The 55114-nt window shown below is 59.2% G+C and carries 56 protein-coding genes, 1 pseudogene and 1 riboswitch (2 of these 58 running past the window's edge); of the genes and pseudogenes, 40 read left to right on the forward strand and 17 right to left on the reverse strand.

Annotated features, from left to right (window positions below; all coding sequences use genetic code 11):
* Both AC1RO5_RS23365 and AC1RO5_RS23370 read right to left on the reverse strand, forming a co-directional pair.
* Positions 1-91 carry the 5' portion of an MlaA family lipoprotein gene (locus tag AC1RO5_RS23365; protein WP_007939158.1) on the reverse strand. 698 nt of this gene lie to the left of the window's left edge, so the window shows 91 of its 789 coding nt (coding positions 1-91); it begins with the start codon at positions 89-91; its stop codon lies off the left edge, out of view.
* Positions 84-1382 carry a serine/threonine protein kinase gene (locus AC1RO5_RS23370; protein ID WP_493177903.1) on the reverse strand — a complete coding sequence of 433 codons (1299 nt, stop codon included), beginning with the start codon at positions 1380-1382 and terminating at the stop codon, positions 84-86. Before AC1RO5_RS23370 ends, AC1RO5_RS23365 begins: the two co-directional genes overlap by 8 nt.
* A gap of 221 nt (positions 1383-1603) precedes the next feature.
* On the opposite strand from AC1RO5_RS23370, the gene AC1RO5_RS23375 reads away from it, so the two are divergent.
* Positions 1604-1972 carry a hypothetical protein gene (locus AC1RO5_RS23375; protein ID WP_493177905.1) on the forward strand — a complete coding sequence of 123 codons (369 nt, stop codon included), beginning with the start codon at positions 1604-1606 and terminating at the stop codon, positions 1970-1972.
* Between the two features lie 121 nt (positions 1973-2093).
* On the opposite strand, the gene AC1RO5_RS23380 is transcribed toward AC1RO5_RS23375, so the two are convergent.
* Positions 2094-3689 carry a glycoside hydrolase family 17 protein gene (locus AC1RO5_RS23380; RefSeq protein WP_493177906.1) on the reverse strand — a complete coding sequence of 532 codons (1596 nt, stop codon included), beginning with the start codon at positions 3687-3689 and terminating at the stop codon, positions 2094-2096.
* Positions 3690-3974: 285 nt separating this feature from the next.
* On the opposite strand from AC1RO5_RS23380, the gene AC1RO5_RS23385 reads away from it, so the two are divergent.
* The 3 genes from AC1RO5_RS23385 to AC1RO5_RS23395 all read left to right on the forward strand — a co-directional run bounded on the left by AC1RO5_RS23385 (position 3975) and on the right by AC1RO5_RS23395 (position 6989).
* The gene (locus tag AC1RO5_RS23385; protein WP_493177907.1) at positions 3975-4826 is read left to right on the forward strand and encodes a glycine betaine ABC transporter substrate-binding protein; all 852 of its coding nucleotides are present in this window, start codon (positions 3975-3977) and stop codon (positions 4824-4826) included.
* 196 nt (positions 4827-5022) lie between these two features.
* Positions 5023-5334 (forward strand): DUF485 domain-containing protein, encoded by a 312-nt coding sequence (locus AC1RO5_RS23390; protein WP_008026759.1) that lies wholly within the window; start codon positions 5023-5025, stop codon positions 5332-5334.
* On the forward strand, positions 5331-6989 hold the full coding sequence (locus tag AC1RO5_RS23395; RefSeq protein ID WP_493177908.1) for a cation acetate symporter: 1659 nt from the start codon (positions 5331-5333) through the stop codon (positions 6987-6989). The genes AC1RO5_RS23390 and AC1RO5_RS23395 overlap by 4 nt, the downstream gene beginning before the upstream one ends.
* Positions 6990-7049: 60 nt before the next feature.
* Here AC1RO5_RS23395 and AC1RO5_RS23400 read toward each other — a convergent pair whose 3' ends face one another.
* Genes AC1RO5_RS23400 through AC1RO5_RS23420 form a run of 5 tightly spaced genes read right to left on the reverse strand, consistent with a single transcriptional unit; the run spans position 7050 to position 10558 of the window.
* The gene (locus AC1RO5_RS23400; RefSeq protein ID WP_493177909.1) at positions 7050-7667 is read right to left on the reverse strand and encodes a hypothetical protein; all 618 of its coding nucleotides are present in this window, start codon (positions 7665-7667) and stop codon (positions 7050-7052) included.
* Positions 7660-8184 carry a putative phage tail protein gene (locus AC1RO5_RS23405; RefSeq protein WP_493177910.1) on the reverse strand — a complete coding sequence of 175 codons (525 nt, stop codon included), beginning with the start codon at positions 8182-8184 and terminating at the stop codon, positions 7660-7662. The genes AC1RO5_RS23400 and AC1RO5_RS23405 overlap by 8 nt, the downstream gene beginning before the upstream one ends.
* Entirely contained in the window at positions 8135-9787 is a 1653-nt protein-coding gene (locus tag AC1RO5_RS23410; RefSeq protein ID WP_493177911.1) for a DNA-binding protein, read from the reverse strand. The genes AC1RO5_RS23405 and AC1RO5_RS23410 overlap by 50 nt, the downstream gene beginning before the upstream one ends.
* Positions 9780-10220: a hypothetical protein gene (locus AC1RO5_RS23415; RefSeq protein WP_493177912.1), complete on the reverse strand. Its 441-nt coding sequence runs from the start codon at positions 10218-10220 to the stop codon at positions 9780-9782. Before AC1RO5_RS23415 ends, AC1RO5_RS23410 begins: the two co-directional genes overlap by 8 nt.
* Positions 10221-10222: 2 nt before the next feature.
* A complete protein-coding gene (locus tag AC1RO5_RS23420) occupies positions 10223-10558 on the reverse strand; it encodes a helix-turn-helix domain-containing protein (protein ID WP_493177913.1) in 336 nt (111 codons plus the stop codon).
* Positions 10559-10717: 159 nt separating this feature from the next.
* Here AC1RO5_RS23420 and AC1RO5_RS23425 point away from each other — a divergent pair, with 159 nt between their 5' ends.
* Positions 10718-11419, forward strand: a complete 702-nt coding sequence (locus AC1RO5_RS23425) for an XRE family transcriptional regulator (protein WP_493177914.1) — start codon at positions 10718-10720, stop codon at positions 11417-11419.
* Between the two features lie 709 nt (positions 11420-12128).
* Here the strand turns inward: AC1RO5_RS23425 and gltA are convergent.
* On the reverse strand, positions 12129-13418 hold the full coding sequence (gltA, locus tag AC1RO5_RS23430; RefSeq protein ID WP_007936034.1) for a citrate synthase: 1290 nt from the start codon (positions 13416-13418) through the stop codon (positions 12129-12131).
* Between the two features lie 363 nt (positions 13419-13781).
* Between gltA and sdhC the strand changes: the two genes are divergently transcribed.
* From sdhC to AC1RO5_RS23490, 12 genes and pseudogenes are all read left to right on the forward strand, one after another.
* Entirely contained in the window at positions 13782-14156 is a 375-nt protein-coding gene (sdhC, locus tag AC1RO5_RS23435; RefSeq protein ID WP_015096190.1) for a succinate dehydrogenase, cytochrome b556 subunit, read from the forward strand.
* A complete protein-coding gene (gene sdhD / locus AC1RO5_RS23440; RefSeq protein ID WP_003210573.1) occupies positions 14150-14518 on the forward strand; it encodes a succinate dehydrogenase, hydrophobic membrane anchor protein in 369 nt (122 codons plus the stop codon). Before sdhC ends, sdhD begins: the two co-directional genes overlap by 7 nt.
* A 3-nt stretch (positions 14519-14521) precedes the next feature.
* Positions 14522-16294 (forward strand): succinate dehydrogenase flavoprotein subunit, encoded by a 1773-nt coding sequence (sdhA, locus tag AC1RO5_RS23445; protein ID WP_007936038.1) that lies wholly within the window; start codon positions 14522-14524, stop codon positions 16292-16294.
* A gap of 11 nt (positions 16295-16305) precedes the next feature.
* On the forward strand, positions 16306-17010 hold the full coding sequence (locus AC1RO5_RS23450) for a succinate dehydrogenase iron-sulfur subunit (RefSeq protein ID WP_007936040.1): 705 nt from the start codon (positions 16306-16308) through the stop codon (positions 17008-17010).
* A 262-nt stretch (positions 17011-17272) separates the two neighbouring features.
* Positions 17273-20104, forward strand: coding sequence for a 2-oxoglutarate dehydrogenase E1 component (locus AC1RO5_RS23455; protein ID WP_018925108.1), 2832 nt, complete (start codon positions 17273-17275; stop codon positions 20102-20104).
* A gap of 42 nt (positions 20105-20146) precedes the next feature.
* Positions 20147-21361: a 2-oxoglutarate dehydrogenase complex dihydrolipoyllysine-residue succinyltransferase gene (gene odhB / locus AC1RO5_RS23460; protein ID WP_019648152.1), complete on the forward strand. Its 1215-nt coding sequence runs from the start codon at positions 20147-20149 to the stop codon at positions 21359-21361.
* 110 nt (positions 21362-21471) lie between these two features.
* Entirely contained in the window at positions 21472-22908 is a 1437-nt protein-coding gene (gene lpdA, locus AC1RO5_RS23465) for a dihydrolipoyl dehydrogenase (protein ID WP_018925110.1), read from the forward strand.
* Positions 22909-23107: 199 nt separating this feature from the next.
* Positions 23108-24274: an ADP-forming succinate--CoA ligase subunit beta gene (sucC, locus tag AC1RO5_RS23470; RefSeq protein WP_493177915.1), complete on the forward strand. Its 1167-nt coding sequence runs from the start codon at positions 23108-23110 to the stop codon at positions 24272-24274.
* Positions 24274-25155 (forward strand): succinate--CoA ligase subunit alpha, encoded by an 882-nt coding sequence (gene sucD, locus AC1RO5_RS23475; protein WP_007919877.1) that lies wholly within the window; start codon positions 24274-24276, stop codon positions 25153-25155. The genes sucC and sucD overlap by 1 nt, the downstream gene beginning before the upstream one ends.
* 421 nt (positions 25156-25576) lie before the next feature.
* Positions 25577-26890 (forward strand): branched-chain amino acid transport system II carrier protein, encoded by a 1314-nt coding sequence (brnQ, locus tag AC1RO5_RS23480; RefSeq protein ID WP_493177917.1) that lies wholly within the window; start codon positions 25577-25579, stop codon positions 26888-26890.
* A 167-nt stretch (positions 26891-27057) separates the two neighbouring features.
* Positions 27058-27795, forward strand: a complete 738-nt coding sequence (locus tag AC1RO5_RS23485) for a DUF599 domain-containing protein (RefSeq protein ID WP_493177919.1) — start codon at positions 27058-27060, stop codon at positions 27793-27795.
* Positions 27796-27804: 9 nt separating this feature from the next.
* Positions 27805-27894 (forward strand): annotated as a pseudogene (locus AC1RO5_RS23490) (MAPEG family protein); the annotation flags it as partial.
* Between the two features lie 68 nt (positions 27895-27962).
* Here the strand turns inward: AC1RO5_RS23490 and AC1RO5_RS23495 are convergent.
* Positions 27963-28205 (reverse strand): hypothetical protein, encoded by a 243-nt coding sequence (locus AC1RO5_RS23495; RefSeq protein WP_413696968.1) that lies wholly within the window; start codon positions 28203-28205, stop codon positions 27963-27965.
* Positions 28206-28362: 157 nt separating this feature from the next.
* Between AC1RO5_RS23495 and AC1RO5_RS23500 the strand changes: the two genes are divergently transcribed.
* The 4 genes from AC1RO5_RS23500 (at position 28363) to AC1RO5_RS23515 (ending at position 32082) form a co-directional block, all read left to right on the forward strand.
* Positions 28363-28851 (forward strand): PaaI family thioesterase, encoded by a 489-nt coding sequence (locus tag AC1RO5_RS23500; RefSeq protein WP_493177920.1) that lies wholly within the window; start codon positions 28363-28365, stop codon positions 28849-28851.
* Positions 28848-29300 (forward strand): PaaI family thioesterase, encoded by a 453-nt coding sequence (locus tag AC1RO5_RS23505; protein ID WP_493177921.1) that lies wholly within the window; start codon positions 28848-28850, stop codon positions 29298-29300. Before AC1RO5_RS23500 ends, AC1RO5_RS23505 begins: the two co-directional genes overlap by 4 nt.
* 81 nt (positions 29301-29381) lie before the next feature.
* Entirely contained in the window at positions 29382-31286 is a 1905-nt protein-coding gene (gene htpG, locus AC1RO5_RS23510) for a molecular chaperone HtpG (protein ID WP_493177923.1), read from the forward strand.
* Positions 31287-31353: 67 nt separating this feature from the next.
* Positions 31354-32082, forward strand: coding sequence for a dienelactone hydrolase family protein (locus AC1RO5_RS23515; protein ID WP_493177924.1), 729 nt, complete (start codon positions 31354-31356; stop codon positions 32080-32082).
* A gap of 64 nt (positions 32083-32146) precedes the next feature.
* Here the strand turns inward: AC1RO5_RS23515 and AC1RO5_RS23520 are convergent, their stop codons facing one another.
* From AC1RO5_RS23520 to purM, 5 genes are all read right to left on the reverse strand, one after another.
* On the reverse strand, positions 32147-33034 hold the full coding sequence (locus AC1RO5_RS23520) for a pirin family protein (RefSeq protein WP_493177926.1): 888 nt from the start codon (positions 33032-33034) through the stop codon (positions 32147-32149).
* Positions 33035-33095: 61 nt separating this feature from the next.
* Positions 33096-33512 carry an OsmC family protein gene (locus tag AC1RO5_RS23525; RefSeq protein WP_493177927.1) on the reverse strand — a complete coding sequence of 139 codons (417 nt, stop codon included), beginning with the start codon at positions 33510-33512 and terminating at the stop codon, positions 33096-33098.
* A 316-nt stretch (positions 33513-33828) separates the two neighbouring features.
* Positions 33829-34542 (reverse strand): DUF3108 domain-containing protein, encoded by a 714-nt coding sequence (locus AC1RO5_RS23530; protein WP_007936064.1) that lies wholly within the window; start codon positions 34540-34542, stop codon positions 33829-33831.
* Between the two features lie 8 nt (positions 34543-34550).
* Positions 34551-35201, reverse strand: coding sequence for a phosphoribosylglycinamide formyltransferase (gene purN / locus AC1RO5_RS23535; protein ID WP_413696972.1), 651 nt, complete (start codon positions 35199-35201; stop codon positions 34551-34553).
* Positions 35201-36259, reverse strand: coding sequence for a phosphoribosylformylglycinamidine cyclo-ligase (purM, locus tag AC1RO5_RS23540; RefSeq protein WP_493177928.1), 1059 nt, complete (start codon positions 36257-36259; stop codon positions 35201-35203). The genes purN and purM overlap by 1 nt, the downstream gene beginning before the upstream one ends.
* Positions 36260-36643: 384 nt before the next feature.
* Between purM and AC1RO5_RS23545 the strand changes: the two genes are divergently transcribed.
* From AC1RO5_RS23545 to AC1RO5_RS23565, 5 genes are all read left to right on the forward strand, one after another.
* On the forward strand, positions 36644-37693 hold the full coding sequence (locus tag AC1RO5_RS23545) for a DUF2066 domain-containing protein (protein ID WP_493177929.1): 1050 nt from the start codon (positions 36644-36646) through the stop codon (positions 37691-37693).
* Positions 37694-37725: 32 nt separating this feature from the next.
* Entirely contained in the window at positions 37726-38799 is a 1074-nt protein-coding gene (locus tag AC1RO5_RS23550) for an AI-2E family transporter (RefSeq protein WP_493177930.1), read from the forward strand.
* 230 nt (positions 38800-39029) lie between these two features.
* Positions 39030-39734: a DnaA regulatory inactivator Hda gene (gene hda, locus AC1RO5_RS23555; protein WP_007936072.1), complete on the forward strand. Its 705-nt coding sequence runs from the start codon at positions 39030-39032 to the stop codon at positions 39732-39734.
* Positions 39735-39948: 214 nt separating this feature from the next.
* Complete coding sequence (locus AC1RO5_RS23560; RefSeq protein WP_493177931.1) at positions 39949-40587, forward strand: C40 family peptidase; 639 nt, start codon at positions 39949-39951, stop codon at positions 40585-40587.
* A 166-nt stretch (positions 40588-40753) separates the two neighbouring features.
* Entirely contained in the window at positions 40754-41290 is a 537-nt protein-coding gene (locus AC1RO5_RS23565) for a C40 family peptidase (protein ID WP_007936074.1), read from the forward strand.
* A 111-nt stretch (positions 41291-41401) separates the two neighbouring features.
* Here AC1RO5_RS23565 and AC1RO5_RS23570 read toward each other — a convergent pair whose 3' ends face one another.
* Complete coding sequence (locus AC1RO5_RS23570) at positions 41402-41986, reverse strand: hypothetical protein (RefSeq protein ID WP_493177932.1); 585 nt, start codon at positions 41984-41986, stop codon at positions 41402-41404.
* A 154-nt stretch (positions 41987-42140) separates the two neighbouring features.
* Positions 42141-42374, forward strand: a riboswitch (cobalamin riboswitch).
* An 81-nt stretch (positions 42375-42455) separates the two neighbouring features.
* Between AC1RO5_RS23570 and cobO the strand changes: the two genes are divergently transcribed.
* The 14 genes from cobO (at position 42456) to AC1RO5_RS23640 (ending at position 53912) form a co-directional block, all read left to right on the forward strand.
* A complete protein-coding gene (cobO, locus tag AC1RO5_RS23575) occupies positions 42456-43067 on the forward strand; it encodes a cob(I)yrinic acid a,c-diamide adenosyltransferase (protein ID WP_007936078.1) in 612 nt (203 codons plus the stop codon).
* Positions 43064-44389 carry a cobyrinic acid a,c-diamide synthase CobB gene (locus AC1RO5_RS23580; protein ID WP_493177933.1) on the forward strand — a complete coding sequence of 442 codons (1326 nt, stop codon included), beginning with the start codon at positions 43064-43066 and terminating at the stop codon, positions 44387-44389. Before cobO ends, AC1RO5_RS23580 begins: the two co-directional genes overlap by 4 nt.
* Entirely contained in the window at positions 44386-45036 is a 651-nt protein-coding gene (gene bluB / locus AC1RO5_RS23585; protein ID WP_493177934.1) for a 5,6-dimethylbenzimidazole synthase, read from the forward strand. The genes AC1RO5_RS23580 and bluB overlap by 4 nt, the downstream gene beginning before the upstream one ends.
* Positions 45033-45941 carry an adenosylcobinamide-phosphate synthase CbiB gene (gene cbiB, locus AC1RO5_RS23590; RefSeq protein ID WP_493177935.1) on the forward strand — a complete coding sequence of 303 codons (909 nt, stop codon included), beginning with the start codon at positions 45033-45035 and terminating at the stop codon, positions 45939-45941. The genes bluB and cbiB overlap by 4 nt, the downstream gene beginning before the upstream one ends.
* Positions 45934-46926, forward strand: a complete 993-nt coding sequence (gene cobD / locus AC1RO5_RS23595) for a threonine-phosphate decarboxylase CobD (RefSeq protein WP_493177936.1) — start codon at positions 45934-45936, stop codon at positions 46924-46926. Before cbiB ends, cobD begins: the two co-directional genes overlap by 8 nt.
* On the forward strand, positions 46923-48374 hold the full coding sequence (locus AC1RO5_RS23600; protein WP_493177938.1) for a cobyric acid synthase: 1452 nt from the start codon (positions 46923-46925) through the stop codon (positions 48372-48374). The genes cobD and AC1RO5_RS23600 overlap by 4 nt, the downstream gene beginning before the upstream one ends.
* A gap of 125 nt (positions 48375-48499) precedes the next feature.
* The gene (gene cobU / locus AC1RO5_RS23605) at positions 48500-49021 is read left to right on the forward strand and encodes a bifunctional adenosylcobinamide kinase/adenosylcobinamide-phosphate guanylyltransferase (RefSeq protein ID WP_493177939.1); all 522 of its coding nucleotides are present in this window, start codon (positions 48500-48502) and stop codon (positions 49019-49021) included.
* Complete coding sequence (gene cobT / locus AC1RO5_RS23610) at positions 49018-50073, forward strand: nicotinate-nucleotide--dimethylbenzimidazole phosphoribosyltransferase (RefSeq protein WP_493177941.1); 1056 nt, start codon at positions 49018-49020, stop codon at positions 50071-50073. Before cobU ends, cobT begins: the two co-directional genes overlap by 4 nt.
* Positions 50070-50645: an alpha-ribazole phosphatase family protein gene (cobC, locus tag AC1RO5_RS23615; RefSeq protein WP_493177942.1), complete on the forward strand. Its 576-nt coding sequence runs from the start codon at positions 50070-50072 to the stop codon at positions 50643-50645. The genes cobT and cobC overlap by 4 nt, the downstream gene beginning before the upstream one ends.
* 2 nt (positions 50646-50647) lie before the next feature.
* Positions 50648-51382 (forward strand): adenosylcobinamide-GDP ribazoletransferase, encoded by a 735-nt coding sequence (locus tag AC1RO5_RS23620; RefSeq protein ID WP_493177943.1) that lies wholly within the window; start codon positions 50648-50650, stop codon positions 51380-51382.
* Positions 51383-51504: 122 nt separating this feature from the next.
* The gene (locus tag AC1RO5_RS23625) at positions 51505-51909 is read left to right on the forward strand and encodes a MarR family winged helix-turn-helix transcriptional regulator (protein ID WP_007898923.1); all 405 of its coding nucleotides are present in this window, start codon (positions 51505-51507) and stop codon (positions 51907-51909) included.
* A gap of 52 nt (positions 51910-51961) precedes the next feature.
* On the forward strand, positions 51962-53170 hold the full coding sequence (locus AC1RO5_RS23630; RefSeq protein WP_493177945.1) for an MFS transporter: 1209 nt from the start codon (positions 51962-51964) through the stop codon (positions 53168-53170).
* Positions 53167-53289: a hypothetical protein gene (locus AC1RO5_RS23635; protein ID WP_052967201.1), complete on the forward strand. Its 123-nt coding sequence runs from the start codon at positions 53167-53169 to the stop codon at positions 53287-53289. The genes AC1RO5_RS23630 and AC1RO5_RS23635 overlap by 4 nt, the downstream gene beginning before the upstream one ends.
* Before the next feature lie 71 nt (positions 53290-53360).
* Positions 53361-53912, forward strand: a complete 552-nt coding sequence (locus AC1RO5_RS23640) for a glutathione peroxidase (protein WP_493177947.1) — start codon at positions 53361-53363, stop codon at positions 53910-53912.
* An 89-nt stretch (positions 53913-54001) separates the two neighbouring features.
* Here the strand turns inward: AC1RO5_RS23640 and AC1RO5_RS23645 are convergent, their stop codons facing one another.
* On the reverse strand, positions 54002-55114 hold the 3' portion of the coding sequence (locus AC1RO5_RS23645) for an OmpP1/FadL family transporter (protein WP_493177948.1). It continues 159 nt past the right edge of the window; 1113 of the gene's 1272 nt are visible here — the last part of the coding sequence; the start codon falls outside the window, past its right edge — the gene reads right to left on this strand; it ends in the stop codon at positions 54002-54004.

Below are 55114 nucleotides of genomic sequence, written 5' to 3' on the forward strand. Positions count from 1 at the left end.
CGATCACCACAGGGGCGTTGGCTTTGCTGTTGTCGGCATTGGCGACGCCTGCACAGAGTAACGCTGCGATCAGCAGGAGGTATTTAGCCACGGAAAAACTCCAGCATGGCGTCGCTGTTGACGCGATAGTTGAGGTTGCCGCAATGGCCGCCCAATGGATAAACAGTCAAACGGTCGCCAAAGGTGCGACGCAGAAAACCCAGGTCGCCAGGGCCGAGGATCACGTCATCGGCGTTGTGCATGACGGCGATTTTCGGGCTGTCGTGCAGGTAGTCCTTCAGTGCATACAGGCTGACCTGATCGATCAGTTGCAGCAGGCTGCCACCGTCGGTGCGGGCGCGCCACATCGGGATGACCTGCTCGGTGATGTAGCAGTCGAAGTCGCACTGCAGCGCGCGTTTGAGGAACGGCGTGAGGGTGGTGCCTTCGGTGATCGGGAATTTCGGTGGGGTGATCAGGCCGCGACGGTTGATCAGGTCCGAGGTGAAGGCGATGTCCGCCGCCGAGAAACGGAACGAAGTGCCGATCAGCATCGCCATCTGCTCGTTGCTCAGGTGTTGCTTGGACTGCTGGAAGTCGTAGAGCAACGCATCGTTGAGGTCGATGTAGCCTTTCTGCTGGAAGTAGCGGGTCAGTTTGTCCAGCACCAGTTCATAGAACGTGGTGGTGTTGTTGATGCCTTTCACCTCTGTCTGCACTAGCTTGTCCAGGTTGGTGACCGAGGTGTAAAGGTTGACCGGCGGGTTGAGCAGCAAGACTTTCTTGAAATTGAAGCTACGACGGGTTTCATCCAGGTGCGCAACAAAAGCCGCATCCAGGGCGCCGAGGCTATAACCGGTCAGGAAATAATCGGTGACCGGCAGTTTCGGGTTTTGTGCCCGCACGGCCTGCATCACCCGGTACATGTCTTCGGCATCTTCCTTAGTCACGCCCGGGGTGGCGAAACGCGAGGCGGCGGTCATGAAGTCGAAGCTGGTGGGCGATGACAGCTGCACCACATGATAACCAGCCTTGTAGTAGAGCTTTTTCAGGTATTCGTTGAGGGTGCTGTCATAGCGTGCACCAGTGCCGGAGATCAGGAAGATCAACGGTGCGGCATGATCCTGCGTGGCGATGCGGTAGGTGAGTTTCTTCACCGGCCAGAAGTTGTCCGGCAGGCTGAACTCTCGCTCCGGGCGCAATGTGACGCTGCGATCTTCTTGATTGATATCGTCGTCCAGCGGCAATTCCGGACGCAACTCTGGCGGTGTCGTGGCGATGGTCGCCTCGAACGGGTTGGTCAGGGGATAGCCATAACTGGCGGCGTCAATGTCGGCCGCCAGCACGGACGCACTTAAAATCAAGCCGCCAAACAGGGCGGCGAAGCGCAAGGAACGGAGCATGACTGGATCCCTTAGAGGAAGGTGCCGGATGAAGTTCGCAGGCTATGACCATCGGATTTGGGCCAAAGTGCCATGCATCGGCCGCAAACAGGCCTGATTTCGGAGCAACGGTAGCGGGACGATACACTTTGCAGTTATTTCATGAACAGTTAATTGATGTTATTTGCTTACCACGGGCGGGGGATTAAGCTGGCCGCCGATTTCGTTTATTGGAGTGCTTCATGTCCCGCCGTCTGCCCGTGATTCTGCTGCTCGTTCTTCTGCCATTGTGGCTGGTCGCCAGTTATGGCGCGCGTTATGGCTTCATGGAGGATGCTCAATGGGTCGGCATCTGCGTTGACGAGGCCAGTCGTTGGGAATGCCAGGTGCGCTCGAATCTGGGCTTGATGATTCATTTCAAGGTGCTGGGCTGGGCGGCAGTGGCGGCAGCCGTGACCGGTTTTGTGCTGCCGGGGCGGGCAGGGTGGTGGTTGGCGGTATTGGCGCTGGTGTTCGGGTTTCCGGCGCTGGCGTTATACACCACCACGCTGGCGGTGTTTGCGGTGGTGATTGCTGCTTTGCGTCTGGTCCGGGCTTCTAGCAGCGTCTGATAGTCAGTCTTCGCGGGCAAGCCTCGCTCCTACAGAACTGTGTCGTTCATAAATGATATGAACGACACAGTTCTGTAGGAGCGAGGCTTGCCCGCGAAGAGGCCATTAAACTCGCTGAAGATCAGCCTTTGCGAACCCGCAAACTGCGCCACAATGCCGCCACCATCAACACACTCACCAGTGCCCAGCCCCAAGCCTGCTGATTCTGCAAACCTTCACGAAACAGCTGCGGCGCAATGCCGGCACCGATGATGAAGGTCAGTACGGCGATTTCCCGACGTGGCACGTTCACCGGCCGGCACAGATACACCAGCGCCGGCAGGATGAAGGCGACACTCGGGAAGCTGCGATAACGCGGGTCGAATACCAGTTCCAGCATCATCACTGCCGCGGCAAAACCGGCCGCTGCCAGCCACCAGCCGGCCCGACGTTCCAGTGCATTGAAGGCGCGCCCGCGCCAACCGGTGCGGGCGCTCAAGGTCAGCGCGGCATGGGCCAGCACCAACAGGTTCAACCCCGTCAGCAAGGCAACCCATAACCATTCACTGGTAAACCGGGTGGTGACGCGGGCGAGGTCGCCCCAGGCGCCAATCGAGCAGGCCGCCAGGGCACCGAGCAGTGGCAGCACCAACGCTGCGCGGGTGCTGCGAACTAGACCGCCGAGGATCAGCGTGCCGATGAAGATCAAGCCACCCACCGCCAGCCATTGCGACCAGTAGGGCACGTTCGAGACCGGTCCGGCGAGTACGCCCTTGTCCTGGCGATCGGCGTCGAACAGTCCCCAATAACCGCCCACCGCACCTTCGCTGGCGCGTTTCCAGGGCTGGTCGAACGCCTCGATCAGGTTGTAATGCCAGCCTTGCTGCTCGGCCATGATCACAAAGCTGCGAATGAACTTGGCTTCATTGACCCGGCTCGGCAGCGCCGTTTCGCGCTGACGACCTTCGCTCGGCCAACCGGTTTCGCCAATCAACACGTCCTTGGGGGCGAACTTGTTGCCGAACACCTGACGTACTTCAGCCACATGTTGCAGCGCGGCATCGATGTTCGACGGGTCGTCTTCCCAATAGGGCAGCAAATGGATGGTCAGGAAGTCCACCGCCGGGGCGATTTCGGGGTGCTTGAGCCAGAATTCCCAGACGTCGGCGTAGGTCACCGGTTGTTTGACCTGGCTTTTGACTTTGTTGATCAGCGTTGCCAACTGTGCACCGGTGACTTCCTTGCGCAGCAGGGTTTCGTTGCCTACGATCACCGAGGTCACCACATCCGGGTTGGCATTGGCCGAGGCGATCAGCAGGTCGACTTCCTTGGCGGTGTCCACCGGGTTGCTGTTGACCCAGGCGCCGATCATCAGCTTCAAGCCGTGCTTGCGCGCCAGATCGGGCAGGGCCTCAAGGCCGGTCATGGAATAGGTGCGGATGCATTCGAAACGGGTCGCCAGCAGCGCGAGGTCAGCGTCCATGCGCTCGGGGCGCAGTTTGAACGGCACATCGAACGGCGACTGGTCCTTGTCGAACGGAGTGTAGGAGGCACATTGCAGTTTGTGCGTTGCACTGGCCACATCCGGCAGGATCACCGGTTTGCCGAGGCCGTACCAGAAGCCGCCGAGGGCAAACAGCCCCAGCAGGCAAGCGAAAAGATAAGCCAAAAAAGGAAAGCGTGATGTCGCGGGCATGGTCAGGCCGTCTGGGAGCAAAGCCGGGCATGTTACCTGCATTTGCCCTGCGCTTGGTGGCCTGCATGGTTTTGACATGCAAAGTTCGGGCGGGCCGGCCGAGGCATTTGCGACGGTCGCAATTAATGGCCTTCTGATGTCGTTTCTCGATGCCTTGAGGTCGCTGACAGAGCAGGTCACCGTTGGCGTCAGGTTGATGATCGACACGTCAGTACTCCGCTGATGATCGAGCGAGTTTGCGGTCGGCGTGATGGGGGCGCTGTGCACCATAAAAATACGTTGAGCGACTCGGCATCCGTCGAGTGCAGCACTTTCGGGGAAGTAACGATGAAGATGCGACGACTCTTGGGCGCAGGTGCCGCTTTGGTGCTGGCGATCAGTTCTACCGTAGCCAGCGCTGAAGGCAAGGCAGTAACGATCGGTTATGTCGACGGCTGGTCGGACAGCGTCGCCACGACCAACGTGGCTGCTGAAGTGATCAAACAGAAACTCGGTTATGACGTGAAACTGCAAGCGGTTGCCACCGGGATCATGTGGCAAGGTGTGGCCACCGGCAAACTCGACGCCATGCTGTCGGCCTGGCTGCCTGTGACTCACGGCGAATACTGGGCGAAGAACAAGGATCAGGTCGTCGACTACGGCCCGAACTTCAAGGATGCGAAAATCGGTCTGATCGTGCCGGAGTACGTCAAGGCCCAGTCGATTGCGGATCTGAAAACCGATGACAGCTTCAAGGGCCGTATCGTCGGCATCGACGCCGGTTCAGGCGTGATGCTCAAGACCGATCAGGCCATCAAGGATTACGACCTGGACAAATACACCCTCAAGGCCAGTTCCGGCGCCGGCATGATCGCCGAGCTGACCCGTGCCGAGAAGAAAAACGAATCCATCGCCGTCACCGGTTGGGTGCCGCACTGGATGTTCGCCAAGTGGAAACTGCGCTTCCTGGAAGACCCGAAAGGCGTTTACGGCGCTGCTGAAACCGTGAACAGCATCGGCAGCAAAGAACTGGCAACCAAAGCGCCTGAAGTCGCGAAGTTCCTGAAGAACTTCCAGTGGGCGTCGAAAGACGAAATCGGCCAAGTCATGTTGGCGATTCAGGACGGTGCCAAGCCTGAAGCCGCAGCGAAAGACTGGGTGGCCAAACACCCGGATCGCGTTGCCGAATGGACCAAATAATTTGAGCTGAAGCGTCTGGTCAGCACTTCTCAAGGCCCCTTGGCTTAAATGCCAAGGGGCTTTTTTGCTTTCTGTGGGAGCAAGGCGGGGCGAAACAGTCATGTCGTTCTAATACTAAGGTCGTCTGGAACCTGTCCGGTAGCCGCATAGAGTGGATAACGTTCCAACTAAAATCTGTGCTGCGAGGATAAAAACAATGAACGACAGCATTTACCTCTCGATTCAAAACAGCCCGCGCTTCAAGGAGCTGGTTAGCAAGAGGGAACGATTCGCCTGGATTCTTTCAGCGATCATGCTTGGGCTGTACTCCGGATTCATCCTTTTGATTGCTTACGGGCCGCATATTCTGGGCGCGAAAATCAGCCCCGAGTCTTCGATTACCTGGGGCATTCCGATCGGTGTCGGGCTGATTGTTTCGGCCTTTATCCTGACGGGCATCTACGTGCGACGTGCCAATGGCGAATTCGACGACTTGAACAATGCAATCCTCAAGGAGGCTCAGCAATGATCCGGCGTCTAATCGCTCTCTTGAGCATCGCAGCCTTTGCACCGGGCGCCTGGGCGGCCGAAGCCCTGACGGGTGCCGTGCAAAAACAACCACTCAACGTTTCCGCCATCCTGATGTTCGTGGCGTTCGTCGGTGCAACCCTGTGCATCACTTACTGGGCGTCCAAGCGCAACAATTCGGCGGCCGACTACTATGCGGCGGGCGGCAAGATCACCGGTTTCCAGAACGGTCTGGCGATTGCCGGTGACTACATGTCCGCGGCGTCCTTCCTGGGTATTTCCGCCCTGGTGTTCACCTCCGGCTACGACGGCCTGATCTACTCGATCGGCTTCCTGGTGGGCTGGCCGATCATTCTGTTCCTGATCGCCGAGCGTCTGCGTAACCTGGGCAAGTACACCTTTGCCGACGTGGCGTCCTATCGTCTGGGGCAAACTCAGATCCGCTCGCTGTCGGCGTGCGGTTCGCTGGTGGTGGTGGCGTTCTACCTGATCGCGCAAATGGTCGGTGCCGGCAAGCTGATTCAGTTGCTGTTCGGCCTGGACTACCACGTTGCGGTGATCCTGGTCGGTATCCTGATGTGCCTGTACGTGCTGTTCGGCGGCATGCTGGCGACTACCTGGGTACAAATCATCAAGGCAGTGCTGTTGCTGTCCGGTGCCTCGTTCATGGCGCTGATGGTGATGAAACACGTCAACTTCGACTTCAACACACTGTTCTCCGAGGCGATCAAGGTTCACGCCAAAGGTGAAGCAATCATGAGCCCGGGCGGCCTGGTGAAAGACCCGATCTCGGCGTTCTCCCTCGGCCTGGCACTGATGTTCGGTACCGCTGGCCTGCCGCACATCCTGATGCGCTTCTTCACCGTGAGTGATGCGAAAGAAGCACGTAAAAGCGTGCTGTATGCAACCGGCTTCATTGGCTACTTCTACATCCTGACCTTCATCATTGGCTTCGGCGCGATCCTGTTGGTGAGCACTAACCCGGCCTTTAAAGATGCAGCTGGCGCGCTGTTGGGCGGCAACAACATGGCGGCGGTGCATTTGGCCAACGCGGTGGGTGGCAGTGTGTTCCTGGGCTTCATCTCGGCGGTGGCGTTCGCGACCATTCTGGCAGTGGTCGCCGGCCTGACCCTGGCGGGTGCTTCGGCGGTGTCCCATGACTTGTATGCCAGCGTGATCAAGAAGGGCAAGGCCAACGAGAAGGACGAAATCCGCGTCTCGAAAATCACCACCATCGCCCTGGCGGTGCTGGCGATCGGCCTGGGCATCCTGTTCGAGAAGCAGAACATCGCGTTCATGGTGGGCCTGGCGTTCTCCATCGCGGCGAGCTGCAACTTCCCGGTGCTGCTGCTTTCCATGTACTGGAAGAAACTGACGACTCGCGGTGCGATGATCGGCGGTTGGTTGGGGCTGGTCAGTGCTGTTGGCTTGATGGTGCTGGGGCCGACCATCTGGGTGCAGATCATGGGTCACGAGAAGGCGATCTTCCCGTATGAATACCCGGCGCTGTTCTCGATGATCATTGCCTTTATCGGGATCTGGTTCTTCTCGGTCACTGACAAATCCACTGCGGCTGACAATGAGCGGGCGCTGTTCTTCCCGCAGTTCGTGCGTTCGCAGACCGGGTTGGGGGCGAGTGGGGCGGTTTCGCACTAAGGCTTCTTATATATAAGCTGTGCTGACACGAATGCCCTGGTCGAGAGATCGGGGCATTTTTTATGGGTGGTTATCGCCCTTTGTGTGTACATATCCGTTTCTGAGGTAACGGCCGCCTATGGTTTCGCTCTTACAGCGAGTCACTTTCGAAAAGCGCGAAAGTAACCAAAGCGCTTTTGCCCCTTTCGTTCGGTGCCTCGCCCGGGCTCGGCATGCCCTCGCTCCGGTCCTGCTCCGTGGGCCCGCAGGCATTCCATAGCCTGTCATCCCCGCACCATCAGCGCTTTCCAGCAAGTCCCGCGTGAGCCCTTGGAAAACCCCCACGAACCCATTTGCCATATCTTGATCAATGGACACGGAGATAAAGTCTTTCACCACTACATACACGATCCCACCTGAGACAAAGAGATCTCGGGTGTAGTAGTGCCGACCAACCACATAATCACCGGTCGGGTTCGTATTGGTGATGTTGCCTATTTTCGCGGCCACCAACTCAGACCACTCACGCGATTGCATCAAGAGGCTTTTAAGATCCCCCGCCTCAACGGGAATGACGGTCTCAGAGTCTCCATGGATGAACAAATGTTGGAGACCCGATAGCAATTTAGCTTGCTGGGCTGCTTCAGAAAGCTGGCCGGCATAACCGACCAACGCTTCTACAGTCACTGAATCAACCATTATTCGTACTCAAGTTAGAAGGCATGACGTAGTTCACGGAGTTAAATAGCTGGTCAACTGCATCAGTGATGACATCCGCCACCTCTTTGCCATACCCAAAGATCACGTCGGTATTACCAGGGCGGCGGTCAGTGATTCGGGCTTCCATGGTCGCGCTGACAAAGGCCGACAACGGTGAATCGACTCGCCAAGTGAAAGGCCAATCACCGGAATAGATCGGGTCACCTGTGTTCAATAGACCGACGACAGGAATCCTGAAGTTTTCGACGGTGGCAGACACACCAAACAAAGAAGCCAGGCGGATGAAGTAAGGAATGGACTGGCCGCCCAAGTCAGCCATGGCCGCCTCAACGGCCTGCACTCGCTCCTCCTGAGTAGCTTCCGTTGATGGCGTCAGTTCGTTGGTTCGCTCCCAGTCGACGATGTAGTCGCCAGCTGAGCTTGGAAAGATGGCGCTCTCTACGGCCTCAAGGCTCTCCAGGGCGTCTCCTAAAACGGTGCCCTCGGCAGTCGCCATCGAGCGTGCGGACCCAAACGCGGGATGCGTCGCGCACGTCGTACGCCAAGCGGATTTCATCGCCATGAAAATTGCGCAAAGCGTCCAGGAAGTAGGTCTCGCCCGCCCAGGTGACTTCGCCGCGACGCGTTGGACGAATGACTTGTGGCCGTGTCAGGTCATTCAACAGTTCGGCAGGAGCAACCATCGGCTCCCAGCCTTCGGCGCGGGCGGCGTCCCAGGCTTCATTGGGACTCATGTGACGGTGCTTACCAGTTAGTGGGTCGCGGAACTTGGCGAGCCCCCGGTGCGGACTGTTGTTGTAGGTTTCAATCTCGTATTCGACACCGGCCATGAACTCGGCGAAGGTCGGAATCAATCGGGTGCGCCCGGTTTCGCGCAGTTCTTTGCGGCCGATCCGATGCACTTTGGTGCCAGCATGCTTGTCCATGTCGGCGCCGATGTAGCTGGTCAGCTTCTTGGCGGCGTTGACCCAAATCGTCTGGTGGGAGCGCTCAATCAGCCCTCGCGCCTGGCTGTTGTAGGGCAAGGCGTGGGTCATAGTCCCGCCGAGACGGTCGACTACTTCGCGGACGGTGTCGTTGGCAAACCCAGAACCGTTGTCGACGTAGAACATGGCGAACATGCCGTGCTGCATTGCATCGCGAAGAGCATCCATAACGCCGATGGTCGACTCAGCTTCTCCAATAGAGATACCCAGCGCCTTGCGGGTGGCGACATCGAGGACGGTGGTAGCTTCCGGCTGGTAGGGTTTGCCGGTACGAGGGTTCAACACCTCGGCGTCGAACTTGTGGCCGTCGGCGGTGAACACGTCACAGGGATACATGTTCTTGGTGATCCGGCGCTTGAACGGTTGCAGGGCTTTGAGTTCCTGCGGAGTACGGCGGCCGCGCTCACGGGCCTCGGCGCTCAACTTATTAAGGAAACGGCGAACCACATGGATGCTCGGTCGCTCTGCCGGATGCTTGAGGGCGAACTCGGCATAGGCCGCTTCGACGCTTGGTTTGGTGGGGCGCTGGTAGCAGGTCAGAAATGCCGCCGACCATGCAGGCAGGCTCAAGTCTTTTTGACGGCGTGCAGGCGCCAGGCCGGTTTCACCCTCTTTGCGGTAGTCGGCAAGCCAGCGTTTGAGTGTGCGTTCGCTCAGAGAGCGGTCGCCGGTACTACGGTCATTGGCGCGCAGAACGAGCCCGGTCAGGTACGGGGTGAGCTGTTCAGCTTTTGCCAGGGACACCAGGGTGTCTATGGCACGTTGCTGGCTGATCGTATGGCTCATGCGCTCAATTTCGCGCACGAAGGCTAGGCGAGCGGTCATGACCGAGCGTTGATCTTCACTCAAGCGTGACGCGGAAATAATGTCACGCCCAGTTGTATTGAGTTCCGGCTCAACGGTTTGCGAGGATTGGCTCTCGGTGACCGAAGCGGAGATCAATGCTGCCTGAGTTTCCTTCGGTAAGATGGCAAAGGCGTATTCGATGGCCTTGCTACCGAGGCGGTGCTGACCTTCCCAATGTTCACGTGCAGCCATAGCCTTGACGTTGCGCGCTGTGCCAGGCAATCCCGGAAGGCCTGCCAATTCCTGGGCGGTAAACCAGTTACGCATGGTCTTCACCCAGCAGCTTTTTCAGTTCGCGAGCCTGACGAGTTGCATTCGCAGCGACTCGTTCAAGTCGGCCCAGCTCGGTATCCAATGCCTCACGGCCATAAGCAACACGGCCTCCGCGCAAATGAACCTGCCAATTTGTCAGGATGTGGCTGGCGCAAACCTCTTCCAGTAACGCGGCTCTATATAGAGGGAGATTGTGATCAGCTCGGGCAGGACTGGCCCAAGCGTCTAACATATTCTTACTAACGTCATCGCCTGACAGACGCGACATACGAGCTGCGATTTCATATCGGTCCAGCTCGGAGCCTTTGAGTATTTCGCTTACTAATTCGCTGACCTGCGCGGCGTAGTTGCCGAGACCTGGAACAGAAAGCACAGGCTGCGGTACGGAGAAGATGTCTAATGTCTTGTCATCTTTTAAGCGGCGCATGTTCAGGCACTCCTTACCGCTTTACAGTGTCCAACCGGATAGAGTCCGGTATCCTTGCTGTAGGACGTGTTTATTTCCGCGCGTCCAGGACGTTGCCGATGTGGCGTGCCATCAGCGTTCCAGCGCTCCGGCCAGATATCAGCGGGATCAAGGCTCAAGGCGTCAGCAAGGGACCGCTCTATACGTGGATAAGGCGTACTTTTGGCATTACGGATTGCGCGGTCGGTCACTTTTAGCCGACGTGCAAGCTCGGCCATAGAGGTGCCACGAACACGGAGTTGGTATTTGATCCACTCCCATCGGCTAGCTGGATCTGTGGGCATGTCGATATCGCTCATAGTTTTGAACCATCTTCACGGGTGGTTTTTTTGGAACGTCTAACGTCCTGTTGCGGATAAACATAGCGCGGATAATCGCGCACATCAATCATAAAAACGCGCATCCGATTCTTTTTTATGCGCGGTGCGCTCAGAAAAATGAATAACAGAGAGAAATCAATGACTTACAGGGAATCGGATAAAACGGATGCTTTAGATGCGCAGCATCCGATTCCAGCGGGGGCAATCGGATGCTTCCGAGATAGGCTTAAGGACGCGATGGGTACTAGGGCTGCGCGCGTTTTTGCGCGCGACTCAGGTCTTTCTGAAGGGGCGATACGCAGTTATCTGAGCGGAGAGACATATCCAACCCTCGACAGGCTGGAGCAGATAGCGCGGGCCGCAGACGTTTCTGCGATGTGGCTGGCGTTTGGGGAGGACCAAGCGCAGCGTGTATTAGAAGACGATAAGTACAGCTATGTCCCTCTATACGATGCCCGGTGCAGCGCAGGGCATGGTTCTTGGAGCGAAGGTGCGCGGATTTTGACGCAGCTGGCATTCACGACGTATTCGCTTCGCAAACAGGGTCTGGAGCCAACGAAGCTGTCTGCTATCAGAGTTGATGGCGATTCAATGGAAGGGCTGCTGGGCGATGGCGACACGGTCTTGATTGACCATAGCCGTAACACTCTGGAGGGTGAGGCGGTCTACGTTATCCGCCTGGATGACCATCTCTATGCCAAGCGCCTGCAACGCCAGATCGGCGGCGGCGTTGCGGTCATCAGTACAAACGCTGCCTACCAGACAATGACGGTTGCGAAAGAAAACCTGAACGACCTGGAGATAGTCGGGCGTGTGGTCTGGGCTGGAGGTTGGATGTGAGTACCTCGGTGTAATATTACGATACCGAGTCAACGTTGATGCCCGGTGCCAAAACTCTCGCCAAATAGGCGCAGGCACAACCCCAGTGTCTAATTTTGCCTGTTTATTGTTTAGCGGCGTTTTGGCACTGGTTCCTGTATATGGTTTGCCCTGACCCCCTTGCTACGCCTAGCCTTCCGGCCTCATACCGCTTTGTCCCGGTTCATCCCACCAGTCTTCCGTCCAGTGCCATACATAGAACCTCCTCACACACGTGCACACATTTCCCTGTAGGAGCTGTCGAGCGAAGCGAGGCTGCGATCTTTTGATCTTGCCGTGGCTTTTGCTTTTGCTGTTGCTTTGGATTTGCCGCCCCTTTCCCAGAGGCCGAACGCAGGCATTGCGCAGGGGGTACCGCGGCAAGGACGCCGCGGTAGCCGCCCCCGGCCATGGATGGCCGATGGCGGCGGGCCCCCGGAGCAATGCCGGAGTGAGGGCATGCCGAGCCTAAGCGAGGCACCGATTGGCGGGGCAAGAGCGCTTTGGTTACTTTCGCGCTTTTCGAAAGTGACTCGCTGAAAGAGCGAAACCGCTAGCCGCAATGACCGAAGAAACGGATATGTACACGGTAAATGAGCCAGTCGGTCCTCAGACCGCACAAACAAAAACGGCCTCTATCTACATAGAGGCCGTTCTCGGTACAGCTTAAGACGTTATCGCAAGACAGGTCTTATTTGCGGTCTTCAAGCTTGGTGATGTCACGCGACTCGTAGCCGGTGTACAGCTGGCGCGGACGGCCGATCTTGTACGGGCTGGAGAGCATTTCTTTCCAGTGGGAGATCCAGCCGACGGTCCGCGCCAGGGCGAAGATCACGGTGAACATGCTGGTTGGAATGCCGATCGCCTTGAGGATGATCCCCGAGTAGAAGTCGACGTTCGGGTACAGCGAGCGTTCGATGAAGTACGGGTCGGTCAGGGCGATCTCTTCCAGGCGCATGGCCAGTTCGAGTTGCGGATCGTTGGTGATGCCCAGTTCCTTCAACACTTCGTCGCAGGTCTGCTTCATGACGGTAGCGCGTGGGTCGCGGTTTTTGTAAACCCGGTGACCGAAGCCCATCAGTTTGAACGGATCGTTCTTGTCTTTGGCCTTGGCGATGTACTTGTCGATGTTCGAGACATCGCCAATTTCATCGAGCATGGTCAACACGGCTTCGTTCGCACCGCCGTGGGCAGGGCCCCACAGTGCAGCGATACCGGCGGCGATACAGGCGAACGGGTTGGCACCCGAGGAACCTGCCAGACGTACGGTGGAGGTCGATGCGTTCTGCTCGTGGTCGGCATGGAGGATGAAGATCCGGTCCATGGCCTTGGCGAGTACCGGGCTGATCGGTTTGATCTCGCACGGGGTGTTGAACATCATGTGCAGGAAGTTTTCCGCGTACGACAGGTCGTTGCGCGGGTACATCATGGGTTGGCCCATGGAGTACTTGTAAACCATTGCAGCCAGGGTCGGCATCTTGGCAACCAGGCGGATCGCGGAGATTTCGCGATGCTGCGGGTTATTGATGTCGAGGGAGTCGTGGTAGAACGCCGAGAGGGCGCCAACTACACCGCACATGACGGCCATCGGGTGGGCGTCGCGACGGAAGCCGTTGAAGAAGGTCTTCAACTGCTCGTGGACCATGGTGTGGTTCTTCACGGTGCCGACGAACTGGGCCTTCTGTTCTGCGGTCGGCAGTTCGCCGTTGAGCAGCAGGTAGCAGGTTTCCAGATAGTCCGACTTTTCAGCCAGCTGTTCGATCGGGTAGCCGCGGTGCAGCAGAATACCGTTGTCGCCGTCGATGTAGGTGATCTTCGACTCGCAGGAGGCGGTCGACATGAAACCAGGGTCAAAGGTGAAACGGCCCGTGGCCGTCAGGCCCCGAACGTCGATAACATCGGGACCAACGGTGCCGGTTAAAATGGGCAGCTCGACGGGGGCTGCGCCCTCGATGATCAACTGCGCTTTTTTGTCAGCCATGTGGCCTCCTATTTATGCTTGAAATCATCAGACAGACCCCCCACGCAGGGCCCGCACCACTATAGTGAGATAAATTCGAATGTCAATTTGCCTAAAGTCTTGCTCCAGAAGGCTTTAACCGGACTTTTTTCTCGAAATTGCCTGCCGTTTACGCCTTTTATATCACTTGTGCAATCCGCTATTAGGGGAAGGTGAACGCGTTGTCATTAGTAGCCTAACTGTCTATACTCGGCCACCGACCGCCAGGGGCTTTTGGGCCTGCTTTATTGGGGGTCGCATCCCTGGGTGGTGGTTACCTGACCAGTGCACTCCCCAACAACTTTGCCCTGATTGTTAGGGGCTCTTCAGTGTGAAAAAAAAGCCGTGAAAAGCCAACGACCTGTAAACCTAGACCTAAGGACCATCAAACTCCCCATCACCGGCGTTACGTCGTTTCTTCACCGTGTTTCCGGCATCATCCTCTTCCTGGGCCTTGGCTTCATGCTTTATGCATTGGGCAAGTCTCTGGGTTCCGAGGAAGGTTTTGCCGAGGTGAAGGCATGCTTGACCAGCCCGCTGGCCAAGTTCGTAGCATGGGGCCTCCTGTCCGCTCTTCTGTATCACCTGGTAGCCGGTGTGCGCCACTTGATCATGGACATGGGCATCGGTGAGACGCTGGAAGGCGGCCGCCTGGGCTCGAAAATTATCATCGCCGTTTCCGTGGTGTTGATCGTTCTGGCAGGAGTTTGGATATGGTAACCAGCGTTACGAACCTTTCGCGTTCGGGCCTCTATGACTGGATGGCGCAACGTGTGTCTGCGGTTGTTCTCGCGGCTTATTTTATTTTCCTGATCGGATACCTCGCTGCGAATCCTGGCATTGGCTACGCCCAATGGCATGGCCTGTTCGCCCACAACGGAATGCGTATCTTCAGTCTGCTGGCCCTTGTGGCCCTGGGCGCTCACGCCTGGGTCGGCATGTGGACCATCGCGACCGACTACCTGACGCCGATGGCGCTGGGCAAGTCCGCGACTGCAGTACGTTTCCTTTTCCAGGCAGTATGCGGCGTTGCGATGTTCGCTTACTTCGTCTGGGGTGTGCAGATTCTCTGGGGTATCTGATCCATGGCTAACATTCCAACGATTTCTTTCGACGCCATCATTATTGGTGGCGGCGGTGCCGGCATGCGCGCTGCGCTGCAACTGGCACAAGGCGGTCACAAGACTGCCGTGATCACCAAGGTTTTCCCGACTCGTTCGCACACCGTATCGGCCCAGGGTGGCATCACCTGCGCCATCGCGTCTGCCGACCCGAACGATGACTGGCGCTGGCACATGTACGATACCGTCAAGGGTTCCGACTACATCGGTGACCAAGACGCTATCGAATACATGTGTCAGGAAGGCCCGGCTGCCGTTTACGAGCTGGACCACATGGGTATGCCGTTCTCGCGTACCGAGCAAGGTCGTATCTACCAGCGTCCGTTCGGCGGTCAGTCGAAGGATTACGGTAAAGGCGGGCAGGCTGCCCGTACTTGCGCCGCTTCCGACCGCACCGGTCACGCGCTGCTGCACACCCTTTATCAGGGCAACCTGAAAGCCGGTACCGTGTTCCTGAACGAGTACTACGCTGTCGATCTGGTGAAGAACGGCGAAGGCGAGTTCGTCGGTGTGATTGCCATCTGCATCGAAACCGGTGAAACCACCTACATCCGCGCCAAGGCCACCGTACTGGCCACCGGCGGTGCAGGTCGTATCTACGCTTCGACCACCAACGCCCTGATCAACACCGGTGACGGCGTTGGCATGGCGCTGCGTGCCGGCGTACCGGTACAAGACATTGAAATGTGGCAGTTCCACCCGACCGGCATCGCCGGCGCCGGTGTACTGGTTACCGAAGGTTGCCGTGGTGAAGGTGGTTACCTGATCAACAAGCACGGCGAGCGTTTCATGGAGCGTTATGCTCCGAACGCCAAAGACCTTGCCGGTCGTGACGTGGTTGCCCGTTCGATGGTTAAAGAAATCATCGCCGGCAATGGTTGCGGTCCGAATGGCGACCACGTAATGCTCAAACTCGACCACCTGGGCGAGGAAGTGCTGCACAGCCGTCTGCCAGGCATCTGCGAACTGTCGAAGACTTTCGCACACGTTGACCCGGTTGTCGCTCCGGTTCCGGTTGTTCCGACCTGCCACTATATGATGGGCGGCGTTGCCACCAACATTCATGGCCAGGCGATCACTCAGGACGCCGACGGCAAAGACACCATCATTCCAGGCCTGTTCGCGGTCGGTGAAGTGGCTTGCGTATCGGTTCACGGCGCCAACCGTCTGGGCGGCAACTCGTTGCTCGACCTGGTGGTCTTCGGTCGTGCGGCCGGTCTGCACCTGGAAAAAGCGCTGACCGACGGTATCGAATACGACGACGCCACCGATGCCGACATCAATGCGGCCCTGTCGCGTCTGTCCGCTCTGAACGAGCGTACCGATGGTGAAGACGTGGCAACCCTGCGTCGCGAGCTGCAAAGCTGCATGCAGAACTACTTCGGTGTATTCCGTACCGGCGAATACATGCAGAAGGGTATTGCTCAACTGGCTGATCTGCGTGGCCGTATCGCCAACGTCAAGATCAACGACAAGAGCCAGGCGTTCAACACCGCGCGTATCGAAGCGCTGGAACTGCAGAACCTGCTGGAAGTGGCCGAAGCTACCGCCATCGCCGCAGAAGTGCGTAAAGAGTCCCGCGGTGCTCACGCCCGTGAAGACTTCGAAGACCGTGACGATGAAAACTGGCTGTGCCACACCCTGTACTTCCCGGGTGAGAAGCGCGTTGCCAAGCGTGCAGTGAACTTCTCGCCGAAGACTGTTCCGACTTTTGAACCTAAGATTCGGACTTATTAAGGGTGGCCGCCATGTTGAAAGTCAGTGTTTATCGTTACAACCCTGATCAGGACGCTGCGCCGTTCATGCAGGAATTCCAGGTTGATACCGGTGGTAAAGACCTGATGGTGCTGGACGTGCTGGCCCTGATCAAAGAGCAGGACGAAGGTTTCTCCTATCGTCGCTCTTGCCGTGAAGGTGTTTGCGGTTCCGACGGCATGAACATCAACGGCAAAAACGGTCTGGCGTGCATCACGCCGCTGTCTGCCGTCGTAAAAGGTAACAAGCTGATCGTTCGCCCTCTGCCAGGTTTGCCGGTTATCCGTGACCTGGTCGTCGATATGAGCATCTTCTACAAGCAATACGAAAAGGTTAAGCCATACCTGCAGAACGACACGCCGGCTCCGGCCATCGAGCGTCTGCAGTCCCCGGAAGAGCGTGAAAAGCTCGACGGTCTGTACGAGTGCATCCTGTGCGCTTGCTGCTCGACTTCGTGCCCGTCCTTCTGGTGGAACCCGGACAAGTTCCTGGGCCCGGCTGCCCTGCTGCAAGCGTACCGCTTCCTGGCAGACAGCCGCGACACCAAGACGTCCGAGCGTCTGGCTTCGCTGGATGACCCGTTCAGCGTATTCCGCTGCCGGGGGATCATGAACTGCGTCAACGTTTGTCCGAAAGGCCTGAACCCGACTAAGGCCATCGGTCACATCCGTAACATGCTGCTGCAAAGCGGCGTGTGATTCAGCTGCTGTACCCGTAGAACCGCTGTACCCGTAGATGCTGCGGCGCAGGCTTCAACCGGCGCCGTAGTTTTAACCTGAGCAGCAGCCCATAAGGCTGCGGCTCTTATTTTGAAGAAATGAGACAAGCAGGGGCATCCGGGCTGGTACCCGGACTATCAGCGTGATCCTAAGTGGCTTGTTTTAGTCGCTGCATTCGGACTTCTGCAAGTTTGCTCGGTGTCGACGCCGGTGGTGTTCCCCTAACCGAGGGTGACCAAGCATGCAAGAAAGCGTGATGCAGCGCATGTGGAACAGCGCCTACCTTTCCGGTAGTAACGCTGCCTATGTGGAAGAGCTCTACGAGCTCTACCTGCACGACCCTAACGCTGTGCCAGAAGAGTGGCGCACCTACTTCCAGAAGTTGCCTGCTGATGGCAACACTGCCACCGATGTTTCGCACTCCACAATTCGCGATCATTTCGTCTTGCTGGCAAAGAACCAGCGCCGCGCCCAACCGGTTTCCGCCGGCAGCGTGAGCAGTGAGCACGAGAAGAAGCAAGTTGAAGTGCTGCGATTGATCCAGGCCTACCGTATGCGTGGCCACCAGGCAGCCCAGCTTGACCCGCTGGGGCTGTGGCAGCGTCCTGCACCTGCAGACCTGTCAATCAATCATTACGGCTTGACCAATGCCGATCTTGATACGACCTTCCGTGCCGGCGACCTGTTCATCGGCAAAGAGGAGGCGAGCCTACGCGAAATTCACGAAGCGTTGCAGCAGACATATTGCCGCACCATCGGCGCTGAATTTACGCACATCACCGATTCCGAGCAGCGCCAGTGGTTCCAGCAGCGTCTGGAAAGCGTGCGCGGCCGTCCGACGTACTCCGCCGACATCAAGAGTCACCTGCTCGAGCGCGTCACTGCCGGCGAGGGTCTTGAAAAATACCTCGGGACCAAGTATCCGGGTACCAAGCGTTTCGGTCTGGAAGGCGGCGAGAGCCTGATTCCGATGCTCGATGAACTGATCCAGCGTTCCGGTTCCTACGGTACCAAGGAAATCGTCATCGGCATGGCCCACCGTGGTCGTCTGAACGTGCTGGTCAACACCTTTGGCAAGAACCCGCGCGAGTTGTTCGACGAGTTCGAAGGCAAGAAGAAGGTCGAGCTGGGTTCCGGTGACGTTAAATATCACCAGGGCTTCTCGTCCAACGTCATGACTACCGGCGGTGAAGTTCACCTGGCCATGGCTTTCAACCCGTCTCACCTGGAAATCGTTTCTCCAGTGGTCGAGGGTTCGGTCCGTGCCCGTCAGGATCGTCGTAACGATCCTACCGGTGAAAAGGTTCTGCCGATCTCCATCCACGGTGACGCGGCATTCGCCGGTCAAGGTGTGGTCATGGAAACCTTCCAGATGTCGCAGACCCGCGGTTTCAAGACCGGCGGCACCGTGCACATCGTGATCAACAACCAGGTCGGCTTCACCATCAGCAACCCGCTGGACTCGCGCTCCACCGAGTACGCGACCGACGTTGCGAAGATGATCCAGGCGCCGATCCTCCATGTGAATGGTGATGATCCGGAAGCCGTGTTGTTCGTGACCCAGTTGGCCATCGACTACCGCATGCAGTTCAAGCGTGACGTGGTGATCGATCTGGTCTGCTACCGTCGTCGCGGCCACAACGAGGCTGACGAGCCAAGCGGTACCCAGCCTCTGATGTATCAGCAGATCACCAAGCAGCGCACCACCCGTGAGCTGTATGCCGATCGTCTGACCCAGAGTGGTGTACTGGACGCAGAGCGTGTTCAGGCGAAAGTCGACGAATACCGCAATGCGCTGGACAACGGTCTGCATGTTGTAAAAAGCCTGGTCAAAGAGCCGAACAAAGAGTTGTTCGTGGACTGGCGTCCGTATCTGGGCCACGCCTGGACCGCGCGTCACGACACTCGCTTCGATCTGAAAACCTTGCAGGAACTGTCCGCCAAGCTGCTGGAAATTCCGGAAGGCTTCGTGGTGCAGCGCCAGGTCTCGAAAATCTACGAAGACCGTCAGAAGATGCAAGCCGGCGGCCTGCCGATCAACTGGGGTTACGCCGAAACCATGGCGTACGCGACCCTGGCGTTCGAAGGTCACCCGATTCGCATGACGGGTCAGGACATCGGTCGCGGTACGTTCTCGCACCGTCACGCTGTCTTGCACAACCAGAAAGACGCGGGTACCTATATCCCGTTGCAAAACCTGTACAAGGGTCAGCCACGTTTCGACCTGTACGATTCGTTCCTGTCTGAGGAAGCGGTTCTGGCGTTCGAATACGGTTATTCGACCACCGAGCCAAACGCTCTGGTTATCTGGGAAGCCCAGTTCGGCGACTTCGCCAACGGTGCCCAGGTGGTTATCGACCAGTTCATCACCAGTGGCGAGCACAAGTGGGGCCGTCTCTGCGGTCTGACCATGCTGCTGCCGCACGGTTATGAAGGTCAGGGTCCTGAGCACTCCTCGGCTCGTCTGGAGCGTTACCTGCAGCTGTGCGCCGAGCACAACATTCAGGTAGCCGTGCCGACTACGCCGGCCCAGATCTACCACTTGCTGCGTCGTCAGGTGATTCGCCCGCTGCGCAAACCATTGGTAGTCCTGACTCCGAAGTCGTTGCTGCGTCACAAGCTGGCCATCTCGACCCTGGAAGATCTGGCCGAAGGTTCGTTCCAGACCGTTATCCCGGAAATCGATGCGCTTGACCCGAAAAAGGTCACTCGCATGATCCTGTGCAGCGGCAAGGTCTACTATGACCTGCTGGAAAAACGCCGTGCCGAAGGTCGTGAAGACATCGCCATCGTGCGTATCGAGCAGCTGTATCCGTTCCCTGAGGACGACCTGATGGAGGCGCTCGCCCCTTACACCAACCTCGAAAACGTGGTCTGGTGCCAGGAAGAGCCGATGAACCAGGGCGCCTGGTACAGCAGCCAGCATCACATGCGTCGCAGCCTGACCAACCACAAACAAGGCCTGGTCCTGGAATACGCTGGTCGTGAGGCGTCTGCCGCACCTGCTTGCGGTTACGCTTCGATGCACGCCGAGCAGCAGGAACAACTGCTGCAAGATGCTTTCACTGTTTAACGCCTTCGCGCACCTGAAACCGAATTTAAGGACCCACAGATAATGGCTATCGAAATCAAAGCCCCCACTTTCCCGGAATCGGTTGCCGATGGCACCGTTGCCACCTGGCACAAAAAACCGGGCGACGCCGTCAAGCGTGACGAACTGATCGTCGACATTGAAACCGACAAAGTCGTACTGGAAGTTCTGGCCACCGCTGACGGCGTGCTGGGCGCGATCGTCAAGAACGAAGGCGACACCGTTCTGTCCGACGAAGTTCTGGGCTCCATCGGTGAGGGCGGTGCTGCTGCCGCTCCAGCCGCTGCTGCACCTGCCGCTGCTGCCGCTGCTCCTGCCGAAGTAGGCGAAGACGATCCTGTTGCTGCACCGGCTGCTCGCAAGCTGGCTGAAGAAAACGGCATCAACATCGCTTCCGTTGCCGGCACCGGCAAAGGCGGTCGTGTGACCAAGGAAGACGTGGTAGCCGCTGTTGCCGCCAAGAAAGCCGCTCCGGCTGCCGCGCCTGCCAAGGCTGCTGCACCTGCTGCCGCTGCTCCGGTATTCGCTGCTGGCGACCGCGTAGAAAAACGCGTTCCGATGACCCGTCTGCGCGCCAAGGTTGCCGAGCGTCTGGTTGAAGCTCAATCGAACATGGCGATGCTGACCACTTTCAACGAAGTCGACATGACCGAAGTCATGGCCCTGCGTTCGAAGTACAAGGACTTGTTCGAGAAGTCCCACAACGGCGTACGCCTGGGCTTCATGTCGTTCTTCGTGAAAGCGGCCACCGAAGCGCTGAAACGCTTCCCGGCTGTCAACGCGTCGATCGACGGTGCCGACATCGTTTACCACGGCTACGCCGACGTTGGTGTGGCTGTTTCCAGCGACCGCGGTCTGGTTGTACCGGTTCTGCGTAACGCCGAACTGATGAGCCTGGCTGAAATCGAAGGCGGCATCGCTACCTTCGGCAAGAAAGCCCGTGACGGCAAACTGTCGATGGAAGAAATGACCGGCGGCACGTTCACCATCACCAACGGCGGTACTTTCGGTTCGATGATGTCGACTCCGATCGTCAACCCGCCGCAGGCTGCGATTCTGGGTATGCACAACATCATCCAGCGTCCTATGGCGATCAACGGTCAGGTAGTTATCCGTCCGATGATGTACCTGGCGCTGTCCTACGATCACCGTCTGATCGATGGCAAAGAAGCTGTGACCTTCCTGGTGACCATCAAGAACCTGCTGGAAGACCCGGCTCGTTTGCTGCTGGATATCTGATTTCGTTGCGCGGGCCGTTCAATGATGGACGGCCCTTCTGTAATGACCAGCTTCGTCCCACGACGGTCCTCAAAAGGGGCCGTCCGGTTTGATTCGAGAAGGAATGACACATGACTCAGAAATTCGACGTGGTAGTGATTGGCGCGGGCCCTGGCGGCTACGTGGCTGCCATTAAAGCAGCGCAACTGGGCCTCACCACTGCCTGCATCGAGAAATACACCGACAAGGAAGGCAAACTGGCCCTCGGCGGTACTTGCCTGAACGTCGGCTGCATTCCATCCAAGGCGCTGCTGGACAGCTCCTGGAAGTTTCACGAAGCGCAAGACGGCTTCGCGATCCACGGTATCAACCACGCTGGCGTGACCATGGACGTGCCAGCAATGGTCGGCCGTAAAGCCAACATCGTCAAAGGCCTGACCTCCGGCGTTGCGACCCTGTTCAAGGCTAACGGCGTCACTTCGATCCAGGGCCACGGCAAACTGCTGGCCGGCAAGAAAGTCGAAGTCACCAAGCCTGACGGTTCGGTTGAAGTCATCGAAGCCGAAAACGTCATCCTGGCTCCGGGCTCGCGTCCGATCGACATTCCACCGGCTCCGGTCGACCAGAATGTGATCGTCGATTCGACTGGCGCTCTGGAATTCCAATCCGTACCAAAACGCCTGGGTGTGATCGGCGCTGGTGTTATCGGTCTGGAACTGGGTTCGGTATGGTCCCGTCTGGGCGCCGAAGTCACCGTTCTCGAAGCACTGGATACCTTCCTGATGGCAGCGGACACCGCTGTTTCCAAGGAAGCGCTGAAAACCCTGACCAAACAGGGTCTGGACATCAAGCTGGGCGCTCGCGTGACCGGCTCCAAAGTGAACGGCGACGAAGTCGTTGTGAACTACACCGATGCCAACGGCGAACAGAACATCACTTTCGACAAGCTGATCGTAGCCGTTGGTCGCCGTCCGGTGACCACTGATCTGCTGGCTGCCGATTGCGGCGTGACCCTGGACGAGCGCGGTTTCGTGCACGTTGACGATCACTGCGCCACCACCGTACCGGGCGTTTACGCCATCGGTGACGTGGTTCGCGGCATGATGCTGGCTCACAAAGCATCGGAAGAGGGCATCATGGTTGTCGAGCGCATCAAGGGCCATAAAGCCCAGATGAACTATGACCTGATCCCTTCGGTTATTTATACTCACCCGGAAATCGCGTGGGTCGGTAAAACCGAGCAGGCCTTGAAAGCTGAAGGCGTAGAAGTTAACGTCGGCACCTTCCCGTTCGCAGCCTCTGGCCGTGCCATGGCCGCCAACGATACCGGTGGTTTCGTCAAGGTCATCGCTGATGCCAAGACTGACCGCGTATTGGGCGTCCACGTGATTGGCCCGAGCGCCGCAGAACTGGTTCAGCAGGGCGCGATCGGCATGGAATTCGGCACCAGCGCTGAAGACCTGGGCATGATGGTTTTCTCCCATCCGACCCTGTCTGAAGCCTTGCACGAAGCAGCGTTGGCAGTGAATGGCGGCGCCATCCACATCGCCAACCGCAAGAAACGCTAAGCGGATAATAAGAAACCACGGCGGTACGGCCCGTCGTGAGCCTTGCGAGCAAGACTCACCGCGGAATGTCCGCTGGACGCAGTCTTGCGTAGCTGCACCGGGTACCCGGAAAGGTTACGCAAGCAGCAGTCACAGGTGGTGCGGCACTTGAATGAGTGCAGCACCGAATGCGCAGTACCTAACGAAGACGGTAATAAGCATGAATCTTCACGAGTATCAGGGTAAGCAGCTGTTCGCTGAGTACGGCCTGCCAGTATCCACCGGTTACGCGGTAGACACCCCGGAAGCAGCAGCAGAAGCTTGCGACAAAATCGGCGGCAGCGAATGGGTTGTCAAAGCCCAGGTTCACGCCGGTGGTCGCGGTAAAGCGGGCGGCGTAAAGCTGGTTCGCAGCAAAGAAGACGCTAAGGCATTCGCACAGCAGTGGCTGGGCAAGCGTCTGGTGACTTACCAGACTGACGCCAATGGTCAGCCAGTCACCAAGATCCTGGTTGAATCGTGCACTGATATCGCTAAAGAGCTGTACCTGGGCGCTGTCGTTGACCGTTCGAGCCGTCGCATCGTGTTCATGGCTTCCACCGAAGGTGGCGTGGACATCGAGAAAATCGCTCACGACACCCCTGAGAAAATCCTCAAGGTCACTATCGATCCACTGGTTGGCGCTCAGCCATTCCAGGGTCGCGAGCTGGCATTCCAGCTGGGTCTGGAAGGCAAGCAAGTTGCTCAGTTCGCCAAGATCTTCGTAGGTCTGGCCAAGCTGTTCAAGGATCACGACCTGGCTCTGCTGGAAGTGAACCCGCTGGTGATCAAGGCTGACGGCGATCTGCATTGCCTCGATGCCAAGATCAACATCGACGCCAACGCCATGTACCGTCAGCCTAAGCTGAAGACTTTCCACGATCCGTCGCAAGACGATCCGCGCGAAGCGCACGCTGCCAAGTTCGAACTGAACTACGTAGCGCTGGAAGGCAACATCGGTTGCATGGTCAACGGTGCTGGCCTGGCCATGGGTACCATGGACATCGTCAACCTGCATGGCGGCAAACCAGCCAACTTCCTCGACGTGGGCGGCGGTGCTACCAAAGAACGCGTAACCGAAGCATTCAAGATCATCCTGTCCGACACTAACGTCGCTGCAGTACTGGTCAACATCTTCGGCGGCATCGTTCGTTGCGACATGATTGCCGAAGGCATCATCGGCGCTGTGAAAGAAGTCGGCGTGAAAATCCCGGTTGTTGTTCGCCTTGAAGGCAACAACGCTGAGCTGGGCGCTAAAGTACTGGCAGAAAGCGGTTTGAACATCATCGCTGCTACCAGCCTGACCGACGCTGCTCAACAAGTTGTCAAAGCTGCGGAGGGCAAATAATGAGCGTCCTGATCAATAAAGACACCAAAGTTATCTGCCAGGGTATTACCGGTTCGCAAGGTAGTTTCCACACCCAGCAAGCCATCGAATACGGCACCAAGATGGTTGGCGGCGTAACTCCAGGCAAAGGCGGCACCGAGCACCTGGGTCTGCCAGTGTTCAACACCGTGAAAGACGCTGTAGCAGCCACTGGCGCCACCGCCAGCGTGATCTACGTTCCAGCTCCTTTCTGCAAGGACTCCATCCTGGAAGCAGCCTTCGGCGGCATCAAGCTGATCGTTTGCATCACTGAAGGCATTCCTACCCTGGACATGCTGGATGCCAAGGTCAAGTGCGACGAGCTGGGCGTAGTCCTGATCGGTCCTAACTGCCCAGGCGTGATCACTCCAGGCGAATGCAAGATCGGCATCATGCCAGGTCACATTCACTTGCCAGGCAAGGTCGGTATCGTTTCCCGTTCCGGCACCCTGACTTACGAAGCTGTGAAGCAGACTACTGACGCCGGTTTCGGTCAGTCGACTTGCGTCGGCATCGGTGGTGACCCGATCCCGGGTTCGAACTTCATCGACATCCTGAAGCTGTTCCAGGAAGACCCGAAGACCGAAGCGATCGTGATGATCGGCGAGATCGGCGGTTCGGCTGAAGAAGAAGCGGCTGCCTACATCAAGGCACACGTGACCAAGCCGGTTGTTTCCTACATCGCTGGTGTGACTGCTCCTCCGGGCAAGCGCATGGGCCATGCTGGCGCAATCATCTCTGGCGGCAAAGGCACTGCAGACGAGAAATTCGCTGCTCTGCAAGACGCAGGCGTTAAAACCGTGCGTTCGCTGGCAGACATCGGCAAGGCCCTGGCCGAGCTGACTGGCTGGGCCGTCAAGTAAGCCTCGCGCTTAACTGACGCTCCACCAAACAAAGGCCACCTTCGGGTGGCCTTTGTCGTTTCCGGGTGATCGTTCCCACGCTCTGCGTGGGAATGCCGCCAGGGACGCTCCGCGTTCCGCCTTTGAATGTGACGCAGAGCGTCACGGGATGCATTCCCACGCAGAGCGTGGGAATGATCTGTGCCGAGGTAGGAAAATTAGATATGTAAACGCGACATTGAAATGTCGTGTATCGGATAGTTCGCCCTGTAATAGTGCGTTTGTCAGGCAAATTCGTTACGCTAGCCGCCATTTTTGCGTCTGCGGCCCACAAGGCAGCGGCGCGCTAAACGGGTCAGTCCTATACGGATCGACAGCATTTCCCTCATCCATAAGGGAAATCCCTCTCTAAATTCCGATTCAGTAGTGTGGTATTTCCTTAATGAAAGTGTTGAAAGGCCAGGACATCCTGGCACTGGGTTTTATGACGTTTGCCCTGTTCGTCGGGGCTGGCAACATCATCTTCCCGCCTATCGTCGGTTTGCAGTCCGGGCCTAATGTCTGGATGGCGGCGCTGGGTTTCCTGATCACCGCAGTCGGTCTGCCGGTGATCACCGTTGTCGCCCTGGCCAAGGTCGGTGGTGCAATGGATGCCTTGAGCAGCCCGATTGGTAAAATCGCCGGGGGCTTGCTGGCAGCCGCGTGCTACCTCGCTGTCGGCCCGTTGTTCGCGACGCCGCGCACCGCGACCGTGTCGTTCGAAGTGGGTCTGGCGCCGCTGACCGGCGAGAGCCCGCTGGCGCTGTTTCTCTATAGCTCGGTGTACTTCCTGCTGGTGTTCTTCATCTCGCTCTATCCGGGCCGTCTGCTGGACACCGTAGGACGGTTCCTCGCACCACTGAAGATCATCGCCTTGGCCGTTCTCGGCATCGCAGCGTTCGCGTTGCCGGCTGGTGATATCGGCGTGGCCACCCCGGAATACGTGGCGGCACCATTCTCCCAAGGCTTCATCAATGGCTACCTGACCATGGATACCCTGGGCGCGCTGGTATTCGGCATTGTCATCGTCAACGCGATCCGCTCCCGTGGCGTCGAATCGCCGGTGTTGATCACCCGTTACGCAATCATCGCCGGGCTGATTGCCGGTGTAGGTCTGGCTCTGGTTTACGTCAGCCTGTTCCGTCTCGGTTCGGGCAGCCATGAAGTGGCCGCCGGTGCCACCAATGGTGCGGCGGTATTGCACGCCTACGTGCAGCACACCTTCGGTCCCCTGGGCAGCGGTTTCCTCGCGGTGCTGATCTCCCTGGCCTGCCTGGTGACCGCGGTCGGTCTGACCTGCGCCTGTGCCGAATACTTCAGCCGTGTACTGCCACTGTCCTACAAGACGCTGGTGATCATTCTGGCCGCGTTCTCCCTGCTGGTGTCCAACCTGGGCCTCACCAAGCTGATCGCGTTCTCGATCCCGGTACTGACCGCCATCTACCCGCCGTGCATCGCCCTGGTGGCCCTGAGCTTCTGCAAGGACTTCTGGCATGAGCAGGGCCGCATCGTCGGTCCGGTGATGCTGGTGTCGTTCATCTTTGGCATGATCGACGCGCTCAAAGGCGCCGGCCTGGCCGACTGGATGCCGGCTCAACTGGCTCACCTGCCGCTGAGCGAGCAGGGCCTGGCTTGGCTGGTGCCGTCGGTCATGACCCTGGCGGTTGCCGTGGTTTGCGACCGTCTGTTGGGCAAGCGCGAAGAAGCGCTGGCTTAAGTCGCTTCATGGCCCGCCACAAGCGGGCTTGAGCTACAAATGGAAATGCCCCGTATCAATCGATACGGGGCATTTTTTATGCGCGTGATGCAGTGTCTTTTTCCTTGGGCTAACGTCGAAGCACTATCCGAAGGTTTCATCATTGTCTACACATCACAAGGAACTGCATGTCGTTCATCCACACCAATCTGATCCACATTCTCGCCGCGCTCTGGTTCGTCGTCTGCTGGGGTGGCTACACCCGTTACGCGACATGGAAGGGCCGTGATACCGCTTGCCTGGCCAGCGTGCTGCACCTGTATCGCGAAGACTGGATGCGCCGCATGCTGTTGCGCGACAACCGCATCGCCGATGCCAGCGTGATCGGTAACCTGGAGCGCAACGCCTCATTCTTCGCTTCCAGCACGTTGATTATCCTGGCCGGTATTCTCACGGTGTTGGGGGCGTCCGAAAGAGCCGTGTCGTTGCTGGCGGATATCCCGATGGTGCAACAGGCTTCCCAGGGCATGTCGGAGATCAAGTTGTTGTGCCTGGCGCTGGTGTTCGTCTATGCGTTCTTTACGTTCAGCTGGTGCATGCGTCAGTACAACTTTGCGGCCATTCTCGTGGGTTCGGCACCGATGATCGGTGAGCGGCATGTGTCCGAACAAGAGCGTAACGCCTTTGCTTCCCGAGCCGCCCGTGTCATCTCCCTGGCGGCCAACCAGTTCAACTTCGGTCTGCGTTCCTATTACTTCGGCATGAGCATGCTGGCGTGGTTTGTCAGCCCCTGGTTGTTCATGTTGATGAGCGCCGGTGTCGTGTTTGTGTTGTATCGCCGCGAGTTTCACTCCGACGTTCTTGACGTGATGGTCTATACACCTACAGAGGCGCCATTGCCTGAGCTGAACAAAGAGGCGGCTTGATGAGTATTTGCCTGGCAGCGCAGTCTGGTGTGGTTTCTGGGTTTAGTGTGTTCGTTGTTGCTGATGATTAGTCCGACTTTTAGAACCGTTTTGCTCTAATGCACCAAGTAACAGGCAAAAGAAAACCCGCACATGGCGGGTTTTCTTTTATCACGCTAAAAACTGTTTTAGTTTTTAGGTGCTTCTGTAGGCGCTGCCGGAGCGGCTGCGTTCGATTCGGCCTGAGCTTTGGCAGCATCAGCGTTTTCTTTTGCCGCCTCGTTCACTTTATCCTGAGCTTCGCTCATTTTTTCCTGAACTTGCTCAGTTTGTTTGGTGGCATCTTGAGCTTTGTCCTCGGGTTTTTTACCGCAGGCGGCGAGACCGAGGGAAGCGGTCAACATCAAGGCAATAGCTAAAGTCTTACGCATGGGGTGTTTCTCCTGATGGAAAATATCTACTGGCCTTTCGAGCACAGTGATCAGGGTTAAGTTCCTCAATTCACACAGATATATATGTTTGTTTTGCAACGGAACTTTTGCCCGTTAGCCTGCTACTTTGTCCGGACACTAAGAAGAGTTTTATCAAATGGCCGAAAACCCCGTTTTTGAGCGCGCGACACGATTCCTGTCGGCGTTGCGCCATTGTCAGGTACTTGGCATGCGCGTTCACAGCGCCAGCAGCGAAGGGCTGACGGTGATTCTGCCGTACAGCCCGCAGATCGTCGGCAACCCGCAAACCGGGGTGATTCATGGCGGTGCGCTGACCTCGCTGATGGATACCGCCTGCGGCATGGCCACCCTCTGCGTGCTGCCTGAGTTCGAAGTCTGCCCGACGCTCGACTTGCGCATCGACTACATGCACGCCGCCGAGCCGCACAAGGACGTGTACGGCTTCGCCCAATGCTACCGAGTGACCACTGATGTGATCTTCGCGCGCGGTTTTGCCTATCAGGACGACCCCGAACAGCCGATCGCCCACGTGGTGGGCACCTTCATGCGCATGGGCAAGGGCGTCAAAGGTACTAAAAGCTTTGGCGGTGTCATTGCCGGTGCCATTGTTGGAGTTGCGAAATGACCGACACGTTCAACGAACAGCTTCAACAGGCCCATGCGCAGGGGGACTACGCCGCACTGCTGCAGCTGATTCCCTACGCCGGGCTGATCGGCGTCGAATGTTCGCGGGTAGGGGATGAGCTGCTGTTTCGTCTGCCGGCCAACAAGGACAACATTGGTAACCCTTTGCTGCCGGCGATTCATGGTGGGGTGATTGCCGGGTTCATGGAGCTCTCGGCAGCGCTGCACCTGTTGATTTTCACCGGCTCGCCCGGTGTGCCGAAGATTATCGACTTTTCCCTCGACTACCTGCGCGCAGGGCAGTTTCGCGATACCTGGGCCCGATGCCAGGTTTGTCGCCAGGGGCGGCGGGTGGCAAACGTGGCGATTACCGCCTGGCAAAGCACCGAAGCCGAGCCCATTGCCACGGCCCGAGCGCACTTCAAAATCGAAGAGCCCTTGAAATCCTGATCTCAGCCCCCAACTCTGAGGACAACCCGCCGCCGACCCTCAAGGTCGCGGCCACTGCCATCTGATTGGAGTTTGATGACCATGAGTGTGGAAACTCAAAAGGAAACCCTGGGCTTCCAGACCGAGGTGAAGCAGCTGCTGCACCTCATGATCCATTCGCTGTATTCCAACAAGGAAATCTTCCTTCGCGAATTGATCTCGAACGCCTCTGACGCTGTCGATAAATTACGTTTTGAAGCGCTGGCCAAGCCTGAATTGCTGGAAGGCGGCGCTGAACTGAAAATCCGTGTGAGCTTCGACAAGGACGCTAAAACCGTCACCCTCGAAGACAACGGCATCGGCATGAGCCGTGAAGATGCGATCACCCACCTGGGTACCATCGCCAAATCCGGCACTGCCGATTTCATGAAACATCTCTCCGGCGATCAGAAAAAAGACTCGCACCTGATCGGTCAATTCGGCGTGGGTTTCTACTCTGCATTCATCGTCGCCGATAAAGTTGACGTATTCAGCCGTCGTGCCGGTGCTGCTGCCAGCGAAGGCGTGCACTGGTCGTCCAAGGGCGAAGGCGATTTTGAAGTTGCCACCGTTGATAAAGCCGAGCGCGGCACTCGCATCGTTCTGCACCTGAAGTCCGGTGAAGACGAGTTCGCCGATGGCTGGCGTCTGCGCAACATCATCAAGAAGTACTCCGACCACATCGCTCTGCCGATCGAGTTGCCGAAAGAAGTGGCAGCCGTTGAAGGCGAAGAGCAGCCGGCCGTTGAGTGGGAAACCGTCAACCGCGCCAGCGCCCTGTGGACTCGCCCTCGCACTGAAGTGAAGGACGAGGAATACCAGGAGTTCTACAAGCACGTCGCTCACGATTTCGAGAATCCGCTGAGCTGGAGCCACAACAAGGTCGAAGGCAAGCTCGAGTACACCTCACTGCTTTATGTGCCGACCCGTGCTCCGTTCGACCTGTACCAGCGTGAAGCGCCGAAAGGCCTGAAGCTGTACGTGCAGCGCGTGTTCGTCATGGATCAGGCCGAGTCGTTCCTGCCGCTGTACCTGCGCTTCATCAAAGGCGTGGTCGATTCCAACGACCTGTCGCTGAACGTGTCGCGGGAAATCCTGCAGAAAGACCCGATCATCGACTCCATGAAATCGGCGCTGACCAAGCGCGTTCTGGACATGCTGGAAAAACTGGCGAAGAACGAGCCTGAGCAATACAAAGGTTTCTGGAAGAACTTCGGTCAGGTCATGAAAGAAGGCCCGGCAGAAGACTTCGCCAATAAAGAAAAAATTGCCGGTCTGCTGCGTTTCGCGTCCACTCAGGGCGACGACGGCGAGCAGGTTGTAGGTCTGGCCGACTACCTGGCCCGTGCCAAGGAAGGTCAGGACAAGATCTACTACCTGACCGGCGAAACCTACGCGCAAGTCAAAAACAGCCCGCACCTGGAAGTCTTCCGCAAGAAAGGCATCGAAGTGCTGCTGCTGACCGACCGTATCGACGAGTGGCTGATGAGCTACCTCAACGACTTCGACGGCAAGAGCTTTGTCGACGTGGCGCGCGGTGACCTGGACCTCGGCAACCTGGATTCGGAAGAAGACAAGAAAGCCGCGGAAGAAGTCGCCAAGTCCAAAGAAGGTCTGGTTGAACGTCTCAAGACCGCTTTGGGTGAGTCCGTTGCTGAAGTGCGGGTTTCCCACCGTCTGACCGATTCCCCGGCGATTCTGGCCATCGGCGAGCAAGACCTGGGCCTGCAAATGCGTCAGATCCTGGAAGCCAGCGGTCAGAAGGTTCCGGATTCGAAGCCGATCTTCGAATTCAACCCGGCTCACCCGCTGATCGAGAAACTCGACAACGAGCAGAGCGACGAGCGCTTCGGCGACCTGTCGCACATTCTGTTCGATCAGGCGGCCCTGGCGGCCGGCGACAGCTTGAAAGACCCGGCCGCTTATGTGCGTCGTCTGAACAAGCTGCTGGTTGAACTGTCGGTTTAACCACGTTGTATAAAAACCCGCTTCGGCGGGTTTTTTCATTCTGGTGCTTTTTTACTGGGAGTCAGTCATGAGCCAAATCACTGTTCGATCCGTCGCCTATCAGATCGACGGCCAATCGTATGAAAGCCGTCTGGCCTTCGATGCCGACCATAAAGGCCCGCGTCCGGGTCTGTTGATGGCGCCGAACTGGATGGGCGTCAGCGCCGGTGCCGAGGAGATTGCCAAATCCGTGGCGTCCAAGGGCTATGTGGTGCTGATCGCCGACCTGTACGGCCAATCGGTTCGTCCGCAGAACGGCGACCAGGCAGGCGCGGCGATGATGCCGTTGAAGAATCATCGCGCCTTGCTACGCAAACGCATGCAGGCTGCTTTCGAACAACTGCAAGGGCAGGGCGAGGCGGCGGTCGATACCTCGAAACTGGCGACTTTTGGTTTCTGCTTCGGTGGTTGTTGCGCGCTGGAATTGGCGCGTAGCGGTGCGCCGGTGAAAGCGGCGGTGTCGTTCCACGGCACGCTGGATACGCCGAACGTGAACGATGCGAAAAACATCAAGGGTTCGGTGTTGGTGCTGCATGGCGCTGCCGATCCGTTGGTGCCGAAAGAGCAGCTACCGGCGTTCGAAGCTGAAATGAATGCCGCCGGTGTGGATTGGCAATTGCTGAGCTATGGCGGCGCGGTGCATTCGTTCACCGACCCGCATGCCAACGTGCCGGGCACGATGATGTATGACGCGAAAACCGCGGCTCGCGCGTTCACGTCGATGCATAACTTGCTGGATGGAGTGTTTAAGGGCTGATTGCAGCTCTCGGTCCTGCCACTGATCGTTCCCACGCGGAGCGTAGGAGCGATCAGCCGATCAGTTACAGGGGCGTTGGCGGGCTTCGGTGTTTCGGCAACTCAATCCGCTCGCTTTCCCCCGGCACCGTCGGCCAATCCCCGGCCGCCCAGCGCCGACGTGCTTCATCAATCAATGCCGGATCGCTGGCCACGAAATTCCAGTTGATCCGTCGTGGCCCATCCAGCGGCGCTCCGCCAAACAGCACGGCATGGCAGTCGCTCTCGGCGAACAGCGTCATCTCTTCCCCGGCCGGCAGCACCACTAGCGTGTAGGGCTCCAGCAGCTCGCCATCAAGCTGCGCCTCGCCGCTCAGCACATACAGCGCCCGTTCTTCATGCTCGGTGGGGATCAGCAGCGTGGTTGCCGTTTGCAGGTTCAATTCGGCATACAGCGTAGGAGAAAGCACCGGGACCGGCGATTCGAGGCAAAAGCCCGTCCCGGCGATCATCCGTATCTTCACGCCAAGGTTTTCGCTGACCGGCAGCGTGGCAGCGGGATGGTGGCTGTAGTGTCCCGGGCCGTGCTCACGGTCCTTGGGCGACGCCAGCCAGATCTGTAAGCCGTGCATCGTCCCGCCGCTGTCCCTCAATGCTTCGGGCGTGCGTTCGACATGAGCAATCCCGCTGCCGGCGGTCATCCAGCTGACATCGCCGGCATTCACCACCTGATCGGAACCGAGGCTGTCCTTGTGCTGGATTTGCCCTTCGAACAGGTAGGTGAGGGTGGACAGCCCGATGTGCGGGTGCTGACGGATGTTCATGCCTTTGCCCGGTGGATAACGGGTTTCGAGCATGTGGTCGAAAAACACGAAAGGTCCGACGTTACGGCATTTGGCTGACGGCAAAGGGCGAAGGATCGGCTGGCCTTCGACGTCTTCGGCGCGGGGACGGATCACGAGCGGAGTGTTCATGGCGCATTCCAGGCTGAGCGGGTGACGCAGGGAGCATAACCCGCTTGCGCAGCCGTTGCCGCTATTGGCTGAAGGCGCCTTCGGACAGATGAGTCTCGATGCTGACTTCAGAGGTGGTCATCAGCTTGTGTACCGGGCAGCGGTCGGCCACGCGGTGCAGCTCGTCGCGCTGAGCGTCGGTGAGTACGCCCTTGAGCGTGAGTTTGACGTGCAGGGCATATTTGCCTTTCAGCTCTTCACTGTTGTCGCGCTTGACCTCGACCCCGACGCCGGTCAGCGGGATGCCCTTCTTCTTCGCATACAGTTTCAAGGTCAGGGCCTTGCAGGCACCGAGGGCTGCGTCGAAATAGTCATGGGGTTCAGGCGCCGTGCCTTCGCCACCGCTGGATTTGGGGACATCGGCAAACAGTTCATGGTCATCGATCTGGACGCTGTGACGAAAACCATCGGCGGAGACAGTATTGACGGTAACAGTCATGGGAAACCTCGCAGGGATCAGGAAAAAGTCATTCGATCAAAAAAGACTCTGAATTTATAGAGCATTCCTTTACGTTCGCGTTCCACTTTCTTGCCGGACGATTTGGCCACAACATCTGTGGCGAGGGGCTTGCCCTCGTTGGGTTGCGAAGCGGCCCCAAAACCAGGCAACGCGGCGAATCAGGGAAAACGCGGACACAGGATTTACGACTGCTGCGCAGCCGAACGGGGGCAAGCCCCCTCGCCACAGCTCAAAGTTGTTTAAGCACCAGACGAAAAAAAGCCCCGCGTTTGCGGGGCTTTCATGTCGGTCCGGATCAGCTGCCTTTGACCGTCTTGCCGTTGACCGTACCGTCGAGGAGCATGATGTTGTACTCCTTGCCGTCGGTTTCGACCTGTTGCAGACGGACCAGCAGGTAATCCCAATCCTTGGCGAACCACAGCACGGTGATGCGCTTGCTTTGTGTCGGATCGCGCACGCGCTCGACCTTGACCGCATCGATCTGGCCTGCCTTGGTGTCGACTTTTTCCGAACCCAGCACGCGGAAGTCATAGGTATCGACTTCGCCGGCATCGACGACCTGATAGCTCATGCTTTTCTTGCCGGCGGCCACGTCATGCTGCAGCGCCAGTTGATAGGTGGACTTGTCGACCATGCCGCGGTTGAGCGGGAGCTTGACGGCGTCACCGCGATCGGTGCCGGTGACCATCTTGTTGGTCCAGTCGAAATCCAGATCAGCCTTCTTGGCTTTGCCCAGGCCACCGCGTTCGAAGTGGTAGGACTGCGGCAGCAGCGTGTCCTTGTCCAGGGTCAGGGTGCTTTCTTCAGTCAGGCTGGCGATCATCATCGATGCCTTGAAGCTGAGTTTCCAGACGCCGTTGGCTTCCTTGGTCAGGCTGCGTTCGGCGGTGCCGCTCATGGGCAGTTGCTTCCAGTCGGCGGTGTAGCTGGCGGAGAAGGGTTGAAGGTCCGCGGCCTGCGCAAACGGCAGGGCGAGCAGAGCGCAAGCGAAGAGCAGGGCACGACGCATAAAATCTCCTAGGTTCGAATCAAGTGGCCGCTGGCCGCGAGTAACTGTCCGTCCAGTAAAGCACCTTGTTCGCCGAGTGATAAACGGCCTTCGGCAAACCAGCGTACGGCCAACGGGTAGATCAGGTGTTCCTGGGTATGGACTCGCTGCGCCAGACTCTGCGGCGAATCGTGCAACTCTACCGGTATTACTGCCTGTACGACCAGTGGTCCGCCATCGAGTTCCTCGGTGACGAAGTGCACGGAGCAGCCGTGTTCCGTATCGCCGGCCTCCAGCGCGCGCTGATGAGTGTGTAACCCTTTGTATTTGGGCAGCAGCGAGGGATGGATATTGAGCAGGCGACCCTGGTAATGGCGCACGAAGCCAGCGCTGAGAATGCGCATGAAGCCGGCCAGTACCACGAGTTTGGGGTTGAAGGCGTCGATCAGTTCGATCAGCGCGGCATCGAAGGCCTCGCGGCCCTCGAAAGCCTTGTGATCCAGGGTGCGGGTGTCGATACCCGCGTCCCTGGCGCGTTGCAGGCCGTAGGCGTCGGCGCGGTTGGAAATCACCGCAGCAATGCGGGCCGGGCTGTCGCCGGTCCGCGTGCTGTCGATCAAGGCCTGCAAGTTACTGCCGGTGCCAGACAGCAGCACCACCACATCACAGGTCTGGGACATTAATGAGCCTTGAGGTTCTTCAGTTCGACCTGAGCCGCGCCTTCGGCAGCGGTGGCGATCTGACCGATGACCCATGGCTGCTCGCCAGCTTCACGCAGGACTTTCAGCGCGGTTTCAACGTGCTCCTGGCTAACGCAGATGACCATGCCGACGCCGCAGTTCAGCACGCGGTGCATTTCGGTTTCGTCAACGTTGCCTTTCTCTTGCAGCCAGTCGAACACCGCCGGGCGGGTCCAGCTCGCGACGTCAACCACCGCTTGAGCGCCTTTTGGCAGCACGCGCGGGATGTTGTCCAGCAGGCCGCCACCGGTGATGTGGGCCATGGCTTTGACGGCGCCGGTGTCCTTGATCAGCTTGAGCAGCGGCTTCACGTAGATACGGGTCGGAGCCATCAGCAGGTCGGTCAGCGGTTTGCCGTCGAGCTGGATGTTTTCGATGTCGGAACCCGACACTTCGATGATCTTGCGGATCAGCGAGTAGCCGTTGGAGTGCGGGCCGGAAGACGGCAGGGCGAGCAGGGCATCGCCGGCAGCGACTTTCGAACCGTCGATGATTTCGGATTTTTCCACGACGCCGACGCAGAAGCCGGCCAGGTCGTAGTCTTCGCCTTCATACATGCCAGGCATTTCAGCGGTTTCGCCGCCGACCAGGGAGCAGCCGGACAGTTCACAGCCGGCGCCGATGCCGGTCACAACCTGAGCAGCGGTGTCGACGTTCAGTTTGCCGGTGGCGTAGTAGTCGAGGAAGAACAGCGGCTCAGCGCCGCAGACCACCAGGTCGTTCACGCACATGGCCACCAGGTCGATGCCGATGCTGTCGTGCTTGTTCAGGTTCAGCGCCAGGCGCAGCTTGGTGCCGACGCCGTCAGTGCCCGATACCAGCACCGGTTGTTTGTAACCGGCCGGGATTTCGCAGAGGGCGCCGAAACCGCCCAGGCCGCCCATGACTTCCGGGCGCGCAGTGCGCTTGGCGACGCTCTTGATGCGTTCGACCAATGCTTCACCGGCGTCGATGTCTACACCGGCGTCCTTGTAGCTCAGGGAGGGTTGCTTGCTCATGATCCAGGCCTTTAGGGGGGATTCAGGGGTAACGACCGAGTCCAGCGGGCCTGTCGAAATTGATGAGGCAATTGCCTCACGCGCTATTTCGACACTACCCGGCTGTAGCCGGTCTGCGAAGGCGCGCGATTTTATCAGGCTTGAGGGGCAGCGGCCATCCTCGTGCCGACGGGCAGGGGCATATCGCGTTAAAAAAACTGATATTGCCCGTGTTGGCGGCGTCCCACATGGCTGTATAAGGTACGACGTTAACCGTCTATCGTTATGACAGTGCGAAAACTTACCGCGATCGTGTGAATGTTTTGCTTGGGCGTGTGGTCACAGCCCTGGCTCAATCGTCTTCATGCGGTCTGTTCCAGCCGCTCTTGTCGTCAGGAATCTTCCATGCGTTTTCTTAAATTCTTGTTCGTAGGCTGTTTATCCGTGGTCAGCCTGGCCAGTCATGCCGAAACCGTCAAAGGCCTCTATCAAGTGCGCCAACCGGTCACCGGCCAGACACCGGAGGAGCGCGATCAGGCGACTCAGCAGGCGCTGGAAACGCTGGTGTTGCGCTTGACCGGCGATCCCAAGGCGGCGCAAAGCCCAGGGCTTGCGGCCGTGCGCAAAGACCCTCAGCAGATCATCAGTCAGTTCGGCTACGACGCCGGGCCGCCGCAAGTGCTGAAAGTCGATTTCGATCCGGCCACCACCGAGCAGGCCTTGCGTCGTGCCGGGTTGGCCGTGTGGGGGGCCAATCGGCCGTCGATCCTCGGCTGGTGGTTGAACGATTCCACCGAAGGTTCGAGCCTGGTCGGTGATGGTCAGGCCAGCGCTGCGCCTCTGCGTCGGGCGGCTCAACACCGCGGCCTGCCGCTGCGTCTGCCGTTGGCAGACCTGAATGAACAGATCGTCGCCACGGCGCCGAATCTGGAAGGTGCCGACCCGGCGCCATTGCGCAGTGCCTCCGACCGTTACAATGCCGATGCCTTGCTGGCGGTGCATGCCCGTGAAGAAGGGGGTCAATGGCAAGCCAAGTGGCGACTGTGGTTGGGCGATCAGAAAGAGGCCGGTAGCGTGCAGGGCGCCGATACCGCCGCCGTGGCCGATGCGGTGATGCTGGCGGTCAGCGAGCGTCTGGCGTCGCGTTTCGTCGCCAAGCCGGGTGCATCGGGCGAGCAATTGTTGGAAGTGCAGGGCATGAATCTGGAACGTTATGCGACGCTCGGGCGTTTGCTGGAGCCTTTTGGCGCGCGTCTGCAAAGTGTCGATGGCGACCGCGTGCTTTATCGCGTCAATGGCAGCGCCGATCAGCTGCGAGCTCAGTTGTCCCTGGCGCAATTGCAGGAAATTCCGGCCGGTCAGGCGCCGGCAGCTGTTCAACCCGTGGCTGCGGGTTCGGCGCCGGCCGCAGCGCCAGCCCCGGCACCGGTGCCGCAGTTGCGTTTCCGTTGGTGAGTTTTTTCTTTATATAGAAGCAGGAGTGGTACATGGCCGATACGCGGCGTTGGTTCTGGCTCGGTGGGGTGGCCCTGCTTTGCGCGTTTGTTTACCTGTTGCATCCGATCCTGACGCCGTTCCTGGTGGCGCTGTTGCTGGCCTATCTGTTCGACCCGCTGGTGGACCGGCTGGAAAAGCTCGGCCTGTCCCGGACCTGGGGCGTGGTGGCGGTGTTCGCGTTGTTCACGATGATCCTCACCACGCTGCTGTTGGTGTTGGTGCCGATGCTCGCCAAGCAGCTGTTTCGCTTGTATGAACTGGCGCCGCAGATGCTCGACTGGTTGCAGCACACCGCGTTGCCGTGGGCGCAATCGAAGTTGGGTTTGTCGGAGGGCTTCTGGAAGTTCGACAAGCTCAAGGCGGCGATCAGCGAGCACATGGGCCAGACCACCGACATTGTCGGCGTGGTGCTCAGTCAGGCGACGGCTTCAGGCCTTGCGCTGATTGGCTGGCTGGCCAATCTGGTGTTGATCCCGGTGGTGAGTTTTTATCTGCTGCGCGACTGGGACCTGATGATGGCCAAGATCCGCAGCCTGCTGCCGCGTGATCGTGAAGAGCGGGTCCTGTCCCTGGCCGGGGAATGCCATGAAGTGCTTGGGGCGTTCGTGCGCGGGCAGTTGCTGGTGATGCTGGCGCTGGGTGTGATCTACGCCGCTGGCTTGATGATCGTCGGGCTGGAGCTGGGGCTATTGATCGGTCTGATTGCCGGTCTGGCGGCGATCGTGCCGTACATGGGGTTCGTCATCGGGATTGGCGCGGCGTTGATTGCCGGCCTGTTCCAGTTCGGTGGCGATCTGTATCCCATGATCGGTATCGTCGCGGTGTTCATGGTCGGCCAGGCGCTGGAAGGTATGGTTCTGACGCCGTTGTTGGTGGGTGACCGGATCGGCCTGCACCCGGTGGCGGTAATCTTTGCGATTCTGGCCGGCGGCGAGCTGTTCGGCTTTACCGGTGTGCTGCTGGCATTGCCGGTGGCGGCGGTGATCATGGTCCTGGTGCGCCATGTGCATGATTTGTATAAGGATTCGGATATCTACGGTGGTGTCGACGAGTCTGAGAAGTAAGGCTTCTTGATCGCTCGTCGCGGGCAGCCTGGTTTCACGCCGGGTTTGCCCGTATCCCTCGCGCGGCTGTCACATGCACCGCCAAAGAAACTGTCATAAAACCAGCATGTTAACGCAAACCTTTGATTTTGCTTGTGGTCTGTCGCATTGTGCCGTCAGCTTCACGGGTATAAACTTCGCAAACTTTACACAGAGGCCACTAACGGTTCCTTTGGAACTGTTCAGTCAGCATGAAACCGATTCAGCTGCCCCTAGGTGTGCGTCTGCGTGATGACGCCACCTTTATCAATTACTACCCAGGCGCCAATGCCGCTGCACTCGGCTATGTCGAGCGGCTGTGCGAAGCCGACGCCGGCTGGACGGAAAGCCTGATTTACCTCTGGGGCAAGCACGGGGTAGGGCGCACGCATTTGTTGCAGGCGGCTTGCCTGCGTTTCGAGCAGATGGGTGAACCGGCGGTGTATCTGCCGCTGGCCGAGTTGATGGACCGTGGCATCGAAATTCTCGACAACCTCGAACAATACGAACTGGTTTGCCTGGACGATTTGCAGGCGGTCGCCGGCAAGGCGGATTGGGAAGAGGCGCTGTTCCATCTGTTCAATCGTCTGCGTGACAGCGGTCGGCGTCTGCTGATCGCCGCCTCGACATCCCCGCGCGAACTACCGGTGAAGCTGGCGGACCTCAAGTCGCGGCTGACACTGGCACTCATCTTCCAGATGCGTCCGCTCTCTGACGAAGACAAATTGCGTGCCTTGCAGTTGCGCGCTTCCCGTCGAGGCCTGCACCTGACTGACGAAGTCGGGCATTTTATTTTGACTCGCGGTACCCGCAGCATGAGTGCACTTTTCGAGCTGCTTGAACGCCTCGATCAGGCCTCTCTTCAAGCCCAGCGCAAGCTGACAATACCGTTCCTGAAAGAGACACTGGGCTGGTAAAATCCAGGTTTTTCGCGGGTTCCGGCATATTCCAGGCGTCAACAAATCCGCTTTCCTGCAGGGGAGCAGGCTGCGCAAAGATTCAAAATGGGCTTAAGCGCTTAGATGGAAACGAGAAACCGATAAGTCACATAAAGATCGATTGAATTTGCAAATGAGATCGATAGCGGGCATAGTCTCGGCTTCTTTACAACTATCAGCCACGGTCGTGCCCATGCTAAATCGCTTCGCACCCCTCGTGCCTCTCGCACTCGTCACCCTGTTGTTCGGTTGCGCTGCTCACTCTCCAGTGTCCCAGCAAGAGCAACAACGGCAGGTTTCAAATTCAGTTACCGCGCAGTCTTCTTCCGTTCTTTTCCAGGAAGAGCTGGCTAACGATCTGGCCACCGATAAAGAAATGGCAGACTTCGCCGGCGGCAAGTCTTACCAGCTTCCGGTTCTGGCCGACAGCATCCTCGAACGTGGCATGTCCCTGATCGGTACCCGTTACCGTTTCGGCGGCACCTCCGAGGCTGGCTTCGACTGCAGCGGCTTCATCGGTTATCTGTTTCGTGAAGAGGCCGGCATGAACCTGCCGCGCTCCACTCGCGAAATGATCAACGTTGACGCTCCTCTGGTGGCTCGCAGCGCCCTCAAGCCGGGTGATCTGCTGTTCTTCGCCACCAATGGCCGTCGCGGTCGTGTCAGTCACGCCGGGATCTACCTGGGTGACAACCAGTTCATCCACTCCAGCAGCCGCAAAAGCGGTGGTGTCCGGGTCGATAGCCTGGGCGACAGCTACTGGAGCAAGACCTTTATCGAAGCCAAGCGTGCACTCGCAATGGCTCCGACAATAGTCACTGCACGCAAGTAAGCGGACAGTTTGTAGGGCGAAGTTAAAGTCTTACTTGAAGTTTACCGCGTAGCCGCTAGAATCCTGATCTATTATTGATGGCAAACCGCCTGCGTTCTGCGCAGGCGGTTTTCTTTTCTGTCTTTGTGGCAGAAAAAAGCCGCAGCCAGATCAGGATGTTCTGTTTATGACGATGTCGGCCCGCCTCGCACTCATGTTCTTCGCAGCGCTGCTCAGCGCCTGCGCCAGCCGCACACCGCCACCTGCGCCGGTGGTTCGCGCGCCGATTGTTTTCGGTTCTTCCCAAGCCTTTTCCCCAGCCGCAGAAGACGTGCTGTTTCGCGCGCTCGGTCTGGTGGGGACGCCTTATCGCTGGGGCGGCAACACGCCGGATTCCGGGTTCGATTGCAGCGGTCTGATCGGTTACGTCTATCGCGATGTCGCAGGCATTTCCCTGCCGCGCTCCACTCGCGAGATGATCGGCATGCAGGCTCCCAACGTCGGCAAGGAAGGCCTGCAAACCGGCGACCTGATCTTCTTCGCCACCAACGGCGGCTCCCAGGTCAGCCATGCCGGGATCTATGTCGGCGAAGGGCGCTTCGTCCATGCGCCGGCTACGGGCGGCACGGTCAAGCTGGACAGCTTGTCCAAAGCTTATTGGCAGAAAGCCTATCTGAGCGCCAAGCGCGTCTTGCAACCCGAGCACTTGGCGCATAATCCCTAGGGGGTTGTCCTGATCGTTCTGGCGGAGCTGTAGGAGCGAGCGGTGCGGCGATCCGACTTGCCCACGAAGGCGGTATGGCAGGTAAAACGCTTTCGCTTGGCGACCAGATCGTCAGCCGCGGGCTTCCTTGAACAACACGGCGATCCCCGGATGGTAATTGCCGGCTTCATTGCGCAACTTGCGGTAGGCGTAAGGGAAGTACCAGGCCACCGCGCAGGTGTGTTCCTTTTGCAGATCGTCGAGCATGTCCTGGAGTTCTTCCGGGGTGGCGCTGTGCTGGGCTTTTTGTGGGGCGACAAACAGGCAGCCGAGTTTCAGGTCGCTGGCGTAGCTGATGCGTTTCGCGTCGCTGGTGATGTCCGCCAGTGCCTGGGTCAGGTTCAGGTTGTTGACCCGCGGCCAGCGTTGGGTGGCCTGCAGGTATGCGCGTTCTTCGCTGGTGGCGATAAACAGATCGGCGCGGGCGTTACGTTCACCTTCTTCGGTCTGTTTGCGCGTTGGTGTTTGCTGCAGCGTGACCATTTCCGCCATCCAGGCCGCGGCAGAGAGCAGGCCGAGGTTGGCGTTTTCGTCGTACCAGTAAGGTGTATCGTTATCGCCGCGCACGGCGTTGTAGCGGTCGATACAGTCAAACCAGCGTTCCAGCACCGGGCGCAGGAATTCCAGCTTCGGATTGCTGATGATCATGCCTTGCATGTGGCTCACCCTTGTTATTGTGTTATGAGGTTGTGGCTCTTTGATATCACTGCTGGCAGTGTGGCACAAGATTGGCGTCAGATAATTGATCGACGGCAGTTATTCGCCGGAAGGCGTCCTGTCTTTAATTGACGCTCCACCCCCAACCCTCTAACCTTCGCGGCTTGTTTCAGGTGCTCTGTGGCCTTGGTCGACAGAGTGAAACAGGGAAGCCGGTGAGTGGATTTCTTCCAGCGAAGAATGATCACGATCCCGGCGCTGCCCCCGCAACGGTAAATGAGTGAAGACTGCGTCTTGAGCCACTGTGTCGAATTCGGCATGGGAAGGCGCGCAGTCAGGCTAATCGCCGCTCATGAGCCCGGAGACCGGCCTGATCCATTCAGCGGCATCACGGTGGGCGATGCCAGGCTTCTTGCCGTCTATTCTTGTGCCTGCCCGCCGTTATCCAGCCTCAACGGAGAGCTCCCCCATGACTGATACCCCCGATCGTGACGAACGCCATCTGGCGCGCATGCTGCGCAAAAAAGCCGTGATTGACGAACGCATCGCCAATTCGCCGAATGAATGCGGTCTGCTGCTGGTGCTGAGCGGCAACGGCAAAGGCAAGAGCAGCTCGGCGTTTGGCATGCTCGCGCGCTCCATGGGCCACGGCATGCAGTGCGGCGTGGTGCAGTTCATCAAGGGGCGCAGCAGCACCGGCGAGGAGCTGTTCTTCCGGCGCTTTCCGGAGCAAGTGCGTTTTCATGTGATGGGCGAGGGCTTCACCTGGGAAACCCAGGACCGCCAGCGTGACATTGCGGCCGCCGAAGCTGCCTGGGCGGTGTCCCGCGAACTGTTGAGCGATCCGTCGATTGGCCTGGTGGTACTCGATGAGTTGAACATCGCCCTCAAGCACGGTTACCTCGATCTCGATCAGGTGCTCAGCGACTTGCAGGCCCGTCCGCCGATGCAGCATGTGGTGGTCACTGGCCGTGGCGCCAAACCGGAGATGATCGAACTGGCTGACACCGTCACCGAAATGGGCATGATCAAGCACGCCTTCCAGGCCGGGATCAAAGCGCAAAAAGGCGTCGAGTTGTGATTCAACCACATCATTGCCCGGCGGTACTGATTGCCGCGCCGGCTTCCGGTCAGGGCAAGACCACCGTCACCGCCGCGCTCGCCCGTTTGCATCGCAATCAGGGGCGCAAGGTGCGCGTGTTCAAATGCGGCCCGGACTTTCTCGATCCGATGATTCTCGAGCGCGCCAGTGGTGCGCCGGTTTATCAACTGGACATGTGGATGGTCGGCGAGCAGGAAAGTCGTCGGCTGTTGTGGGAAGCCGCTGGCGAAGCCGATCTGATCCTCATCGAAGGCGTGATGGGACTGTTCGACGGTACGCCGTCCAGCGCTGACCTTGCGCGGCATTTCGGTGTGCCTGTGCTCGGCGTGATCGACGGCACCGCGATGGCGCAGACCTTTGGCGCGCTGGCCTTGGGGCTTGCGCGCTATCAGCCGGATTTGCCGTTTGCCGGTGTGTTGGCCAACCGGGTTGGCACACTACGTCATGCGCAATTGCTCGAAGGCAGCCTGACAGAAGGCTTGCGCTGGTACGGCGCGTTGTCCCGGGAAACCGGCATCGAATTGCCGAGTCGGCATCTCGGCCTGGTTCAGGCCAGCGAACTGAATGACCTCGATCTGCGCCTCGATGCAGCGGCCGCCTCACTGGCCAGCAGCTGCGATGTGGCGTTGCCGCCGGCCGTGGAGTTCGCCGCGCCTGAAATGATCGCCGCCGAACCGTTGCTGGCCGGTGTGCGGATTGCCGTGGCCCGGGACGAAGCCTTCGCGTTTACCTACGGCGCGAGCCTGGATCTGCTACGGGCGATGGGCGCCGAGTTGTCTTTCTTCTCGCCGATCCGCGACCGCGAGTTGCCGGAGGCAGACAGCCTTTATCTGCCGGGCGGTTACCCTGAATTGCACCATGTGGCGTTGTCACAAAACACGCCGATGCTGACCGCCATTCGCGATCACCACGCAGGGGGCAAACCGTTGCTGGCCGAGTGTGGCGGCATGCTGTACCTGTTGGATTCGTTGACCGATGTCGAGGGCGCTCGCGCTGAACTGGTTGGCTTGCTGAACGGTGATGCGGTGATGCAGAAGCGTCTGGCGGCGTTGGCCTTGCAGGCGGTGGAATTGCCCGAAGGTTTGCTGCGTGGGCACACCTATCACCACTCGCTGACCAGCACCGAGCTTGAGCCGATTGCGCGTGGCCTGAGCCCCAATGGCGGGCGAGGGGCGGAGGCGGTTTATCGTGAGGGGCGGATGACGGCCTCTTATGTGCACTTTTATTTTCCGTCCAATCCGGCGGCGATTGCTGCGTTGTTGGCGCCCGATCGTGAAGCCGCCATCGCGAGCAGGCCATGACAGAAAACGCCTTTTCCGAAGCCGAGCGCGATGCGGTCTACCGAGCCATCGGCGAACGCCGTGACATGCGCCACTTCAGTGGCGGCACGGTCGAGCCCGAGTTACTGAGGCGCCTGCTCGAAGCCGCGCACCAGGCACCGAGCGTCGGCCTGATGCAGCCCTGGCGATTCATCCGCATCAGCGACCGGGCGCTGCGCGGCAAGATCCAGCAACTGGTGGAAGAAGAACGCATCCGCACCGCCGAAGCCCTCGGCGAGCGCTCTGACGAATTCATGAAGCTCAAGGTCGAAGGTATTCAGGACTGCGCCGAAGTGTTGGTCGCCGCGCTGATGGACGATCGCGAACGGCATATCTTCGGCCGTCGTACGTTGCCGGAAATGGACATGGCCTCGCTGTCCTGCGCCATCCAGAACCTTTGGCTGGCGTCCCGCGCCGAAGGCCTGGGCATGGGCTGGGTGTCGCTGTTCGAACCGCAAGCCTTGGCGAACCTGTTGGGTTTACCGGTCGGGGCCAAGCCTTTGGCCGTTCTTTGCCTGGGGCCGGTCAAGGAATTCTATCCAGCGCCGATGCTGGTACTCGAAGGCTGGGCGCAAGCGCGTCCGCTCAACGAGTTGCTGTATGAAAATTATTGGGGAGTGAGTCAATGAGTGTGGCGTTGTTGAGTGTCGCTGCGGTCGCGCTGGATGCGCTGCTGGGTGAACCCAAACGCTGGCATCCGCTGGTGGCGTTCGGTCGTTTTGCCGATCGCATCGAACAACGTTTCAACTCCGCTGGCCGCGGCTGGCGCAGTCATGGTGTGACGGCCTGGGTGATGGCGGTTGTGCCGCTGACCTTGCTGATCACCGCGCTGTCCTGGGCACCTTACGTTGGCTGGATCGTCGAGATTCTCGCGCTCTATTGCGCCCTTGGTATGCGTAGCCTCGGCGAGCATGTCGAGCCGGTGGCCAAGGCCCTGCGCAGCGATGATTTGGTTGAGGCGCGCACACGCGTCGGTTATCTGGTCAGCCGCCAGACCAGCGAGCTGGACAAAACCGAAGTCGCCCGCGCCGCCACCGAATCGGTGCTGGAGAACGGCAGCGATGCGGTGTTCGCCGCGCTGTTCTGGTTTGCCGTGGCGGGTGCGCCCGGCGTGGTGCTCTATCGTCTGAGCAACACCCTGGATGCGATGTGGGGTTATCGCAACGAACGCTTCGAGCGTTTCGGCTGGGCCGCGGCGAAAATCGACGATGTTCTGAACTACATTCCCGCACGCTTGGTGGCGTTGACCTATGCACTGTTGGGCAAAACCCGACTGGCGCTGAAATGCTGGCGCACCCAGGGGCCGACCTGGGACAGCCCGAATGCCGGGCCGGTGATGGCGGCCGGTGCCGGTGCGCTGGGGGTCGAGTTGGGCGGGGCGGCGATTTATCACGGCGAGCTGCATCAACGTCCGCAGTTGGGCGAAGGCGTGCCGGCGGATGCCGATTCCATCGACCGAGGCTGGCAATTGGTCCAGCGCGGGGTATGGTTATGGCTGCTGATTCTCTGCGTGGGGGCTGAGTTCTATGCTTGAGCACGGTGGCCGGTTGCGCAAGGCGGCACTTGAATACGGCATCGCCGAAGCCGATTGGCTCGACTTGTCCAGTGGTCTTGCGCCCTGGCCATTCCCGGTCCCGGACATCCCGCTACGGGCCTGGGCACGCCTGCCGGAAACCGATGACGGTCTGGAGCAGGCCGCCTGCGACTATTACGGTGCGGCTCAGGTGTTGCCAGTGGCCGGTTCGCAAATGGCGATTCAGTTGCTGCCGCGTTTGCGCCGGGCCGGCAAGGTCGGCGTGCTGTCGCCGTGTTACGCCGAACACGCCGAAGCCTGGCGTCGCAACGGTTACGTCGTGCGTGAAGTCCTGGAGTCGGAAGTCGATTTCTTTCTCGACAACCTCGACGTGCTGGTGGTGGTCAATCCGAACAATCCCACAGGCCTGAGCCTGACCCCGGCTCGCCTGCTGGATTGGCATGCGCGGTTGGCCCAGCGCGGTGGTTGGCTGGTGGTGGACGAGGCGTTTATGGACAACACGCCGCATTTGAGTCTGGCGCCGTTCGCCAACCAGATCGGCTTGATCGTGCTGCGTTCCTTCGGCAAGTTTTTCGGCCTGGCTGGTGTGCGGTTGGGGTTTGTGCTGGCCGAGCGCAAGTTGCTCAAACTGCTGGCCGAGCAAGTCGGGCCCTGGGCGGTCAGTGGGCCGACCCGCGTATTGGGCCAGGCTTGCCTGACGGATACGGACGGGCACACCCGACAGCGCATTCGCACTGACGAGGCCGGCGAGCGTCTGGCGCTGCTGCTTGAGCAGTATGGTTTCAAGCCTCAGGGCGGTTGCGCGTTGTTCCAGTGGCTGATCACCGATCGCGCCGAAGCGCTGCATGAATTCATGGCCCGGCGCGGCATTCTGCTGCGGTTGTTCACCCACAACAGCAGCCTGCGCTTTGGTTTGCCGGCGGATGAAACGGACTGGTCGCGCCTCGAACAAGCCCTGCAAACCTATGCCAAGGAAAACCCATGACAACGTTGATGGTGCAAGGCACCACATCTGACGCCGGTAAAAGCACACTGGTGACGGCGTTGTGTCGTTGGGTCACGCGCCAAGGCGTGAGCGTCGTGCCGTTCAAACCGCAGAACATGGCCCTCAACAGTGCGGTGACCGCCGACGGTGGCGAGATCGGTCGCGCTCAGGCGGTGCAGGCGCAAGCCGCCAACCTCGAACCGCACACCGACATGAACCCGGTGCTGCTCAAACCCAACAGCGACACCGGCGCCCAGGTGATCATCCATGGTCGCGCCGTTACCACCATGAATGCTGTGGCGTATCACGACTACAAAGCCATCGCCATGCAGGCGGTGCTGGCCTCCCATGAACGGCTGAGCGCGGCGTATCCGCTGGTGATGGTCGAAGGGGCGGGCTCGCCGGCCGAGATCAACCTGCGCGCCGGCGACATCGCCAACATGGGGTTTGCCGAGGCGGTGGACTGCCCGGTGGTGCTGATTGCCGACATCAATCGCGGCGGGGTTTTCGCGCATTTGGTCGGTACGCTGGAGCTGCTGTCGCCGAGCGAACAGGCGCGGGTCAAAGGCTTCATCATCAACCGTTTTCGTGGCGACATCGCTTTGCTGCAACCGGGGCTGGACTGGCTGGAAGCGCGCACCGGCAAACCGGTGATCGGCGTGTTGCCTTATGTGATGGACCTGCACCTGGAGGCCGAGGACGGCCTCGATCAGCGTCAGACCGACAAGGCCGAGCAAGTGCTCAAAGTGGTGGTGCCGGTACTGCCGCGCATCAGCAACCACACCGATTTCGATCCGCTGCGCCTGCATCCGCAAGTGGACCTGCAATTCATCGGCCTCGGTCAGGCGATTCCGCCGGCCGATCTGATAATTCTCCCCGGCTCGAAAAGCGTGCGCAGCGACCTCGCGTACCTGCGCAGCAACGGCTGGGACACGGCGATCGCGCGGCACTTGCGCTACGGCGGCAAAGTGCTGGGAATCTGCGGTGGTCTGCAAATGCTCGGCGAGCAGGTGCGTGACCCGCTGGGCCTCGAAGGCGCGCCGGGTTCCAGTGCCGGTTTGGGTTTGCTGGCGTTCGAAACGCAGCTCGAAGAAGAGAAGCAGTTGCGTAATGTACGTGGGCGTCTGGCGCTGGAAGATGCGCAGGTCAGCGGCTATGAAATTCATGCCGGCGTGACCACCGGGCCGGGGCTGGAAAACGCCGCCGTGCAGCTGGACGATGGTCGCTGCGATGGCGCGCAAAGTGCCGATGGGCAGATTTTCGGTACGTACCTGCATGGCCTGTTCGAGTCACCGGCGGCGTGCAGTGCGCTGTTGCGCTGGGCTGGTTTGCAGGAGGTGCAAGAGGTGGATTACCACGGGTTGCGCGAGCGCGATATCGAGCGGTTGGCGGATCTGGTGGAGAAGCATCTGGATACCTCGCTGTTGCGTGAGCTCTGTGGTTTTTGAGGTGATTTTGAGGATGCCTTCGCGGGCAAGCCTCGCTCCTACAGGGGAAACGCATATTCCGTGTAGGAGCGAGGCTTGCCCGCGAAGAGGCCCGTCGTTACATCGAAGATTTTAAGGAATGAACCATGCTGCAACTGATCCTCGGTGGCGCCCGCTCCGGCAAAAGTCGTCTGGCTGAAAAGCTGGCGACAGACACTCAGCTTCACGTCACCTACATCGCCACCAGCCAACCCCTGGACGGTGAAATGAACGAGCGGGTGGCCCATCACCGTGCCCGCCGTCCGGCTGAGTGGGCGTTGATCGAAGAACCGCTGGAGCTGGCCCGCGTACTGCGCGAAAGCGCCGGTGTCGACCGTTGCCTGCTGGTGGATTGCCTGACGCTGTGGCTGACCAATCTGCTGATGCTCGATAGCGCCGAGCGCCTGTCGGCCGAACGCGAAGCCTTGCTGGACTGCCTGGCGTCGTTGCCGGGTGAAATCATTTTTGTCAGCAACGAGACCGGAATGGGTGTCGTGCCGCTGGGCGAATTGACTCGCCGCTATGTCGATGAAGCCGGTTGGCTGCATCAAGCCTTGGCCGAGCGCTGCCAACGTGTCGTCCTGACCGTCGCCGGCCTGCCCCTGACTTTGAAAGGAACTGCGTTATGACTCACTCCTGGTGGCTGAACCCGTGCAAGCCAATCGATGCGCAAGTGGTCGAACAGGCGCAGGCGCGTCAACAGCAACTGACCAAGCCTGCCGGCTCCCTTGGCCAACTCGAAGCGGTGGCGGTGCAACTGGCCGGGTTGCAGGGGCAGGTCAAACCAACGCTCGATCAGCTGTGGATCGCGATTTTTGCCGGTGACCATGGCGTGGTCGCCGAAGGGGTGTCGGCATTTCCGCAGGAAGTCACCGGGCAGATGCTGCACAACTTCGTCAGCGGCGGTGCGGCGATCAGCGTATTGGCGCGGCAGTTGGGGGCGTCCCTTGAAGTGGTCGACCTCGGCACCGTTACACCGTCGTTGAATCTGCCGGGTGTGCGTCACCTGAACATCGGCCCGGGCACGGCAAATTTCGTCCAGGGCCCGGCGATGACTCAGGCCCAAGGCGAACTCGCTTTGCAGGCTGGTCGCGACAGTGTGCAGCGCGCCATTGCAGCAGGTGCGCAGTTGTTCATCGGTGGCGAAATGGGCATCGGCAACACCACGGCAGCCAGCGCATTGGCCTGTGCCTTGCTCGATTGTCCGGTGGTGCACCTGGCCGGGCCGGGTACCGGCCTGAACGCGGCGGGTGTCAGCCATAAAGCCCAGGTCATCGAACGCGCCTTGGCGTTGCATGGCGCCCAGCGTGGCGATGTGCTGCAAACCTTGTTCAACCTCGGCGGTTTCGAAATCGCTGCGCTGGTCGGCGCGTACCTGGCCTGTGCTCAGGATGGCGTCGCGGTGTTGGTCGACGGGTTTATTTGCAGCGTCGCCGCGTTGGTTGCGGTGCGTCTGAATCCGGCCTGTCGTGAGTGGTTGCTGTTCGGTCATCGTGGTGCCGAGCCGGGTCATCGCCATGTCCTGGAAACCCTGAACGCCGAACCGTTGCTGGATCTCGGCCTGCGGTTGGGCGAGGGCAGTGGTGCGGCGTTGGCCGTGCCATTGCTGCGCCTGGCCTGCGACCTGCACGGGCAGATGGCGACGTTCGCCGAAGCCGCGGTGGCGGATCGCCCGGCATGACCTTGCGCCTGGACCTGTTGCGTCATGGCGAAACCGAGCTCGGTGGCGGCCTGCGCGGCAGTCTCGACGACGCGCTGACCGGCAAGGGCTGGGAGCAGATGCGCGCTGCGGTGGTCGAGCAGGGCCCTTGGGATCGCTTGGTCAGCTCGCCGTTGCAGCGCTGTGCACGCTTTGCTGAAGAGCTTGGGGCACAACTGGGGTTGCCGGTGCAACTGGAGAAGGATCTGCAAGAGCTGCACTTCGGCGCTTGGGAAGGGCAGAGCGCTGCGGCGCTGATGGAAACCAGCGCCGAGGCGCTGGGCTTGTTCTGGGCCGATCCTTATTCGTTCACACCGCCTGACGGTGAACCGGTTGCCGACTTTTCGACACGGGTGTTGGCGGCCATCGAGCGGCTGCACGCGGCCTATGCGGGTGAGCGAATCCTGCTGATCAGCCATGGCGGCGTGATGCGATTGTTGCTGGCGCAAGCGCGCGGATTGCCGCGTGAACAGTTGCTCAACGTTGAGGTCGGCCATGGCGCGTTGTTCTCATTGACGGTTGAATCCGGCGCCTTACTAAGGGAAGCGATCTGATCATGTTGCCGTTCTGGATCGCCCTGCAATTTCTGAGCAGCCTGCCGATTCGCCTGCCGGGCATGCCGGCGCCCGAGGAATTGGGCCGGTCGCTGCTGTTTTATCCGCTGGTCGGCTTGCTGTTCGGCGCCATTCTGTGGGCGCTGAACGGGCTGTTGCAGGGCGCGCCGTTGTTGCTGCACGCGGCGTTGCTGCTGACCGTGTGGGTGTTGCTCAGCGGCGCGTTGCACCTGGATGGCCTGGCCGATAGCGCCGATGCGTGGCTCGGTGGTTATGGCGACCGTGAACGCACTCTCACGATCATGAAAGATCCACGCAGCGGGCCGATCGCGGTGGTGACGCTGGTGTTGGTGTTGCTGCTCAAGTTCGCCGCGTTGCTGGCGTTGATCGAGCAGCAGCACAGCGCGGTGCTGATCATCGTCCCACTGATTGCTCGCAGCGCGCTGTTGGGATTATTCCTGAGCACACCCTACGTGCGTCCTGGTGGATTGGGGCAGGCGCTGGCCGACCATCTGCCGCGTTTGGCCGGGAAACAGGTGTTGGTGATCAGTGCCGTGGCTTGTGTGTTGATCGCGGGCCTCAGCGGTGTATGGGGGCTTGCACTGGCAGCTGTGGTATTTGTCTGGTTGCGGCATGTAATGATGCGGCGATTGGGCGGGACGACGGGCGACACTGCCGGGGCGTTGCTGGAGTTGCTGGAAGTGGCGCTACTGGTGGGGCTTGCATTGATGTTGTAGGAGCGAGGATTGCCCGCGAAGGCGGTGTGGCAGGTAAAACGCTTTCGCGGGCAATCCTCGCTCCTACAGTAATATGTGTCGAAAAATTTGCTTTCATTTAACCGCGGGTATATACACGCACCATGCTTCCTTCTCAATGTTTGTGCACAAACCTGCGTCGCGCCGCTCGTGGCGTCAGCAGGCATTACGACGGCGCACTCGACGGCTTCGGGATCAACGTTGCCCAGTATTCTTTGCTGTGTAACCTGCAGCGTCTGGATCAGCCGAGCATCTCGACACTGGCCGAGGCCATGGGTCTGGATCGCAGCACCCTGGGGCGTAATCTGCGGGTGCTGGAGGGTGAAGGTCTGGTGACGCTGGTCGAGGGCGAAGACATGCGCAATCGCATCGTCCTGCTCACCGAGACAGGGCGCGAGCGTCTGGCAGCAGCCTTGCCGGCCTGGGAAGCGGCGCAGCAGCGGTTGATCGACCGTCTGGGTGCCGAGAAGCGTGAAACCTTGCTGAAACTGCTGGACGAACTGGCTTGAGGCCAGTTTGTTCGATCTTAAGCGGGTATATACCCGCTACCGGAGAACAAGAATGACATCGATGTGGCGTACGTGCGGTTGGGTGCTGTTGGGCAGTGCGCTGATTCTGGCGTTGTCCCTGGGGGTGCGACACGGCTTCGGGTTGTTTCTGGCGCCGATGAGTGCCGAGTTCGGCTGGGGCCGCGAAGTGTTCGCCTTCGCCATTGCCCTGCAGAACCTGATCTGGGGCCTGGCGCAGCCGTTCACCGGCGCATTGGCCGACCGCTTTGGTGCCGCGAAGGTGGTGTTGATCGGTGGTGTTCTATACGCCTTGGGTCTGGTGTTCATGGGCTTGTCCGATTCGGCGGTGACCTTGTCCTTGAGCGCCGGGTTGTTGATCGGTATCGGCCTGTCCGGCACCTCGTTCTCGGTGATCCTCGGCGTGGTCGGTCGTGCTGTGCCGCCGGAAAAGCGCAGCATGGGCATGGGGATCGCCAGTGCCGCCGGTTCCTTTGGTCAATTCGCCATGTTGCCCGGTACGCTAGGGCTGATCGGCTGGCTTGGCTGGTCTGCGGCATTGCTGGTGCTGGGCCTGCTGGTGGCGCTGATCGTGCCGTTGGTGAGCATGCTTAAAGACAAGCCGCTGCCGGTGCTCGGGCATGAGCAAACACTCTCTGAAGCGCTGCGTGAAGCTTGCTCCCATTCGGGGTTCTGGTTGTTGGCGTTCGGCTTTTTTGTCTGCGGTTTTCAAGTGGTGTTCATCGGTGTGCACCTGCCGGCCTATCTGGTGGACCAACACCTGCCGGCCTCTGTCGGCACCACGGTGCTGGCGCTGATCGGGCTGTTCAATATCTTCGGTACTTATACGGCGGGCTGGCTTGGCGGGCGGATGTCCAAGCCGCGCTTGCTCACTGGTTTGTATCTATTGCGGGCGGTGGTGATTGCGCTGTTCCTCTGGGCACCGGTCACTCAGGTCACTGCTTACTTGTTCGGCATGGCGATGGGCTTTCTCTGGTTGTCGACGGTACCTTTGACCAACGGCACCGTGGCAACCTTGTTCGGCGTCCGAAATCTGTCCATGCTGGGTGGGATTGTTTTCCTGTTCCATCAACTGGGCTCGTTCCTCGGCGGCTGGTTGGGCGGGGTGGTGTATGACCGAACCGGGAGCTACGACTTGATCTGGCAGGTGGCGATTCTATTGAGTCTGATGGCCGCAGCCCTGAACTGGCCAGTGCGCGAGCAACCGGTGGCGCGCCTGCAAACCCGGGTAAGTGCCGCATGAACAGTCTTTGGCCGCGGATGGCTGCCATCGCCGTCGGCGTATTGCTGCTGGCCCTGGCTTGGTGGGGCTGGCATCAGGGTGGGCTGGCATTGATGCAGCTGGGCATGGGTGCTTGCTAGCGAGCTGCTTGCTAGCGAGCGGCGAAGGCGAGTAGTTTCGCTTTCTGACGATTGCTCAAGGATGCACCGACATGCCGATGCGCTGGCTTGCAGTTCCCGCGTTGCTGACGGTTTTTTCCGGGCTGGCTCAGGCAGCAGAATGCCCGGAGCTGTTGCAGGGCTCATTGCCGAAGCTGCGCGCCAAGGAATCCATCGATCTGTGCCAGCGCTTCGCCGGCAAGCCGCTGGTGGTGGTCAATACTGCGAGTTTCTGTGGCTTCGCCCCGCAGTTCAAAGGCCTTGAGGCGCTGTATCAGCGTTACAAGGATCAAGGGCTTGAAGTGGTCGGTGTTCCGTCCAATGACTTCAAACAAGAGGCCAAGGATGGCGCAGAGACTGCCAAGGTCTGTTACGTGAACTATGGCGTGACCTTCACCATGACCGAACCGCAGAAAGTCCGCGGCGATGAGGCCACGCATTTGTTCAAGGTCCTTGCCGAGCAAAGCAGTTCGCCGAAGTGGAACTTCTACAAATACGTGGTCGATCGCCAAGGCAATGTGATCGCCAATTTCTCCAGTCTGACCAAGCCCGACAATCCCGAGTTCATCGAGGCGGTGGAGAAAGCCCTGGCCTCGAAACCCTGATCGACGCGCACTAAAAAGCCCCGCCTCTGTACAAGAGTGCGGGGCTTTTTCAATTCAGGCGGCGAGGGGTTCAGGTTCGCCGTGAATTATCAGAAGCGGTAGGTCGCGCCTACACCGAAACCGTTCGCCCAGTTTTCATACTTGGCGTTGTAGCTCTGGCCACGGTTGTTGCTGTTGTTGACCTTGACCGACTCTTCACGCAGGTACGAGTACGCCACGTCGATGGTCAGATCGTCGGTCGGGCTCCAGCCGGCGCCCAGGCTGAAAATCTTGCGATCGCCGGTCGGGATGCGTGGGGAGCGGTTGACGTTGTTGGTCGGTGCTTGGTCGAAGGACAGGCCGGTACGCAGTACCCATTCCTTGTTCAACTGGTAGGACGCGCCGATGGCATGAGCCCAGGTGTCGTGCCAGTTCTGCTCTTCGGTGATGGTGCCGAACTGGCCATTGAGGATGGCCGGCACACCTTTGTTTTCGACGGTGATATCTTTCAGGCGGCTCCAGCGAGTCCAGGTGCTGCCTGCGTAGAGGGTCCACTTGTCGTCGAGCTGGTGAGTGAGCGAAAGGTCCACCGACTCAGGTGTGGTCAGGTCCAGCGAAGCATCGTACTTCTGGCTTGGGTTCTGGCCCACGGCCGCGAGGACGTTGTAGTTGACCTTGGTGTCGCCGTCGAGCTTGTATTTCACTTTCGAGTGGTAGGTCAGGCCGACGCGCGTGCTGTCAGTGGCTTGAACCAGTACACCGATGTTGTAGCCCAGCGCGGTGTCGTCGCCCTTGATTTTGACCTTGCCGTCCGGTGCGGCCTGGGTGATCGACAGGTTCGATTCCAGGGTCCCTTCAATGCGGTTGATGGTCGGACCGAAGCCGATCGACACCTTGTCGTTGAAGGCGTAGCTGACAGTCGGTTGCAAGGTAATGACTTTTACTTCGCTCTTGCTGCCGAAGTAGCGGCCGGCAAAGCCGTTCTCGTAGTCGGTCACCAGACCGAACGGGGCGTACATGCCGATACCGAATGCCCAATGGTCATCGATTGGCTTGACGTAGTAACCCATCGGCACGGCGACCAAGGGAACCATGTCGCCATCGTTGCTGCCGCTGTTCGGGCGGGAGCTGGCGTGGCTGATGTCGGTGTGTGCGTCGAGCAGTGCAGCACCGCCGGTCACTTGTTCGCGCTTGAGGCGAGACATGCCGGCAGGGTTGCCGAA

It is taken from the genome of Pseudomonas sp. GW822-FHT02G04, assembly GCF_058802085.1.

Coding starts and splice junctions, on each gene's coding strand:
- AC1RO5_RS23420 (WP_493177913.1), bottom strand. CDS start 10,558: ATGAGCGATATCGACATGCCCACAGATCCAGCTAGCCGATGGGAGTGG.
- AC1RO5_RS23380 (WP_493177906.1), bottom strand. CDS start 3,689: ATGCAGGTAACATGCCCGGCTTTGCTCCCAGACGGCCTGACCATGCCC.
- odhB (WP_019648152.1), top strand. CDS start 20,147: ATGGCTATCGAAATCAAAGCCCCCACTTTCCCGGAATCGGTTGCCGAT.
- AC1RO5_RS23450 (WP_007936040.1), top strand. CDS start 16,306: ATGTTGAAAGTCAGTGTTTATCGTTACAACCCTGATCAGGACGCTGCG.
- AC1RO5_RS23545 (WP_493177929.1), top strand. CDS start 36,644: ATGCGTTTTCTTAAATTCTTGTTCGTAGGCTGTTTATCCGTGGTCAGC.
- sdhD (WP_003210573.1), top strand. CDS start 14,150: ATGGTAACCAGCGTTACGAACCTTTCGCGTTCGGGCCTCTATGACTGG.
- AC1RO5_RS23395 (WP_493177908.1), top strand. CDS start 5,331: ATGATCCGGCGTCTAATCGCTCTCTTGAGCATCGCAGCCTTTGCACCG.
- AC1RO5_RS23425 (WP_493177914.1), top strand. CDS start 10,718: ATGACTTACAGGGAATCGGATAAAACGGATGCTTTAGATGCGCAGCAT.
- brnQ (WP_493177917.1), top strand. CDS start 25,577: ATGAAAGTGTTGAAAGGCCAGGACATCCTGGCACTGGGTTTTATGACG.
- purN (WP_413696972.1), bottom strand. CDS start 35,201: ATGTCCCAGACCTGTGATGTGGTGGTGCTGCTGTCTGGCACCGGCAGT.
- AC1RO5_RS23565 (WP_007936074.1), top strand. CDS start 40,754: ATGACGATGTCGGCCCGCCTCGCACTCATGTTCTTCGCAGCGCTGCTC.
- AC1RO5_RS23550 (WP_493177930.1), top strand. CDS start 37,726: ATGGCCGATACGCGGCGTTGGTTCTGGCTCGGTGGGGTGGCCCTGCTT.
- htpG (WP_493177923.1), top strand. CDS start 29,382: ATGAGTGTGGAAACTCAAAAGGAAACCCTGGGCTTCCAGACCGAGGTG.
- AC1RO5_RS23525 (WP_493177927.1), bottom strand. CDS start 33,512: ATGACTGTTACCGTCAATACTGTCTCCGCCGATGGTTTTCGTCACAGC.
- cobC (WP_493177942.1), top strand. CDS start 50,070: ATGACCTTGCGCCTGGACCTGTTGCGTCATGGCGAAACCGAGCTCGGT.
- AC1RO5_RS23390 (WP_008026759.1), top strand. CDS start 5,023: ATGAACGACAGCATTTACCTCTCGATTCAAAACAGCCCGCGCTTCAAG.
- AC1RO5_RS23385 (WP_493177907.1), top strand. CDS start 3,975: ATGAAGATGCGACGACTCTTGGGCGCAGGTGCCGCTTTGGTGCTGGCG.
- AC1RO5_RS23625 (WP_007898923.1), top strand. CDS start 51,505: ATGCTTCCTTCTCAATGTTTGTGCACAAACCTGCGTCGCGCCGCTCGT.
- AC1RO5_RS23570 (WP_493177932.1), bottom strand. CDS start 41,986: ATGCAAGGCATGATCATCAGCAATCCGAAGCTGGAATTCCTGCGCCCG.
- AC1RO5_RS23515 (WP_493177924.1), top strand. CDS start 31,354: ATGAGCCAAATCACTGTTCGATCCGTCGCCTATCAGATCGACGGCCAA.
- AC1RO5_RS23410 (WP_493177911.1), bottom strand. CDS start 9,787: ATGCGTAACTGGTTTACCGCCCAGGAATTGGCAGGCCTTCCGGGATTG.
- AC1RO5_RS23505 (WP_493177921.1), top strand. CDS start 28,848: ATGACCGACACGTTCAACGAACAGCTTCAACAGGCCCATGCGCAGGGG.
- bluB (WP_493177934.1), top strand. CDS start 44,386: ATGACAGAAAACGCCTTTTCCGAAGCCGAGCGCGATGCGGTCTACCGA.
- cobT (WP_493177941.1), top strand. CDS start 49,018: ATGACTCACTCCTGGTGGCTGAACCCGTGCAAGCCAATCGATGCGCAA.
- sucD (WP_007919877.1), top strand. CDS start 24,274: ATGAGCGTCCTGATCAATAAAGACACCAAAGTTATCTGCCAGGGTATT.
- gltA (WP_007936034.1), bottom strand. CDS start 13,418: ATGGCTGACAAAAAAGCGCAGTTGATCATCGAGGGCGCAGCCCCCGTC.
- cobU (WP_493177939.1), top strand. CDS start 48,500: ATGCTGCAACTGATCCTCGGTGGCGCCCGCTCCGGCAAAAGTCGTCTG.
- cbiB (WP_493177935.1), top strand. CDS start 45,033: ATGAGTGTGGCGTTGTTGAGTGTCGCTGCGGTCGCGCTGGATGCGCTG.
- AC1RO5_RS23415 (WP_493177912.1), bottom strand. CDS start 10,220: ATGCGCCGCTTAAAAGATGACAAGACATTAGACATCTTCTCCGTACCG.
- AC1RO5_RS23520 (WP_493177926.1), bottom strand. CDS start 33,034: ATGAACACTCCGCTCGTGATCCGTCCCCGCGCCGAAGACGTCGAAGGC.
- AC1RO5_RS23485 (WP_493177919.1), top strand. CDS start 27,058: ATGTCGTTCATCCACACCAATCTGATCCACATTCTCGCCGCGCTCTGG.
- purM (WP_493177928.1), bottom strand. CDS start 36,259: ATGAGCAAGCAACCCTCCCTGAGCTACAAGGACGCCGGTGTAGACATC.
- AC1RO5_RS23375 (WP_493177905.1), top strand. CDS start 1,604: ATGTCCCGCCGTCTGCCCGTGATTCTGCTGCTCGTTCTTCTGCCATTG.
- AC1RO5_RS23600 (WP_493177938.1), top strand. CDS start 46,923: ATGACAACGTTGATGGTGCAAGGCACCACATCTGACGCCGGTAAAAGC.
- AC1RO5_RS23640 (WP_493177947.1), top strand. CDS start 53,361: ATGCCGATGCGCTGGCTTGCAGTTCCCGCGTTGCTGACGGTTTTTTCC.
- AC1RO5_RS23620 (WP_493177943.1), top strand. CDS start 50,648: ATGTTGCCGTTCTGGATCGCCCTGCAATTTCTGAGCAGCCTGCCGATT.
- cobO (WP_007936078.1), top strand. CDS start 42,456: ATGACTGATACCCCCGATCGTGACGAACGCCATCTGGCGCGCATGCTG.
- lpdA (WP_018925110.1), top strand. CDS start 21,472: ATGACTCAGAAATTCGACGTGGTAGTGATTGGCGCGGGCCCTGGCGGC.
- AC1RO5_RS23500 (WP_493177920.1), top strand. CDS start 28,363: ATGGCCGAAAACCCCGTTTTTGAGCGCGCGACACGATTCCTGTCGGCG.
- sdhA (WP_007936038.1), top strand. CDS start 14,522: ATGGCTAACATTCCAACGATTTCTTTCGACGCCATCATTATTGGTGGC.
- cobD (WP_493177936.1), top strand. CDS start 45,934: ATGCTTGAGCACGGTGGCCGGTTGCGCAAGGCGGCACTTGAATACGGC.
- sucC (WP_493177915.1), top strand. CDS start 23,108: ATGAATCTTCACGAGTATCAGGGTAAGCAGCTGTTCGCTGAGTACGGC.
- AC1RO5_RS23560 (WP_493177931.1), top strand. CDS start 39,949: ATGCTAAATCGCTTCGCACCCCTCGTGCCTCTCGCACTCGTCACCCTG.
- AC1RO5_RS23455 (WP_018925108.1), top strand. CDS start 17,273: ATGCAAGAAAGCGTGATGCAGCGCATGTGGAACAGCGCCTACCTTTCC.
- AC1RO5_RS23495 (WP_413696968.1), bottom strand. CDS start 28,205: ATGCGTAAGACTTTAGCTATTGCCTTGATGTTGACCGCTTCCCTCGGT.
- AC1RO5_RS23400 (WP_493177909.1), bottom strand. CDS start 7,667: ATGGTTGATTCAGTGACTGTAGAAGCGTTGGTCGGTTATGCCGGCCAG.
- AC1RO5_RS23635 (WP_052967201.1), top strand. CDS start 53,167: ATGAACAGTCTTTGGCCGCGGATGGCTGCCATCGCCGTCGGCGTATTG.
- AC1RO5_RS23630 (WP_493177945.1), top strand. CDS start 51,962: ATGACATCGATGTGGCGTACGTGCGGTTGGGTGCTGTTGGGCAGTGCG.
- AC1RO5_RS23405 (WP_493177910.1), bottom strand. CDS start 8,184: ATGGCGACTGCCGAGGGCACCGTTTTAGGAGACGCCCTGGAGAGCCTT.
- AC1RO5_RS23530 (WP_007936064.1), bottom strand. CDS start 34,542: ATGCGTCGTGCCCTGCTCTTCGCTTGCGCTCTGCTCGCCCTGCCGTTT.
- hda (WP_007936072.1), top strand. CDS start 39,030: ATGAAACCGATTCAGCTGCCCCTAGGTGTGCGTCTGCGTGATGACGCC.
- AC1RO5_RS23370 (WP_493177903.1), bottom strand. CDS start 1,382: ATGCTCCGTTCCTTGCGCTTCGCCGCCCTGTTTGGCGGCTTGATTTTA.